Origin of the sequence: Jeotgalibacillus proteolyticus, assembly GCF_050107735.1 — a bacterium.
GTDB classification, from domain to species: Bacteria; Bacillota; Bacilli; order Bacillales; family Jeotgalibacillaceae; genus Jeotgalibacillus; species Jeotgalibacillus proteolyticus_A.
This window is the reverse complement of record NZ_JBNILO010000005.1, coordinates 111,727-168,144: the sequence shown is the minus strand read 5'-3', so window position 1 is coordinate 168,144 and position 56,418 is coordinate 111,727. Positions and strand designations below refer to the sequence as shown.

The window sequence follows — 56,418 nt, the reverse complement described above, 5'->3', positions numbered from 1 at the left end:
CCAATCGGGTTCAGATGACATGAAGTAATGGCTCCTTTCTTTTTGATACACGTTTATAATAATACGAGTATCAAACTGTAAATAGATTGATTTCATTTCGATAACGAAAAAAGAACACTAGTAAAAGAATAAGGTAAATAAGAATATTTTACCATAAAAAACGGATTGTCTATTGTTTTCATTTTGCAAGACAGATTGAATTTCTGTTTGCCAGAATCATAGTTGGGCTTCAGCGTGCATACGATTTTAAAAAACAGTTGGAGTGAGCGGGACGATGACAAGGAAACAGACAATAGGCATTTGGTTTATGATGCTGGCAGTTGGACTAGCGGTTTTTTTCAGCCAGACCCGCGTGGAAGAAGAAACAGCTGAAGCAGTATTTGCTCAGCTCTCTCAAACTGAACAGGCAGTCTCTTTAAAAGAAGTACAAGTGTTCAATGAAGCGCTGCTTGATGAAGGCGCGCTGTATGAACAGGTTAGGGAGGAAATGAAAAATAAAGGCTACGCTCCTTTTCGGATTATAGGGAATGCTTATACAGCCGACCGGATCGCTCTTCAGGTCCAGCTGCAGGAAAAAGCAGCCACGGCTGAAAACAAAGAGGAGATTCAATTGCTTTTCACCGAATTGATTATTAAAAATGGATTGACCCCTTCACGTTTTGATATTGAAATAAGCTCGATGCATTACTGAAAAAGAGGCTGGGACAAAACCCAAAAAAGTTTAAAAAGAGGATATATTTATCAATAGTAATAGGTGAGCGGAGCGGAAGGTGGCAACTCCTGCAGGATATGACGGCAAGCTGAGACTTTGAGGAGCGCAGCCCTGAAAAGGCTCAGCGGCGTCCCTGCGGAAAGCGTCCACCTGAAGAGAAGTGAACCGGTCGTAGAGCTTGAGACACTTTTGTCCCAAGCTCTTTTTGCATGGAGGAGGACAGGGCAAAGGGAAAACAATAATGATTATGCTGTGTTGAATTCTTTTAATTTTAAATTCTCTGTGAATGACATAAGGAACAATGTAAAATGTATTTAAGAAGATGAAAGTTTTATCATTTTAAAGGTCTTAGTTACTAAAGTAGCATTATGAAAATAATGATGTCATGCCGCACTCGGTTCTTCAGAATATCTATAAAGCAGTCATTTTATCTGCAACAGCAGGTGGGTGAAGAGCTCGCAAACCGTTTAAATCAAGAATGCTAAAACCAACTTTTGATAAAATAGGAAGAAAAATAAAGATTGCCACATCCGTTAGTTCCTGTGTGAGTCCCAAACCCGAAGGACCGATGATCCAAGCTGCAGGATAACAAACCCATAAAACAGTAAGATAGGCTGCTGTTCGTTTATAATGCTTCTCAAGCGCTGGACTTTCTTCCTTTGCAATGTTCAGCAAAGGCCCCCAGATTAAGGATAAAATAAACGCAAGAGCCCCAATCCCTATAAAATACCAGACATACGTTAACGAAGAGGGGGAAAAATCCGCAATGAGACCGGTTAAAATCATCACTACATCCGCTGATACCAGCGACCAGATCAGCACCTTATTTTTCTTCGGTGTGTAAAACATTGCAGTCAAAGCGAGTGCGACCAGCAATAATGGTGTAGTGACCACCCAATCAATATATCTGGCAAAATAAACGGTTTTATCAGATGTCTGAAGCAGCCCTTGACCAATGGCAATTGAGAAGTAAGCTAAACCGGACCATATCGGGATAATCGCAGCGATTAAAAATTCATAAGATGGAATTCCTGTCTTTCTTCGGCTCAGCCAAATAAAGTAGCCTGCCCCTGCAAACATAACCGCGGCATACACCCAATGAAGCAGTACAATGGTTTCATTCATCTTCCATACTCCTTTCGCAACTAAACTACCTTCAGTATGGACAGAAGAGCGGGTGATGAAACATTGGTTTTTGGATCCAGTATCTGGTCCGAAAACAGGATTCTCAAAAAATAGCCCTATACCTGATAATAGAAGAATCGATAATTTACACCTGTTCATCTTTTTGCGAATAGAAAAGGAGCTGATTCCAATAGTCGCCTGGTTTAACAAGCGCAATCAAGATCCGGATATTGTTTTAAGGTATGCAAAAAAGAGGAAAGCAGACAAAGACGTTTCCTTGCTTATTCGACGAAACAAACAAGAGCTGATATCTATCAACCCTGAAATCTCTCTGCCCCTGGCCAGTACCGTTAAGATCATCCTTGTGATTGAATTTGCACGGCAGGTCAGTACGGGAAAGATTGATGAAAACGAACGCGTGCCAAAAGAAGAGCTGTTGAAGTTTTATGTAGAGAAAACAGACGGGGGAGCTCATAAAGAATGGATGAAGGAGTTTAATAGAGAAACCTATTCATTAAAGGAAATTGCCATCGGAATGGCTGCCTACAGTTCAAATGCAAATACTGATTTCCTGTTAAAATACCTGGGCATAGAAGAAGTAAATCAAATGGTTGAGTCCTTGGATTTACAGCATCATTCCAGAATTTATCCGCTGGTGTCATCCTTGTACATATGCAATTATGTGAGTTTTAACGAAAAAATTACGAAAAAGAAAGAACAACTGGAACGCATGAAAAATATGACGTCAGAGGAATATATCCGATATTCACTACTCATACATGACCATATGGCAAACGAAGACAAAAAAGAGTATATGGAACAGTTAAATCTCTATTATGATCTTCAGAAGATCTGGTCTGACCGTCTGCCGGCAGGCTCTGCAACGGATTATGCAAGTCTCATGGAAATGATTAATGATGGGAATTATTTTGATGAGAAGATGCAAAGCGGTATAGAAGGAATTCTCGGATACTCGATTTTTAAAAATGAGAAAAACAGAGAATGGATTGAGCGGGGAGGCGTTAAAGGGGGATCCACGTTATTTGTGTATACATACGCTTCCTACACAACCGATAAAGACGGGAATCAAACAGTAATCATTTTTCTCTCAAATAATCTGAACATCCTGACTTTAAAAAAGCTGCAAACAAATTTTAATCTATTTGTGCTCAGGGTTTTAACTAGCGGCGAGTATCGAAAGAAAATAAGAAGCGAGTAAAGTTCCATCCATTACTGCAGCTTTCCCTGACCCTAAATAACCTGTCCGCATGAGCTTCAGCATCCCATCATATGATGGTGAAAACAAGTAAAGGTGCTGAATTAAGATGGACAGAATTAAGGGAAGCTTACTCGTTGGACTCATCGCATTTTTCTGCGTGATCCTGGCGATTAATGCAGAAATGTATGAGACGATACTGAATATGAGCCTGCTGAGCGGACTTTTAGCGGGAACCTTTCTTGGTGTTTATTTTGGTGAGACGACAAGGCGTGGATTACTGGCTTCCTTTTTTATGATTTGCTTAAGCGGCGGATGTCTGGCTTTGATGGTTCCCGAATACACCTACAGTGAAGCTGAAGCGCTCGTGGGAACGACACATCCTGGGGTTCTTACAGGGCACGAACAGAAAAAAGTCCCTGGTGATTCAGAACAATTTTCACTGATCCGTCCTTCCTGGCATTATCATATCAGCATGAAAACGGGGGACAAGCTGGTTTCCTACCGAGTAAATCCAGTGACAGGAGATATTACTCAACTATCAAGTGATCTATAGGAGAATGGTAAATGAAAATTAAAACGAAGAGATTGGACATTAGGGACTTCAAATCTCAGGACTGGCAGGAGGTCTGGCTTTATACTTCAAAAAAAGACGTGATGACGTATATGCCTGAAGGAGTTCTCTCAAAGGAAGCGGCGAAGGAATTGGTGGATCAAAACAGCAGTGATAATGCTGAGAAATTCCCGATTATTTTGAGGGAGAATGACCAGCTGATTGGCCATCTTGTTTTTCATCCGTATTTTGGGGACCATACATATGAAATTGGCTGGGTAATGAATCCCGCCTATCAGAATAAAGGCTACGCCAGTGAAGCAGCAAGAGCAGTGCTTGAATATGGATTTAGCGAACTGAAGCTGCACCGGATCATAGCGACATGCCAGCCAGAAAACGAAGCTTCTTTCAGGGTCATGGAAAAGATCGGGATGAGAAAAGAAGGCTGTTTTAAAAAATGCATCCCTCATGAAAATGGCTGGTGGGACGAGTATTATTATGCCATTTTGGCTGAAGAACTGGAAAATTGAAAAACACGGACGGGGAGCCCGTCCGTGTTTTCGCTACAGCTGAGTGCATTCAACCAGTTGATTACTGACCAAATTCAATTTTCATTGCTTCAGCCATTAATTCAGGCATTTCTGTGTTGTCAAGAAGACCGTGGAACAATCCTGATCCTGGCCCGTAAGCATAAACCGGTACGTCTACACCCGTATGAGCAGAAGTGGACCAGCCTACATAAGCATGTTCACTGACAATCGTATTAATGGTCATGCCGACTTCACCTTCAGGAGCCGTTTGAATTCTGCCTACTTCTTCTGCTGTTAATTTAAGTCCTGTATGTTCCTGAACGACTTTTCGTGCATTGCCGCGTTTTTTATTCAGCTGTGAAGCCATGTATTCACCTGTAGCTTCTACATTGCGAAGGATTTCTACATTGGAATTGTATTCGTCATATCCGCCGACAGACATGCCGCCTGTATCGTGGTCACCGGCAATGACAACAAGTGTTTTCTTATCTTTTTTCGCGAAGGCAAGTGCTTCTTCTACCGCTTCTTCAAAAGCTTCAGAATCCTTCATTGCCCAGGCTGCATCATGTGCATGGCCGGCCCAGTCAATCTGGCTTCCTTCTACCATAAGGAAGAATCCTTTTTTATTTGTAGATAGAGAATCAATAGCTGAAGTAGTCATTTCAGCAAGGCTTGGTTCTTCCGTCATTTCACGGTCAAGCTCAGGTGCCATAGGACCGTCTGCAAACAGACCCAGTACTTTTTTCTCTTTGCCATTCAGGTCCATCAAATCGTCTTTATTTTCTACAATGGCATAGCCATTTTCTTCTGATTCTTCAATCAGATTGCGTTCTTCCTGATTGCCGCCAAGTGATTCAGGAAGGAAATTGGACTTCCCGCCGCCAAATAGGACATCCACTTCATTGACCATCTGCAATGCAATGGCTGCCTCACTGCCTCTAGATGGCACATGAGAAGCAAATACAGCAGGTGTTGCATGTGTAATGGTTGAAGTCGCTACGAGACCGGTTGATTTTCCGGCATCATCCGCTGCTTCTAAGACCGATTCTACTGAGCGGCCATTTGGGGTCACGCCTACCATTCCGTTATTTGTTTTATGTCCAGTTGCCATAGCTGTTCCGGCTGCTGCAGAATCTGTTACCCAGTTATCAGAGGAATTGGTTTGCATCATGCCGACAAGAAGAGGATCAAGCACCGTTTCTTCTCCTTTAAAGATGCGGTAATTTGTTGCATAGGCTGCTGAATACCCATCCGGAATCATGAAGATCACGTTTTCGATCTTTGACTTGCCTTTTGCATTTTTGGAAGGCCCTGCTTCTGCTTCATGAACATACGTAACACCTGAAACGACCATGGCTGTACACAATGCGGCGGCTGCAAATCCTTTGAACTTTTTCAATTCCATTCCTCCTATGAAGATGATTTTCTTACAATTTTTAGTTTAATAGGACATAATTGAGAGAGTATAAAGAAAGATTAAAAGATAAGTGAAGTTTAATACGAAAAGATTTCAAAAAGGTTTTTGATGTTAACTTTAACAATTAAAGGTAAATAAAAATTTATTTCTCATAATAGGTACTTTTAAACTTGTGAAAATGACGAATACAATTTAATAAGGAGGTTCATATGGAGCTTCAGACAGAATTTTTAAATGCAGTCCGCCATTATGCAAAGGAGAAAGGGGAGAACTGGCTTGCTGAGCTGCCGGTTCTTATTCAGCACGCTGAACAAAAATGGGATCTAGACGTAAAAGAACCATATGAGCTGTCAATTAATTATGTCGCACCTGCCGTTAAAAAGGATGGAATAAAAGTGGTTGTTAAGATCTGTCTGCCTGATAATGATGGATTCACAGATGAACTAAACGCTCTGCGTGAATTTAACGGGAAAGGCATGGTTAAGCTGCTAGATTGGGATGAGGAAAAAAAGATTTTTCTGCTTGAAAACATCTCCCCCGGCATTTCACTTGCAAATGTAAAAAAGGATGAAGAAGCCTGCCGAATAGCAGCTCGTGTGATGAGGTCTCTTGCGCTTCCTGCTCCTTCAGAAACTTCAATTCCGACCATTGAAGCAAGAAAGCGATCACTTGAAAAGATCATAGTTGAGCATCCGGAAGGAGTTGGGCCGATCTCATTCCCTGTTTTAAACAAAGCTTTTACTCTTTTCAACTATTTACTACATACAGCAGGGCCATCCTTTGTCCTTCATGGAGATTTTCATCATTTCAACGTACTTCTCTCAGGTGAAGAGGAATGGGTGGCGATTGATCCGAAGGGGCTGATTGGAGAAATAGAGTCCGATTTGATCCAGTTTCTTTTAAATTGTCTCCCTGAAGATAATTTAGAAGTCTTTACACAAAAGAGGGTGAATATTTTTATAGAGGCACTGAACTTACAAGAGGAAAGACTGCTTCAGTGGGGGTTCTGCCACACAGTTCTTGCCACCGCCTGGTCTGTTGATGAGGATGGAGGGTATAGTGAAGGCTTTTACGGGATGATTGAAGTGTTTGAAAGATTAATGAGGGAAGCGGGGGCATCTACAAACAAAGGTTTTCAGGTGTGGAAAAATAAGAATGACTAGCACACGCATTCAAAGGAATTGCATCCTTTGAGTACGGGTGCTTTTTTGAACTCCTGATTTACCATAATGAAGTTTCTTCATACTCGTAGGTAATCTCATCTTCCTTGATTAAATAGTGCATATCTTCTTTTTCCAGGATGGACATAAGGATGAAAGACTTGTTTACGAGATTTTGATTGTAGGTCTGTAAAATAGAGTTCAGCTTTTCGGCATCAAGAGTGGGCGAGCTGACGGCAAGCATTTGGTAGATAAGGTCCAGTTGTTCATTAAGGTAACGCTCAAGCTCTGCTGTTCGTTCATCTCCGCTATCCATTTGCTCAGTGATTAGAGAAAGAGACTGATGAATTAACTGAACGGTTTTTGAATCAAGAGGCCCGTGCTGTGCGGAAGTCGTAAGGTAATTTACTTGGTACCCTAGTTTTGATTCAATTTCTTCTGCCTTTTGAAAATAAGAATGAATCTTTTCATCTGAACCGCTGCCTTTAAAAGCTTCTGCTGAGGGAAAAGGCGAAGTGTCAGGAAAAAACCATGTGTAAGCAGCGTACAGATTCCAGGTTAAAACTAGCCCCCCAACCACCCCTCCAAGTACGAAAAACGGTTTTTTTCCTTTTCCTGCGGAATATGATCGATGTGCAAGAGAACCATCTATGTACTCCTGACTTCTCAGGCGGTTGATTTCTTTCATTTTCTTTCTAAATTCCCGCTGACGTTTGTTTAGCAAAATGCTTCCCCTATTCCTCTTCTTTTTGAGACTATTATACTGAATAAAAGTGGTTAAATAAATAAAATAACCATTTATTTCATTAAATATATGTAAATATATTTAAAGCGGATAATGTATACAAGAACTTCATCACTCGAGCTTGGCCGTCTTTTAAAGTATAATAAGTCAAAAAGAGGGAGGGGTCATGATTGAAAAACGGCATATATCCGGATAATGGGCTGGAGTTTGGTCTGTATACGCTTGGAGACCATTTGCCCAATCCTTTAACAGGAGAAAGAATATCGGCTGAACAGCGGGTTCAGGAAATTATCGAATATGCCACACTAGCCGATGAGGCAGGCATTGATTTTTTCAGTGTAGGCGAAAGTCATCAGGAATATTTTGTGACGCAGGCTCATGCGGTGGTGCTTGCAGCGATTGCCCAGGCAACAAAGAAGATGAAAATCGCCAGTTCGTCTACCATTATCAGCACATCAGATCCGGTTCGGGTATATGAAAACTTTGCGACCATTGATTTGATATCAAAAGGCCGTGCAGAAATCGTTGCAGGGCGAGCATCCCGGATTGGGCTTTTTGAGCTTCTGGGCTATGATGTCCGTGATTATGAAGCGCTGTACGAAGAGAAGTTTGATCTGCTGCGTAAGATTAATGAAGAGGAAGTTGTGAATTGGAGCGGTGAGTTCCGCGCACCTTTAAGAAAAGCCGAAATTCTGCCACGGCCCCAAAAAGGCTCTTTGCCTATTTGGCGTGCAGTCGGAGGATCACCTGGCAGTGCGATTAAAGCAGGCAGGGCAGGTGTGCCGATGTTTCTTGCCCACCTAGGCGGGCCGGTTGAGTCATTTAAGCCGTCAGTGGATGCGTATCGTCAAGCCGCTGTTGAGGGAGGATTTGATCCGGCTGAATTGCCAATTGCGACCGCTGGATTCTTCTATGCAGCCCAAACCTCCCAGCAGGCAGTCAGGGAAATGTATCCTCATATCAATGAGGGGATGAAAAAAACAAATGGCCAGGGCTTTCCTGAACGGCTTTTTGCTCAGGGAGCACATCGTCAAAGCGTCATTAACATTGGCAGTCCACAGGAAATTATCGAGAAAATCCTTTATCAGCATGAAGTGCTTGGGAATCAGCGGTATGTGGCTCAAATTGACTTTGGCGGCGTGCCGTTTGAGCGTCTAATGAAAAATATTGAGCTCATTGGAACAGAGATTTTGCCGGCGGTTAAAAAGTATACGACGAAGAAATAGCAAAAAGCCGCAGTCCGGTTGAGGACTGCGGCTTTTACAACGAGGCGTATTTTTTCAGTACGATCAGCGGCCAAATGTAATTATAGCTGTGATAATATACATAGAAATTTCCCGGAAGTCCTGCGCCAGTCGGATAGCGGTACGTCCAGTTTTTTGTTTTCAGCTGCCGTAATAAAGACTGAATCCCGCGTTCAATGGCGGGGGTTTTTTGCTGATGCACACTGAGCAGAGCGTCGAGTGCCCAGGCAGTTTGAGAGGGCGTGCTTGAATCGAGGGGGACATACTGCATTTCCTGGTCGCTTAAACAGGATTCACCCCAGCCTCCGTCTTTATTTTGAACTTGTTCTATAAAGGAGACTGCTTTTTTTAAGGCTGAATCCTTTTCATTCAGTCCTGCAGCAGAAAGGCCGGTAACCGCCGCCCATGTTCCGTACAGAAACGAAATGCCCCATTTTCCGTACCAGGAGCCATCAGTCTGCTGATTCTTTTTCAGCCAGCGAATGGCCTGCTGAATAGCGGAATGCTGAAAAGGGAGACGAGCTTCACTGCTTAAAAATTCGAGTGTACGCCCTGTTAAATCAGCCGTAGAAGGATCAATGGCAGCATGGGAAGCACCATCCATCGGTACGAAGGTGAGCAGCTGATTTGTTTTTCCCCGTTCAAATGCCGGCCAGCCTCCGTCCTCGTTTTGCATTGCTAGAACCCAATTTAATCCCCGGTTAAACGGCTCTTTAAATAAGTCTGAAGACGTCCCGGGTGAGAGTGCCCGCAAGGCAGCGGTTGTGTCATCGACATCCGGGTGAATGGTGTTGCTGTCTGAGAAACCCCAGCCGCCGGGGGAAGCATCTTTAGCTGTCAGGATCCAATCCCCGTATTTATCGTGCTGAGATTTAAGCAAATAAGCTTCTGCTTTTGTCCGTTTTTGCATCGGAAAAGAAGTATCCTTCAGCGCGTGGGTCAGGAGAGCTGTGTCCCATACAGTTGAAGTGGAGTTTTGAATATGCCAGCCGTTATCTGTCCGGCAGCGGTGTGTTTTTAATCCTGAGACCGCCTTTTGAATCAGCGGGTGCTGCTTTGAATAGCCGGCACTGAGTAAGGCATAGATCATGTAAAAGGTAGAGGAAACATAGCTGTATAATGTTCCGTCTCCTTCAATTCGCTGCAGCATATAAGTGACGAGACGTTGTCTGGCCTGCTGATGAACAAGATGGGGGAGGCCGGCAATCGTTGAAGCTGCTTGATAAATGCCAGAAAGGAGGGAGCGGGACTGCTCGTTTTCCGGTTTAGGCAGATTCCGTACTATAAATCGGCTCATATCGGGGATGTCCTTGTCGCTAAGCTGAAAACGGCTGTCCGTTAAAAGGAGAATTGGCCCCATATGCACACGCGCATAGCTGCTGAAATCATAAAAGGAAATGGGCGAGGAAGCAGGAAACAAAATGAAGTGGACAGGCAGATGCATCAGGTTAGGCCAAGGATATTGCCCGTGAATCGCCAGCATGATCTTCGTCATGGAATGAGCGGATCCCAGCCCTCCCTGTGCCAAAATGAAGTGAGCGGCTTTTTGGGCTGCCTCCTCAGTTTTTGTCCAAAAGCCTGTATATAAAAGCGCAAAATACGCTTCAATGGTAGCAGAAAGACTGCCGTTATCACCGGGGTATAACGACCAATATCCCTCAGGATGCTGAAGGGAAGCAACCCTGCCGCCAAGCTCTTGAATCAGATGGTCATCCCCTGTTAAGGTTTTTAGCAGCAGCATCATATTGGTGTCCGACATCAGACTGTTTTCAAAGCAAAAACGAAAACTCCCATCCGGTGCCTGATGAGTTTCGATTTCTTTGATTAACTGTCCGATCGTCTCATCCACTTGGCTCTGCATGTTAACTCTACCTCCAATCTCATCCTTCTTATTTTTATTCTTCAGAAAAGGTTTTATGAAAATAGAGAAAATCATTTTACTCCTGTCATAATGAGGGAAAAGGTATAATAAGCAGGCAGGAGAAAACACTAACAAATCAGATGACCTAAATGCATTTATACCTAACAAAATAGATTTCTGCAGTAGATAAGGAGGATTCGATGACACAAAGCAACGCAGGTTGGAATTTAGAAAACAGTTATAGCCGTCTGCCGTCTATCTTTTTTGCTTCACTTGATCCTAAACCGGTGCAATCACCCGAAATTGTTCAGTTTAACGATTCATTAGCCGAGTCACTTGGATTAAGCAATGACGCTTTGAACAGTGAAAAAGGGGCAGCCATATTTGCTGGAAACAAGATGTTTGAAGGGTCCATGCCGATTGCGCAGGCTTATGCCGGTCATCAGTTTGGCAATTTGACCATGCTCGGTGATGGACGTGCCCTGTTAATCGGTGAACAGATCACTCCTGAAAATAAACGATTTGATATTCAGCTGAAAGGCTCCGGACGCACGCCATTTTCAAGAGGCGGAGACGGACGCGCAGCACTCGGTCCCATGCTTCGGGAATATGTGATCAGTGAAGCAATGCATGCACTTGGCATCCCGACGACACGCAGTCTGGCTGTGGTAAAAACGGGGGAAGAAATCATACGTGAAACCCTGCTTCCTGGCGCTGTTATGACGCGGGTGGCATCGAGCCATTTACGTTTCGGAACGTTTCAATATGCAGCGGGTGTGGAGGAAGGCAAGGAACTGAAGGCTCTCGCAGACTACGCAATTGAGCGCCATTACCCGGAGCTTGCGCACGAAGAAAACCGCTACCGGGCGTTTCTTAGAAAAGTGATTGAACAGCATGCTGTACTCATCGCCAAATGGCAGCAGGTAGGCTTTATTCACGGTGTGATGAATACAGACAATATGACGATCAGCGGAGAAACGATCGATTATGGACCATGTGCTTTTATGGATGCATATGACCCTGCAACGGTTTTCAGCTCCATTGATGTGCAGGGGCGCTACGCCTATGGCAATCAACCTAAAATCGGTGGATGGAATCTTGCCCGCTTCGCAGAAACACTCTTGCCGCTGCTGCACGAAGAGCAAGAAAAGGCAGTGGAAATTGCGCAGAATGAAATTGAAGCATACGGAAAACTCTATCACGAACAGTGGCTCAGTAATATGAGAGGAAAGCTTGGACTTTTCGGTTCAGAAGAGGGAGACGAAGAGCTGGTTGAAGAACTGCTTGGGCTGATGAAAGATCATAAATCAGATTTTACAAATACATTTCGCATGCTGACAGATGGCACAACAGAGAACGACGGACTTTTTACTTCACCTGAATTTAAAAAGTGGGAAACGAAGTGGAAGGAAAGACGCAGCAGCCAGACTCAGTCGCAGGATGAAACGAAAAAAAGGATGCAGCAGCATAACCCGGTTATCATCGCGCGCAATCACAAAGTGGAAGAAGCACTTGAAGCGGCGGTTCGGTACGATGACTATACTTTACTCACCAATCTGCTCGAAGTGTTATCAAGCCCTTACGACTATTCAAGCAGTACACAAAGTGAATACTGCATCCCGCGGGATCCTTCAAACGGGCGTTATAGAACATTTTGCGGAACTTGATGACAGCATTTATCCATATGAAACGGAGCTTGGGACAAAAGTGTCACAAGCTCTACGACCGGTTCGCTGCGCTTCAGGCGGACGCTTTCCGCAGGGACGGCGCTGAGCCTTTCCAGGACGTTGCCCTGTAAAGTCTCAGCTTGCCGTCATATCCTGCAGGAGTCGCCACCTTCCGCTCCGCTCACCTACTACTAGTAATAAATATATCCTCATTTTTTAAACTTTTATGAGTTATGTCCCAGGCTCGTTTTTTACATACAGCCGCCTCTTGTACATCAGGCTTCAGTTTGAAATAATGGGAGCTTGTCCTAATTGGAAGGAGTGGTTCTCTTGTTTCAACAGCTTCTACAAAAGAACAGCAAACAGGTTTTTGTGATTTCACAGGTTGTCATTGCAGCATTACTGGCACTTTCGGTTTATTTGTTTTTTACGAAAGAAGCACCGATAGCCAAAACACTCGCCGCGCTTTCTTTTGCAGGGAACGGGGTTTTATTTGTTATTTCCTTAATCGGAAGCTATCGAATGAAAAGGGATAATCTGTGATCCTTGCGGATATCTCTCTTCAGTCTTCTCTTTTAAAATAGTATCCTTACAAATAGTCAAGCGGCTCCACAATCTCGCAAACCTCACTTTCCTTAAGAAAATTCGTCACGATGGCTGAATGAGAGGAACCGACAATAAATAGAATTCTGTCTTCTTTCAATTCTGCAAGACGGGCTATATTAGCAAACAGGATTAAATTCCGCTCATACCACCAGCTAAGCCATTTCATGCCGACATAATGGTTTACATCTCCAATTCGTGCCAAATTTACGTACATCCTATGCAAACTTTCAAGCCAGGCGGGGTCGTTTAATTCTCTGTAATACTCTACTACACTTTTGGATTCAGTTAACGCTGGGATGGTGAGTCCATGCATGATTTCCTTGTAACGTTCAGGCTGGTTCTCTTTTGCCCACATCTCCACTTCTCCATAGCCCATTTCAGCCTTTCCCATCCAATCAACTGCATAGATCTGTTCATGATCGTACTGCTGGGCGAGACGGAAGCCAATTTGATCGATCTCATTCATTTCCAAGCTGTGGGTACCGGCTTTATAACGTTTATATTGATCGTTCAGTACCGTATTTTTGTCTGCCGGCATTTCCACTGCGATTTTTGTCGGTGCGAATCGTGCAAGGCTGGCAGTGACTTCCTCAATTTCAGCCTGTCTCTTCTTAGAATGCAGCGTTTCATTTTCAGACATATGGAAACTTCCGAGGATAAGGGTCTTTGCTTTTTCTTCTTTCAACTCAATTCCTCCTTGCAGACGTATTAATAAGGTTTTTTTACACTTATTACCACATTAGAATACCATAACCATCTGACTGATGAAACGGAAACCTTTACTAATGATACTAATAAAAGATAAATATTTATTGATAATCAATAAATATAAAGGTATACTATACTCAAAATCAATAGCGAGGATGGGAACGAATGAAAAAGGGGACAATTCATTTTCTTAAGGCTGTCATTATAATGATCGCTGTTACAATTTTGCTTTTATGTGTTTTTTTGCTTCCACAGCAAGCGGAAAACGCGGCGCATCAAGCTCCTGAATTCGCCAGTTTGCAATATCCTGTTTTATTTGGCCTGTACGCGACCGTTGTGCCGTTTTTTCTTGCGCTGTATCAGGCGTATAAGTTATTGGATCTTATCGCGGACCGCCGTGCATTTTCATCCTCTTCAGCGGCTGCATTGGGATGGATTAAATCAAGTGCGTTTGCGATTATGTTAATCTACATGGCAGGCATGGTTATGTTGGCAATCATGAGTGCGCTGCATCCAGGCATTGCACTGGTCGGTCTGGTGATCTTATTTGCTTGTTTAACCATTGCCACCTTTACGGCCGTTCTTCAAACACTGCTAAAAGATGCGCTGACATTAAAATCTGAACATGATTTAACGATTTGAGGTGATAAGATGGCGATTGTAATTAATCTGGATGTAATGCTCGCAAAAAGAAAGATGAGTGTAACCGAATTATCGGAAAAAGTGGGGATTACTATGGCGAACTTGTCCATTTTAAAAACCGGGAAAGCAAAAGCGGTGCGCTTTTCCACTCTTGAAGCCATCTGCAAAGCGCTGGATTGCCAGCCCGGCGATTTACTGGAATACCAGCCGGACGAAAAACAGGAAGAATCCTGAAACCAATAGAAGCCTCTTACGTAAAGAGTAAAAAGGGGTGGAAAACGTGGAAAATATCGTATACTTCTCAGACCAGTTTTTCTCAACAGGAAGAAAGGATATTTGGAATCGTTCAAAAGAAAAGATTGGGGTGCTTGATTTAAAAAGCGCCTTCACTTCAGATGTCAATGTCGAAAATGCCGATGGGGAGTTAATGGTGCAGGGAGGATTTCCTTTCTTATCAGGCAAGTGGCTCATCAAGCAGGGGGATGGCACAGAGCTTGGCGAGGTAAAAGGGAATATATCCTTTTTTTCGAAAAGCTATCGCTATACATCAAATAGAGGCCGCTTTGAAATAGAGTCGCCTGCATTTTCAAGAGAGTATCGTGTGGTGGATGAAAACGGGAAAGAAGCAGCCACATTTAAAAAGGTCAACGGATTCTTTGAGGCTCCTGCCTATGAACTAATTAACATGTCAACATCCCTTTTAACGGATGAACTGATTGCAGTGGTCATGGGCGTGAATGCAATTGAGAAAAGAAGAAATGCCGCTGCAAGCAGCGGAGGAGCATAATAAAAATCCGGCTCAGATAAAACCTGAGCCGGATTTTTTTATTTCCCCAGAACCGCTAAAAAGGCTTTGAAGATTAGATAAAGAGAAAATACGATGATAGCAACAATCGCGATCCAGGTGAAAACTGGGGTGAGGCTAGATAAAAATGTACCGGCTAAAGGAACTTTCAGTAAAGCGAAACCGGCGGCAATACCAGCGAGCAGCAGAAAAATGAATTTGTCCATTGTCATCTCCTCCTCTTTGTAGAGTGTATGAGTGAGCAGAACTTTTATGTTCAAATTGTGAGAAAAAAGAAATGAATTCGTCATGTATTTTTCTCATTATGGGAAGTAAGACGTATGCTTCTTAAGGGAATTTATTCCTTGAAATGAAAAAGATCTATCTGCACACGCTTACATATGTTTGCAAATTTTTGTATGAGGAAAAGAGTACTGTCGACAAAATAAAGAAAACCGAAATAAAAAAGGAGAGCGATCAACCATGGATATTCAAAAACAGCAGCAAAATGGCCAGCCAAACCAGACGCAGGAAAAGCAGCCAGGGATTGAATCCAAGATGGACCCTCGTCCAATTCAGCCGCTTACCTATAAAGGAAGCAATAAACTCGCAGGCCGTGTAGCACTCATTACAGGAGGCGACAGCGGAATTGGCCGGGCTGTAGCAATCGGCTACGCAAAAGAAGGCGCCAATCTCGCCATTAACTACCTTGAAGAGGAACAAAGCGATGCAGACGAAACGAAAAATCTGATCGAGCAAGAAGGGGTTCAGTGTCTGTTAATTCCTGGTGATGTGTCAGAAGAAGCAGTGTGCAAAAATTTAATTGATCAAACGGTTGAGCACTTTGGCAAGCTTGATATTCTGATTAATAATGCAGCGATCCAATTTCCAACTGAAGACATTCAGGATATTTCATTTGAACAGTGGGATAAAACCTTTAAAACGAATATGTACTCTGTCTTCCACATGACAAAATTTGCGATCCCTCATTTAAAACAGGGAAGCTCCATTATTAATACAACGTCCATTAATCCATATGTAGGAAACCCGATCTTAATCGACTATACCTCTACGAAAGGCGCCATTGTAGGCTTCACACGCAGCATGGCCGCAAATCTTGTGGAAAAAGGCATTCGTGTAAATATGGTTGCACCTGGTCCGATTTGGACGCCATTAATTCCGTCTACGTTTGATGGAGAATCCGTGGCTGAATTTGGTCAGGACAATCCAATGGGACGTCCGGGACAACCGGCTGAACTGATGGGGCCGTATGTACTGCTTGCTTCTGATGAAGGCTCTTATATGACAGGACAATGTATTCATGTCAATGGCGGTCAGTTCACATCATCTTAAGATAAACAGCCGAATATTCTTCTCCAAGCATAGACGAGCACGATTTATTTACCAATTATTGAATTTGATGTCAAATCAGAGAGCCTGGGACAAATGTGTCTCAGGCTCTCTAACCGGTTTACTGCGCTTCAAATGGATGTTTTCAGTCAACTGTCATAGTAATTAGAACTATCTTAGTTTTGCTAATGCCGGGAGGAAATACGTCCTGGTTATCAAGCCAATAAGTCTTAAAGAAAGACTTATTGAAGTTGTGGAGAAAATGTTTATTTACTTTCATTAATAGAAGAGATAGTAGTAGTAAACTCCTCAAAATTTATTTGTCCTAAAGCAAATTTCGTACTTTGAGCAAATATACGTTCATTTTTTGTTAATTCACGCCTTGCTGTCTTTTCAATCCATTCATCCTCTGAGGCTAAAGGATCTAAAATATGCTTTTGTTTTGAAAAAGCTTCATAGTATCTTAATCCAAATCGTCTTTGGGAGACAGCATTAATATGAATGCCATCCGGATTTGCTGTTAAGTCTTTTGAAGTTGCAAAATAGCAATTTTTTTCGGTATGAGCAACCGTAGATAATAGCTGGTTGATTTCTTTATACTCTACAGCGCTTTTACCAAATCCAGCTTCTCCAAGATAATGTCCCAACTCCCCTATAATAATCGGGATATCTGGTGCATTCAGTTCTTCTCTCAAATGTTTAAACAATAATCGGAGCTTTTCTTCATACGTTTTATACCGTTCTCCGAAACTGTCACTTTCTCCTTGATGCCACAAAATGCCGATTAGTTCACTTGATTCCATAGCGAATTTTACTTCAGAAATCGCATGTCTTGTTAATACTCCATCAATTTTCCACTCATCAATAGAACTTCCACCTTCAGCACATGGGATCAAGCCAATCCTCTCACCAGGATGATCCTCTGTCCAAGCCTGAGCAAAAGAGGCTGCTGGTCCGATACCAGATACGTGGCGATCAAAATTAAGCGGCTCCGCCATCATTTGCCATCTGCCGTTTCGCAGCATATGTATCTGCTCATTATAAATCGGTGCTGTTTCCTCCATAAAGCCTCTGCCTGCCATGTTTGATTGTCCAATTAATAAGATCGATTTCATAGACAAACCTTCTTTCTTTGCTCAGACCTAATTAACCTAAGCAGGATTAATAGTATAGTAACCAGAGTTTTTCAGGCACGTCAATCCCGGAATCTAAGTGGTGGTTATGAACAGGCCATTCATTTATCCCGTTAACGAAATCTTCACAAAAAGTAGGTACAATGTTTGATTGAGATGGGGTTTTTTAGTGTATACACTTAAAGAGGAATGAATGTTCATTCCGTTATGTAGAAAGGATTGAATCATGATGCCAACTGCAGTAAATAAACGAGACAGCATTGTATCCAGCGCTTTAACCTTATTTGCTGAGCGGGGATTTGATGCGACGACCATTCCAATGATTGCGACATCAGCAGGCGTTGGAGCAGGTACGATTTATCGTTATTTTGAGAATAAAGAAGAACTTGGAAATACCATTTTTCAGGAGTATGTTAAAACGTTTACTGAAACTCTTGAGGATGAATTTCCATTTGATGAATCGATTCGAAATCAGTTTCACCATATTTTCAAATCCATGGTGCGTTTTACAAGCAAGCACAATCAGGCACTCTATTTTATTCGAACCCATAGCCATGCGCATTTTTTAACGGAAGAAAGTCATGTCAGTTTTCAGGGTCTGCTTAATCTATTAAGAAGCCTTTTTGATTCAGGGAAAGAGAAGAAAAAAATTAAGGCGCTGCCAACTTCAGCTTTGATTGCGATTGTATATGGAGCGTTTTTAGAAGTGCAGCGGCTCGTTCAAATTGGAGAGTTAGAACTTAAAGCAAAACTGCTTGCAGAAATAGAAGAAAGTATGTGGGACGCTGTCCGTCTAAACGCTTGAGGAAAACATTTTTGTTTTTCTCTCACCAAACGGAATGAACGTTCATTCCGTTTCCGAATCTATAGGAAGAGGTGCAAATCAAATGACAAACACAAATCAATTTCCACAACCAAAAACATATGGACCGCTGGGCAGTCTGCCTGTGATCGATAAAGAGAAGCCCCTTCAATCGTTTGGGAAGCTTGCCAGAGAACTGGGGCCTATCTTTCAATTTCAATTTCCTGGCCGCATAAGCACATTTGTATCGAGTGCCGCCTTAGCTAAAGAAATTTGTGATGAAACGAGATTTGATAAAAAAGTCGGTCCAGCTCTGCAAAAAGTAAGAGCATTTGGCGCAGATGGTCTGTTTACCAGTGAAACGAAAGAGAAAAATTGGAAAAAAGCGCATAACATCCTGCTGCCAAGCTTTAGCCAGCAGGCAATGAAGGGATACCATGAGAAAATGGTCGATCTTGCTGCTCAGCTTATACAAAAATGGGCTCGCTTAAATCCAGTTGATGAGATTGATGTGCCTGAAGATATGACACGTTTAACTCTGGACACGATTGGTCTTTGCGGATTTGATTATCGTTTTAACAGCTTTTACCGGGAAAACCCTCATCCGTTTGTGGACAGTATGGTCAGGGCATTGGATGAGGCAATGAATCAAACGCAGCGGCTCGGTATTCAGGATAAGCTGATGATCAAATCAAAAAAGCAATTTAACGCAGACATTGATTATATGTTTTCTTTAGTAGATGAATTAATTGCAGAACGGAAGCAAAATGGCGATCAGGGAGAGGATGATCTTCTTTCTCATATGTTAAAAGGCGTGGATCCTGAGACAGGGGAAGCACTCGATGATGAAAATATCCGTTATCAGATCATTACCTTTTTAATCGCAGGACATGAAACAACGAGCGGTCTTCTGTCATTTGCTGTCTACTATCTTATGAATAACCGGGACAAGCTTAAAAAAGCACAGCAGGAAGTCGATGAAGTGCTGGGCGATGATGTTCCTGACTATAAGCAAGTGAAGAAATTAAAATATGTACGCATGGTGCTGAACGAATCACTTCGTCTATGGCCGACTGCCCCGGCGTTTTCTGTATATGCCAAGGAAGACACAACGTTAATCGGAAAATACAAAGTGGAAAAGGATGATGTGTTCACACTCCTTATCCCAGAGCTGCACCGCGACCCATCCATTTGGGGAGATAATGCGGAAGCATTTATTCCGGAACGTTTTGAGGATGCGGCTGCGATTCCCTATCATGCCTATAAACCATTTGGAAACGGGCAGCGTGCCTGTATCGGCCAGCAGTTTGCACTTCATGAGGCGACGCTTGTGCTTGGCATGGTATTACAGCATTTTGACTTTATTGACCATAAAGGGTATGAGCTTGACGTTAAAGAAACGTTGACGCTTAAACCGGATGGATTAACCATGCGCGTTTCACCACGGAAGGCAGCGATGTCCTTTCCTGCAGCATCTCAAGAACCGGAAAAAGAAGAGGCAGAGACCGCAGCTGCACCAGTCGATTCGCATGGCACACCTCTGCTCGTTCTGTATGGATCAAACATGGGAACGGCAAAAGGAATCGCTCGGGATCTTGCTGAAAACGGACGCAGACAGGGATTTCATCCAGAAGTTGCTTCATTAAATGAGTACGCGAATCAGCTTCCAAAAGAAGGAGCTGTTCTCATCGTATCAGCCTCCTATAATGGAAATGCGCCTGACAATGCAGGAGAGTTTATCTCATGGTTAAAAGAGTGTCAGGAAGGAACCATGGACGGGGTTCACTATGCTGTCTTTGGATGTGGAGACCACAACTGGGCGAATACATATCAACGCATTCCAACGTTGATTGAGGAGCAAATGGAGCAAAAAGGAGCGATTCGTCTATCAGAGACAGGGTACGGAGATGCAAGCGATGATTTCGAAGGAGAATATGAAAAATGGACGAAGGCTCTCTGGCCGAATATTGCCAAAGCATTAGATATTGAGCCGGCACTTAATGATCAAGTAACCAGCTCGATCACCATGAACTTTGTCAGTAATGTGAGTGATACTCCTCTTGCCAGAACGCATCATGCTTTTACAGCAGTTGTGAAAAGAAATGTTGAATTACAACACCATGAAGAAAGCGGCAGAAGCACACGACACATCGAATTCACGCTGCCAGAGGGAGTTCAGTATCAGGAAGGCGATCATATCGGGGTTCTTCCTCAAAACCCGGCGGAGCTTGTCGAGCGAGTGCTCAGTCGATTCGGTTTAGATGGCAATGACTATGTTAATTTGACGGGAGATTCAGGAAAAGCTTCTCACCTCCCAACAGAGCAGCCTGTGAAATTGCATGAATTACTTGCGAATTACGTAGAGCTGCAAGACCCTGCTACGCGTTCTCAAATACGGGCACTGGCGTCTCACACAGTATGCCCTCCACATGTAAAAGAGCTTGAGGAGCTGGTAGAAGATGAAACGTATAAGCAAGACATCCTGAAAAAACGCATTACGATGCTCGACCTGGCAGAAAAGTATCTAGCCTGCGAAATGCCATTTGAACGTTTTCTGGCATTATTGCCTCCATTAAAAGCAAGATACTATTCGATTTCAAGCTCTCCTCTTCACAAAGAAGGAGAAGCGAGCATTACGGTAAGCGTCGTGCGCGGAGATGCCTGGAGCGGCAAACGGGAATACAAAGGAATTGCATCAAACTATCTCGCATCCCGGTCTGAAGGAGATAAGACAGCCTGCTTTATCAGTACGCCGCAATCCAACTTCCAGCTTCCTGAAAACACCGAAGCGCCAGTCATTATGATTGGACCAGGAACAGGAGTGGCACCGTTTAGAGGATTTATTCAGGCCCGCCGCGCTTTAAAAGAAAAAGGGGCGGCACTCGGGACGGCCCATCTGTACTTCGGATGCCGCAACCCGGAACATGATTTCCTCTACCAAGAAGAATTAGAGCAAGCTCAGCAAGAGGGTCTTGTAACCCTGCACACTGCTTTTTCAAGATGTCCAGGTCAGGAAAAAGCGTACGTTCAGCATCGGATCGCAGAAAATGCTACAGATCTTCTGCCATTATTAAAAGAAGACGGGCATCTGTACATCTGCGGAGACGGAGGGCAAATGGCGCCTGCCGTTGAACAGACCTTGATTGAGAGCTATCGCCAACTCTATCAAACTACGAATGATGAAGCGGCTCAATGGCTGCAGTCATTAGAGGAAAATGGACGATTTGCAAAGGATGTCTGGGCAGGGGCGTAAATGGCAAAAGCACTGTAGATAACCACTACACACAAAAACAGATGTCTTAAAAAATCGAAACAGCACCCAAATCCACTGAAGCTTTAACAAAAGCTTCGGGGATTTGCCGGTGCTGTTTTTTCTTTAACAAACAACCGTAAATGTAAGAGAAACATAGTAAAAGAAAAAAGGGATTTTACCAGTTGTTAGGGAATAGAGGAAAAGACAATGATTAATTAGGAGGGTTCTTATGCAGAAGCTGTTTGAATACAACTGGCAGGTGCGTGAAGAGTGGTTCGACTGGTGTGAAACCGTTCCGGAGGAGGAGCTTTTAAAAGAACGAACAGGAGGAATCGGCAGCATTTTGTATACTCTTTTTCATATTGCGGAGACAGAATACAGCTGGCTGCAGGCGCTGGAAGGAAATCCAGGAGTAGAAGAGCCTCCATTTGAAGAATACAGCAGCCTGGAGAAAGTCAGGAGACTATCAAATGAGTTTCACAAGCAAGTTGAGCCTTTTGTCAAAGAGTGGACAGCAGACATGGAAACGCACCGGCTTACTGTGCCTAATGAAGAAGAGGAAGGCTTTACTTATGGAGAAGTGATGCGTCATGTGATTGCGCATGAAATTCATCATATCGGCCAGCTGTCCATCTGGTCACGTGAGCTTGAGCGTAAACCGGTATCGGCTAACCTGATTGGCAGAGGGCTGTACGGGTAATTGGGGTTGAAAAATAACAGAGAGAAGGATCACCAAATGAGCAAATTTTGGTTCTATTTTTGGATTATCGTCATTGCAATAATCGCTATTTTTACAGGGGAAATTGCAACGGTGATGATGCTATTTTTGATTTTATTGTCATTGAATGGCATCCATGCTACGGTTGAGAATTTTTATGAAGATTGGAAGAGCCGGCAGATCAGGTAAAGGGTGTCTAATCATGAAGAAGCACCACCGTTACAAGTTATAAGTGAGCGTTATGATTAAGACCGTTTAATGGAATTACAGATGCCTGAGAGTTAATATACGGTGTGTTCTGAAAAATGGATTAAATATCATCAGTCATCAATGGGAGGGTCTAGTATGAATCACTGGGAACAGCGCTATCAAAGCAAAGAATACATGTACGGTACAGAACCGAATCAGTTTTTATCGGATATTTTACCTGAATTGAATGTAAGAGGAAAAGTCCTTGCAATAGCTGAAGGAGAGGGAAGAAACGCTGTTTTTCTTGCCGAAAAAGGATTACAGGTGCACGCTTGGGATTATGCCCAAGCCGGATTGGATAAAACAAATAAATTAGCACAAAGCAAGGGTGTGACTGTTCAGACTGAATTGAAGGACTTGAGCGATGTGGACTGGGTAGAAAACCAATGGGATGCTGTGGTATGTATTTTTGGTCATTTTCCTAAGGAAACACGGGATAAAACATTGGAGGGTATCTTAAGAGCAGTAAAACCAGGAGGATATTTTATAACAGAAGTCTATGCGGTTGAGCAATTAAACTATGGAAGCGGCGGTCCGAAATCAGAAGAATTTATGTATAAAGAAGAAGATTTTCTTGATGGTTTTAAAAATTGGGATAGCAGGCACTTTTTCAAAGGAGAAGTAGAACGATACGAAGGAAAGCTGCATAATGGGTTGTCACATGTAATTCAATATGCTGGGCAGAAGCCTTATGAATAAGCGTAAACACCATAGGATCAAGAAATAGTAGAAAGCGCACTGATTTGTGTGCTTTTTTTGTGGAAAAAACCATCTACCCGGTAGGTCTGCAAAAAAATAAGGGCATTTTTCCTGATAGCAATAAACTTTCATCAAATTTTCACACAGCGCAGGTAGGATAAAAAAGAAGAGAATGAGAAAAGAGGAAAAGTAATGCCTTCAACTGCTATTATTGCTTCTATTTTAATACTTGTGATCAGTTTTATATTTGGCATCGTCACATTTTATTTTGTAAGTGACATTCAGAAAGATTTAAGAAAAAAACGTTCGGAAGAAGTTAGCTCGCAAATTATTAATGTAATCCTCTTTATTTGGCTGGCAAAAGTGCTGCTGAATCTTCCTGTATTTATTGGTGATCCACTGGCCATTCTAGCTTATCCTGGTGATAAAAATGCCTTTTATTTAGCCGTGTTTTTTTCAGGGGCTTTGATTTTTCACAGGACCAGAGAAGGGAAAATCGATGGCTTGGCTGTTGCTCAAGCTTTGACGTATGTCATTGTGCCTGCTGCATTTATGTATGAATTTTTGCAGTTTACATGGAATGGTGAGGTGAATGCTTTTAGAGGCATCATCTTGTACGCTGTTTTACTCGCTGTATTACTTAGTCTACAAGGAAGGTTTTCTACTTATAGACTCTTAAGCATTGCCATAACGGGGTGGGCTGCAGGGATGCTGCTAATCATGACGTTTCAGCCATATGTCACGATGTTCGGATATTTGATGGAACCCTGGTTTATCCTGCTATTTTTTGTAATTGGACAATTCATCATATTATTTTATAGCAGAAGGAGGAAGGCATAATGGGCATGATTGAGGCGGATACGATGTTACTTGCAGGTATGTTTCTGGCGTTAGGTGCAGGGGCGATCTCCTTTTTATCTCCTTGTGTACTGCCGATTTTTCCAGCATACCTTTCCTATATTACCGGGATTAGTGTGAAAGAATTGCAGGGAAATCAAAATATGAAAATGCGAAAGCAGTTACTGAGCCATTCCGTCATCTTTTTGGCTGGAGTATCCCTTGTATTTTTCAGCCTGGGTGCTGGAGCCACTTTCTTTGGACAATGGATTCAGCAGCTTTTGATCGGTGAATCCGGCTTGTTCATTCAACGCATTGCCGGTGCATTTATTTTAATCATGGGATTGTTTATCGGAGGCTGGATCAACCTTTCAGTGTTAATGAAAGAAAGGCGCTTTCACTACAATAAAAGACCTGCAGGATATGTTGGAACATTTTTTATTGGCCTTGGTTTTGCAGCGGGGTGGACGCCTTGCATTGGACCTATCTTCGGATCGATTCTCCTTTTGGCAGCCTCTAATCCGGGACAGGGGATTTTTTACACATTGATGTATGTCATTGGCTTTGCGCTTCCGTTTCTCATTCTTACGTTCTTCCTGGGGTCAGCAAAATGGATCGTGCGCAGAAGCCAGATCATTATGAAAGCAGGGGGCGCAATTATGGTCCTCATGGGGCTGGTTTTGTTTTTCGGACAGATGCCGGTCATAACGGGATGGCTATTGAATTTAGTCGAAGATACGTGGCTGGGCGATTTAGGATAAAACAGGAGGCGGTATTGAATGAAGAAATGGATTGTAGGAGCAATTATAGCAGCAATGGTTGGCTGGGCGATTTACGATTTTGTTGTGCCCCGTCAGGATTCAGCAGAAGAACAGGCAACGGAATCAGGAATGGATGATGCAGGAGAAGTTGGTCTGGCGGTTGGGGATATCGCCCCTGAAATTGAACTGAAAACCCTTGAAGGGGAAACCGTTCGTTTATCAGATTATAGAGGGCAGCGCGTCTTTGTGAATTTTTGGGCGACCTGGTGTCCACCCTGCAGAGCAGAAATGCCGGATATGCAAAAGCTTTACGAGGAGCAGGAAGTACCGGTTGAAATTCTTGCAGTCAACTTAACGGACTCTGAAAATGATGAAGAAGGAGTATCCCAATTTGTCACCGATTTCGGACTAAGCTTCCCGATTTTAATGGATGTTGAGGCAGAAACAGCGAATACTTATCAGGTGCGCGGTGTTCCGGTTTCTTATATGATTGACCAGGAAGGGCGTATCTCATTTGTTGCGCCCGGGGCTATGAATCATGACATGATGATTCAGGAAGTGGAAAAGATGGAGTAAGAGGCCAAATCCATCAAGCCAGAGGTGAACGAAATGAAATCAACTGTACTAGTTGTAGAAGATGATCGGATGATCCGAAACCTGGTTGTTATTTATTTACAAAAAGCAGGCTACGAAGTCGCTGAAGCGGAAAATGGAGAAGAAGCAAAAAATGTATTCTTGTCTGTTCAGCCCTGTTTAATTATTTTGGATTTAATGCTTCCGGATACAAGCGGTGAAGAATTATGTGACTGGATTAAAAACCAGGAACGCAACGAAGTATCTATTATTATGCTTTCTGCTAAAGCAAAGACCAGTGACAAAATTAATGGACTGAAACGCGGCGCTGATGATTATATGACAAAGCCCTTTGACCCGGACGAACTAGTGGCGCATGTGGAAGCTGTCTTGCGCCGAACCGGACAATTCTGTCAAAAAATTACCTACAATGGTTTATCCATTAAGCCTAGAAAAGGAGAAGTTCAACTGTTTGGCCAAACCCTGTCCTTAACAAAGCATGAATTTAATTTACTCTTTCATTTCATGGATAATCCCAATATCGTGCTGAGCAGAGAGGACTTAATTAACCAGTTGTATCCTTATGCTGACAAAATGGTGATGGACCGCACCATTGATGCTCATATAAAAAAACTAAGAGAAAAAATTGAAGACGAACCTTCTTCGCCCAAACGGATTTTAACCGTTAGAGGAATGGGGTATAAATTTGTCCATGAGTAAACTTGCCAAGTCTTTGTGGCCGAAGCAGATTCTTTGGAGACTGACCTTTTTAAATGTCACGATTGTCATTACCGTTATAGCGCTCAGCAGTTTTGCGATTTACAGCACAGCCTGCATCCTGGTAGAAGGAATAGATGCCAATCCGCAGAGGCAGAATCAATTTAATGGTGCCCTTTTGCACTATCTCTGGATCTACAGCATCTTAATAATAATGGTCGGCAGCCTCATTCATTTTCATTTGACTACCAAATTAATACGGCCGTTGAAAAAGTTAATTGAATCTACGAAAAGTATGAAGGAAGGCCGTTATCCGGAAACGATTGAGGCAAAGGCGGAAGGAGAAATGAGTGAACTGATCACTCAGTTTAATGAACTTGTCCTGCAGCTCAAAAGCAACGAAGATTCGAGGCGGAAAATCGTAACTGACCTGTCCCATGAATTCAGAACACCGTTATCCAATTTAATCGGATATATGAATGCATTGAGTAACGGGGTGATTGAAGGGGATCCAAAGCTCTTTCAATCACTTCACGGAGAATCCAAAAGACTTGAATCCATGGTGGAGCAATTTGAGCAATTAAAAGAATGGGACCATGCAAGCACGCAAAAGTTTTCAGAAAAAAGATCTCAAGAGATTAAGAATCTGATCGAGCAGGTAGCTGAGATGTTTCACTGGCGCCTGAAGGAAAAAACGATTCAATTGAAGATCGATGCAGAACCCGGAAAAGCGCACGTCTACGACACGGGGATTCAGCAAGTGCTAAGCAATATGATCGACAATGCGATCCGCTATTATTCAGGCAAAGAGCCTATTTGTATTCATGGAGAAGTTGTTGGAGAAGAGTACCGTGTCTCCATTATTAGTGAAGGAAACGACATTTGTGAAGAGGACAAGACCAAAATCTTTGAACGATTCTACCGCACGAATGCTACCCGCCGTTCAGATACAGGAGGCAGCGGCCTGGGCCTGGCCATCTCAAAGGAAATCATCGAACAGCATAGAGGAGAAATTGGCGTTTACTCTCATGATGGCTACCACCATTTCTGGTTTACATTGCCTCTTCTTAAGTAATTCAATTTACCTTATAGGAACAGAATAGGCTGACTTCAGGCTATTTTGTTCCTTTTTTTCATAATAAAGAAGAACTAACTCTGCTAGAGCTATTTATGAATTAACAGCTTTGAAAATGGGATTAAACCTTTCAAAGAATGATATTCATGTTGAAATTTTCTTTCTAACTTCCAATATCTTTCTTTAGTAATAAATGTAAAACATGTATGATAAACAGTAAGATACGATCAATGAGGAGGATTGGATGACGAAAAAAATTGTTATGACTGTTGTTACAGGTTTAGTCGTTTTTAGTTTAGGGTTGGCTGCAGGTATTTATTTAGTAGAGGATGAGGTGACGGCGGAGTGGTCGTTTGCCGAAGTGAATGCTGAAACATCAGAAACATCCATTGCCGCAACGTTTACGAATAGAGACCAGTTAAATGAAGTAACCAATCTTACCTCCATTTTTATGCAGGGTGAGCCTGTGGACGCGCAGCCAGAGATTGGTGATGCGCAGCCCGATTATGTTGTCAGCTGGAATGACCCGTCTCGTAAGGTTAGAGTATTTACCTTTTATGTTTGGTTTTCAGAAGAGGGAGGCGTCTATGCCATTCGTCCATATGATGAGACAGACGAGCCGAGGTACAAAGGATTGAATCAAATGGATGCAGACTTCATAAAAAAGATGGCGATTGAAGGCGCTTAAAGAAAAGAACAAAAAGGGGCGGGGAAGTTGAAGGGTAAGATTGTGCTGCTGCTATTTATTTTAAGTATAGGAATCAATCTTTTCATGCTTGGAAGATGGCTGTTAGTTGAACAATGGTTTGAAGCTACAGACGAAGAGACAATTATACTCAGTGAAATGGTTCAAAAAACGGTGGAGAGTGAAGATTATAAGCGTTTGGCAGAGAGTGAGGATGTTATTGCGATCAACACGGATATAAACAAGGCAAAGGGAGGGGTATTTCCCTACTATTTTAATGTGAGCGTACGTACAGACCAACAAACCTACCTATTCAGCTGCAGTGATGAAGAATGCTCCACAATGGAAGAATACGGTACAACATACTCCATCTATAAAGATGAAAGTCCGCGTCTGCCGTTCAGTGAATAGTGATACGTAAATAAACGTGAAAGGCTTGAAGACATGGATGCACGGAAGAAACAACTACAAGCTCATTGTGAAAAGGTCTTGCTTGAAATAAAAAAAATTATTGGAAAGAAGTTGAATCTGGGGGACATTCCGTTCCGTGTGGAAGAGTTATTCAGATGCAGTACATATCCTCAAATCAGACGGTTCAGTAAACGAAATTAAAATTAGTCTTTGGCTCAGAGCGGTAGTTGATGAGTTAAGGGAATACCACAATCCCTTAATTGAAGAAATGGATCAGGCGGAGACGCTTTATGACAGGCTCACTGAATAAGCCGGTTATACGTGCTGAACTGAAATAGATTACTGTCAAAAGTGTGTAGAGAAGTAGAGTTGTTACGTGTTTTTCAAACCAGATCATCATCCGCATGCTAAAAAAAGTGCAGATACGGCCTGTTTTGTAACGTTTGTTTTTTGGGGTACTGTATTGTTGTCCTCTTTAAAAGCGTTCGTAGTTGATAGATCAACACCATCTGTTCGCGTAATCCATTCATCTTCAATTTTGATAGACAGGCTGCATTGAAATACTTCTTTGCCATCTACAATAAGAGGAGTGAATTTGGATTGCCATAAAGCTCCACAAACTTGATCTAATCGCTTCATTACAGTTCGTGCGTTTATATAGGGGACCACTAAGATACGGTCATTCCCGCTCGCACTATTAACTCTCCATTCAATTTCTTCTGGTAGAAATGGTTTTTTTAATAAATTAAGATAACTACTTCTACCCTCCATACAATCTTTGTTTTCGCACATATTATGCACCCTTTCCCAAGTTTTGATTTTCATCCTATTTCAGAAAACGCAAAAAAGCCCCTAGAGAAATTTGTTCGACACAGTAAAAAATACTATGTTGCCACAAACTGCCCAAGAGGCTTAAAATTGTTTATTCGAAACCGCAAACCGTAATTGGCTGCTGAAAAAAGTAAAGGAAGAAAATCTACCCCTATTATAACGGATTGTTGAAGGAAATGATATTAATTTTCTTTTTTTCTACATCACTAAACATTTTAGTTTAGTACTAAATTAATTTAAAGTTGCGACAAACTTTACATTTTTGATACGGAATTCTCTTAGTAAATAAAGGAGGAGATAAAAATGGAAAGTGCATTTATTGAATACCTAGCTACACAAGGAATATTTGCAGTGCTCTTCGGAATTCTTTTTGTTTATGTGTTAAGGACGAACAAGAAACGAGAAGAAGAATATAAAGAAATTATTAGAGTGCAGCAGGAAAATTTACCACAAATAAGAGATGAACTTAGAAGTCTTAATGGAATAAATAGCTAATGAAAAAAATCCGCTAAAAAATAGCGGATTCTTTTTTGTAGCCTTGTTATGAGTTTTTGATTTGCGGTATAATTTAGATGGAAAGCATTATTCTTGTGGTTTGGCCGCCCAGGAATTTATAATGCTTTCTTTTTTTGTGTGTCGTCAACGAAATATAAATTTTTAATTTTTTCTAATGCCTTCTTTTTTGACTGGTTTACGGCTTGTCTTGAGATTCCTAAATACTGCGCTACCTCAGTAACAGATAAATAGCTAGTAAAAATACAATCAATGATAAAGGCTTCCTTTTTTGACAATACTTCCATCATTTCTAATAACTCAATATCAGATCCTAATGGTGTGTGTTCCATAAACTCCTCAAAATCAAGTGTAGCCTCATTTGTATTTTGACTGCGGGCTTTCTTTGAAAGACGAATGTACTCATACTTTAAAGAATTTGCGAAATAGGTAAATATGGTTTTATTGTTCTTTTCACGAAAAGTGTCTAGAGGAATTTTTTTAATTACATTTACCATATGCAAACGTAAATCTTGTTTCGTATCTTCCCCTCCGAGAAGACGCCCATACTTATTAATTATAGGATTAAATACATTGATTACTTCTAATATCACCTCATCCTCGTTCTCTTCTTTGGCTAATAGTACTAAAGAATAGAGATTTTTTTCATTTTCTCACCTCCATATAAATAGTATAACAAACATATGTTCGTATTTTTACTGATAAATTCAAAATAAAAAATCTTTTTTTGCTTTACACATTCAAGTGATTTCTCTCTTAGTATAGTGACTAGTCAAAAATAGCCGGCAAAACTAAAAAGGAGAGATTATTGTGAATGAAGGGAAATATTTAAATTTAATGCCCCATATGACATCTTGGAGAGTATACGCAATCGGTACAACACTTACCGCCGGGAATGAAGTAGGACAGTTGGCACCAGCAACATTCGGTGGACTTTCCTATCGAATCGTCGGTAATCCAAGTGCAGATGTTTACACTATTCGAACGGAGAGTTTTGGTACAGTGAATATCTACGCTCCGCGTGACAACGATAGCAGCATTAATAACGTAGCTCAGTTTGACAATGAATCAAATTCAACAGGTTCAGGGGATTACTTGAATTTACAACCCCATATGAATTCGTGGAGAGTCTATCCTATCGGAGTGAGTCCGGTTGCGGGTAACGAGGTTGGAAGTTTGGCTCCTGCTACTTTTGGAGGTTTGTCTTATCGTATTGTAAATGAACCTTCTGGGGATCTATATACGATCGAAACAGAAAGTTTTGGCCGTGTGAACATTTTTGCACCACGTGACCCGGATAGCACAATTACAAATAGTCCTGAATTTTCAAATGGAGGAGATCGTGGTTCTTCCGGTTCAGGTGGAGGACAATTTCTAAATTTGGCTCCGCATATGACTTCGTGGAGAGTTTATCCACTAGGCGCTAGCCCAGTCAGTGGGAATGAAATTGGAAACTTGGCACCATCACGTTACGGAGGTTTATCCTATGAAATTCTTGGACAACCTTCATCAAATTTATACACCATTTTGACAGAAAGCTTTGGACGTGTGAATATCTACGCACCAGAGGATAATGACAGTACTTTCTCGGACTCTCCACTTTATTTAGATTCTGCTGACGGTTCTGCTGGCGCAACTCACGGTCTTTATTTAAACTTAATGCCGCATATTAGCTCGTGGAGAGTCTATCCTTTAGGCGTGTCTCTTATACGTGGTAATGAGGTTGGAAATTTAGGACCTTCCATGTTTGGAGGATTAACCTATAAAATCTTAGGATCAGTAGGTGCTGACAGCTACACTATTAATACAGAAAGTTTCGGCACTGTTAATATCTATGCACCACGAGATAATGACAGTTCCATTACTTCTACACCATTATTTGGAGTGACGGGAGGAAACACTGCACCAAGTGACGGCGGATACACACCTCCAACTAGCGGAGGCGGTAACGAGCCGATCGTATCAAACCCTAATGGCGTTAAGATTTTTCTCGACGCAGGTCATGGTGGACATGATCCAGGGGCAACAGGGAATGGTCTTGTAGAGAAAAATGTCAACTTAATCATTACCCGTGAATTAGGAAGAATTCTGGCTGAAAACGGTGCCAATGTACAATTTCGCCGATCTTATGATACTTTCAACGAATTAAACGAAATTGTTAATATGGCAAATAACAGTGATGCAGACTTATTCATTTCTATTCACTGCAATGCCAATCCTAATTCAGCTGCTTCTGGGACAGAATGCTATACGTATAATCCTTCTCAGGCAGAATCGGAGTTATCTGCAGCAATCGCCCAATCTATTTCTACAGAGCTGATCCTTAATAACCGTGGAGCAAAACAGGATAATTTCCGCGTTATCACTTACACAACAATGCCTGCTATCCTAGTTGAAACTGGATTCTTGTCAAATAGCTATGACGCTTATATTTTGCGCACTCAACCCGAAAAGTTTGCACAAGCGATAGCTACAGCAATCATTTCAAAATTAGGAATAACTCCCCCTGCTGAAGAAGGTCTTACTGAACAAGAAAGAAAAAAGCAGATAAGAGATGTTCGTGCAGATAAGATTGAAAAAATTAGAGAGGTCTACCCAACTTTCAGAGAGAATGTTGAGGTTTCAAACGTTCTTCCTACATTAGAATTTGGCAGAGACGTAGAAGTTCCTTTTAACTATGGGGTAACGAAAGGGAAATTCATTTTTTCTACTTCCTATAAATTATTAGGCTCCTCTTCAACAAAAATAAGTGTAAAGGACGGGCAACTACAAGGGGAAATTGGTGATCTAGTTAGAGATAAGATCCTTGAAAACCATGCTCACTTTAACGTCGCATTTAATCCAGATCTGCTAGATGGGTTCGCAGTACAAATGCAGACAGGGGATATTCGAATCTCGGTGGGATTTAATAATACTACACCAATTTTTTCTATTGCACTTAATATGCCCGACTTAAAGATTCAAGATGGTACGAATGCAGGCTTCTCTATAGTTATAGAGTTTCATCTTAATACAAACTTGCCAGGAATTCCTGCGTTTGTGGAGGAACCAATTTTTGAACAATATAAAGAATATGTAACAAGCCCTGAATTTACTAGTTTTGCGAAAAAATCCGTTATTTTTGCTGCTACAGCGGCGGCTGTTGTAGTATTAATGATCCTAATCTCTCCTTATATAGGAGCGGCAATAGCTGCAGCGGCGGCGGCCGCGGCAGCTATAACAATGCTATTAGTTGTCATGGAAGAATTAGCTGATAGTATTGCACCTGCATAATAATAAGTTGATATTAATGAAAGGTCTTCACCACATTAACAAATAACCTAACAAAATAAAGCCCCTTTCCTCATAACTAAATAATTCTGAGGAAAGGGGCTCAATTAATGATTACTAAGTTCTAAAAAAATTTGAATCAAATTACATTAACTTTACCTTATTATTATCTAATTTATCTCTGACTAACTTTTTCAGTAGTTCAATTTCTGCATTGGAATTAAAAAATCTTTTTGGAAGTATAATGGCTTTTGCTTTTGAAACATATAAACGAAACATATCCTTATTCTCATGTACATTCTGAATTTGATTCCATTCAAAATAACCTACAGACCTGTCAAACTTTTGTTGAATTTCCTTGGGAGTGAACGTATAAGTAATTTCCTTTTGAATTAATTGGTCACTGTTATATTCTCGTGACGTTCTTATTTTAGAGGTAAACTTTCCAATCAACACAACTAGGAATGAAACAAGTAGAGAAAAAATCGCATAGGGTATGAACAAAAATATATAAAAATCAGCATCTGCCATATTAATTGTAGGAATTGCAAAAATAAAAAATATAAATATAAAAAGAGAGTAGAATATGATTCTGTAGGCTAATTCAAAATGATACTTTCCATATTTGTTGAATTCTTCCTTAGTCACCGTGCCGCTGACTGTTAATTTATTTTCATCTAATAAATCTAAATCTTTTTCCATTTTTGATCATTTCTCCTTACTAGTCATTTCTTTTTTCACAAATGTTAAATTAACTTTAGCTAATCTACCGACAATAGGGTTCTCTAGCTTTAAATCTCTCCATGCCAACTGCATATATAACCAGTTTTTAAACCTTGTGAATAATTTCTAAATTTTCTTAAATAATTGTCCTTTGGTCCGAAAGAAAGATTTAATTTTCAGACGCGTTTGATACATGCTTATTCTATTTCTAATCCATTCCGAAAATTCTTTTTTTATTCCATTTCTATGTTATTATTAATTTTCATAAACCAAGTTCTATATTTGTTAGGATTTATTAGTAGGGAACTTTCTAATAGGTTATCACTGTATACAGATATATTACAATGATATACTTAATTCCATAACAAATTATTGTTCTGTATAAGATCGTTTTCTAAACTAAATATAATTTAAAGCAAATACTGCTCATACAAAGTCAATGCTAAGTGACTTTGTATGGGCTTTTTTTGTCTTACATGAATTGATACTGATAATAAGGGAGATGTATGTCTATTGGTGACTAGGTTAAAGGACGTAAGGATACAGACTAATACAGAGAGATTAGTCATATTGTTGAGGCAACTACACATATCTCAACAAGATTTAGCAAAGCAGTTAGGTTATCATCCAGTGTATGTAGAAAGCATAATAAACGGCCGAAAACCATTTAACCGATCTTTTGAGAAACGGTTAAATGAAAATTTAAAGAATAGGGGGGAGTAGGTTGAAAAAATGCCTCGTATGCTTAGAGGGAAAATCAAAAGTAGAATCTAAGGAATTAATAAAAGTCCTACATAATTATGATTTAGAAATCATTCTTCTAGCGAATTCCAACGAACTAATGGAATTGGCTATGAGCGATGATGTTGAAAATATTTCATTTATAATCTTTGATGGGAATTTGTAACGTTTGTTTTTTGAGGTACTGTATTGCTTCTGAACTATACTGGCGAATCATTCTTTGGCGGCCACTTTGTTTTAAATTCTTTACATATCTTGCTCGCAGGATTAGCTGTATTTTTTGGTGCTGACTACTTATTAATAATCGTCAAAAGAACTTAAACAAGGAATATAAAAATCTATCGAATTAGTGTTTCACAGCTTTTTGAGCAAACGAATTGACTAATTGCTCTTTGTAACTTAATATTTGATACATCAATAATTGATAGATCAATTATTTATTGGAGGTGGATGCGATTGACGGAAGAACGTGCTGGCAAAGAAAGTGTGCTGCTTCGGCTTCATGATATGAGTAAGCGGGTGGCGCCAAAGTTTGAGACCTGTATGGGAATCAGTCAGACGAGGCTTGCGATTTTGCAGCGATTAATGGAAGTGGATGAAATTAGTCAGAAGGATCTGCAGCAGCGTGTAAAGGTTGACCATGCAGCAGTAACGCGTCATGTAAAGCAGATGGAGGAGCAGGGAACCGTTTCCCGTCACAAAAATGCCGCAGACAACCGGGTCACCTTTGTTCGATTAACAGATGAAGGGCGTTCGCGCATTGAGCATTATTGCGCGGAAAAAACGCATTTTATCAATCAATTATTTGAGGGAATTTCAGAGGAAGAATCTCATCAGCTGGACAAACTCCTTGAGAAGCTTCAGCACAACATAGAATTTATACAGAAACGGGAGATGATCTAAATGAATACAACGAAAGTAAACGACTTTAATGAAATTATTACAGGACGCCGTTCGGTCCGCAGCTACGATCCAACGGTGAAAATCAGCAAGGAAGAAATGAAGGAAATCCTTACGGAGGCTTCTTTGGCACCGTCATCAGTGAATCTTCAGCCATGGCGTTTTCTTGTTATTGATTCACCAGAAGGCAAAGAAAAGCTTGCTCCAATCGCAAAATTTAATCAGTCACAGGTTGAAACATCCTCTGCTGTGATCGCGGTTTTTGCAGATATGAAAAGCGATGCGTATCTGGACGAAATCTATTCAAAAGCAGTAGAAAAAGGGGTTATGCCTGAGGATGTAAAAGAGCAGCAAACAACGGCTATCAGCGGCTATTTTAAAACGATGAGCTACGATCAGCTGAAAGAAATGAATTTAATTGACAGCGGACTTGTCTCCATGCAGCTGATGCTGGTTGCACGTGCCCACGGCTATGATACCAACCCAATTGGCGGCTATGAAAAAGACAAAATTGCAGACACGTTTGGTATGGACAAAGAGCGCTACTATCCTGTGATGCTGATTTCGATCGGAAAGGCTGCGAACCCTGGCTACTCATCCGTGCGACTTGATGTAGACCAGATCACAGAGTGGGCGTAAACGATGATTATTACACATGTTCAATTTCAAATCATGCCCGAAAAAGAAAGTGAATTTTTGCAGGAAATCGCGCCCCTTATCGAAGCGTCGCGTAAAGAAGCCGGCAACCTTCAATACGAATTGGTGAAAAGCTTGGAACAGGACTTCACGTACACGATGATCGAAGTATGGGAGAACGAAGAAGCAGTTCAGTCCCATAACGAAAGCGGCCACTTCCAGGCATTCGTGCAAAATGCACCAGCCTATCTTGCGGCACGATTAATGGTAGAAAGCTATTCAGGAAGCTTAATTGAAAAATAAACATAAAAACGATCGGACTTAGCGTCCGGTCGTTTTTTCTGTTGATGATTTTTACCTTGTTATGTATATCTGGCTTACTTACAAATCACATCTTTGCATTCTTCCTCTTAGCGGCAGTGGTTGAGCATAATAAAAGCTTAGAGAAGAATTAACAATTAGTGAAATTCAACTTGCTATGGATAACGGTGAAATAACTTCAAAAGAGCTAGTTTTGTATTACCTTAGCAGAATTGCAAAGTATGACCAACATGGTCTAAACATGAATTCTATTCTTTAAATTAATCCTGACCCAATCTTTATTACAGAGTTATTTGATTATGAAAGAAGAACAGTGGGTCAGAAGATTTTAGCTTTATATAGAATAGAATACGAAGATCAAGATAAGCATTTGAGCTTGTTTTGAACTACTTATCTCATAATGAGTCAAATCTTGATGACCTTGGTGATGGAGAATAAGTTCTTTTGTAAGTAATGATCCGGTAAAGATTGTGAACAGTGCATTTTAAGTCAAAGAGTTTGGTTTTAAGTGGTGGTTATAGAAAGATAATAAAGCCCTTTAAACAAACAAGGGATCACAGGAGCTTTCTTTTTTTAGCAGCATTCCCGTATACTACCTTCGGATGATTCGGCAGAACCATCCTTGTAAACTTGAAATGAATTATGAAGATAGAAAAAATAGAGCATTAGTGTTAATGTGGAAAAATATAGATTTTCACCTCTAAGATTTTTAATGTATAAGAAAAGGGGATGTTTTTCTTGAATAAATTTTCAGAAAAAATATTAGGTTATTGGATAGCAATTCCTAGATGGTTCAGATTATTTATTTTAAGTGCCATAACAATTTACGTTATTTTATTAGCTTTATTTGAAGGGGTACAAATAGTTTTCTTTAATCTAGAATCTATTGAACTATCTACCCTTATTATTGCGTTGATTGGTTCTTTATTAATAGTAATAATATTTAAGGTACTCTCTCACAATAGTAAATAGGATTATTTTACTTTTTTTCAATAAAATGTTATAATAACATTATACTTTTTAAAAGGGAGGTAATTGTTATTAAAAAGAAATTGGTTAGAGGGACTATTATAGTCTTATCTTCGGTTACTTTGTTCTCTGGTATTTTACCAAATACAAGTTCAGCAGTAGTGAGTCCTTCTAATACAGGGATAAGTGCTTCTCCGACTGTTGGGCAGCTTTCCCAGCAAGAAGTACAGCGGTTTTTAAATAATGGAGCTGTCTACACTGATCGATCCGTGTCTCCAGGACAAATCGGAACTCAAAACATAGTCACTAATTTGGCCAAAAAGCTGGCTGTTCAAGGGTTAAGAAAATCTGGAACATATCTAGAAGGACCACTTTCTAAAGTGATTGGAAAGAAATATGCGGCGCAAGCTAAAGACTCTTTTTACAAAATTGCTGATTATATCGAAAGAGTGCAGGATGTCCAAGAGACTGCTATTGCTTCAATCCTAATACAAGGTGGCCTTCCACCGGATGTAGCTTCTGAAACAGCTAAATGGATTGTTTTATTCTTTGGTTTATAAAAATCTTATTTAATAAAAAGGACTAGGTTAAACGAATAAAAAGACATAATAATAGCTCTAACCATTATGAACTGACCCCAAATTGGTAGACACTTTAAAAATTGTCCCCAGTTGGGGGTTTTTTCTATTTTCAGACCCCGGTATACTGAATATATCTAGTTGAACGGAAGAGTTTTATATGAGTACGTTATTTTTAACGAACACTAGCGACGGCTCTTGGAGGCAAACGCAAATACAGTTTCTGTATTTATCCAATACACCCCGTCGTTGAAAAGACAAATTCTACAAAGAATGACGAGGAAAAACAGTACCAGCCGACCATCAGAGAAAGATATTTAGGATAAAAAGAAACTGGAAAAAGCCAAGGCTTGCACCGTTTTACCCCTTTCGTATATGTACCTGAAGGGTGTTTCGTTAAAAAAAGGATTTACTTAATTAAGTTGTGCTGTGTAGGCTAAAGTCGTAGATGGCGGTATGATTGCCGGCTAAGAAAAAAATTCGTTCGCTTTTGCGGACGAATTTTTTATTACCCATCAACCGCCTTTTGTTCGCCTGCTTCCACTTCTTTCAAGTATGATATTGAAAAGAGGTGATGAGATGAAGTTTATGGTAATTTGGTTATTACTCCTTGCATACGCGGTCTTCCTGGCACCGGGCTCTGAGGGTTCAGACCCCGTCATGGAGCAGGTATTTGCAGGGAATTGGAATGAGATCGATCCGCTTGTATTGACTGTTTTTAACTCATTAGGTATTTTCCCTTTGGTTTTCCTCACGATTTTATTACGCAATGACCGTCAAAAATGGCCTGCATGGCCGTTTTCGTTAGCTTCATTTGCGGGAGGCGCGTTTGCGCTGCTTCCATGGTTTGCATTTGGTGACCGTCCTGCAAAGCGCGGTTTAAGAACACCAAAATGGATACTGCGCATACTGAGATCAAACATCTGGCTGATCTTATTACTCATTTTCTTCTTCGGAAATTTGCTTACCCTCTTACAGGGAATTTCTTTATCCGGATATCGTGAAGCATTTATGGAATCAAGCCTGGTCTCTGTTATGACGGTTGACTGGTTTATTTTGTGGGGGCTGTCTGTGAATGCGGTACACAGATTTTATCCTGATGCGAATAGAAAAGGTCTGGCGTGGATTCCGATTGCGTGGCCTGTGCTAGTGTTGTTTTTTGTGAAAGAGGATCATTAATCAAAAAGGCGGGTTACCCCACCTTTTAATTCTGCTTCACCATTGACTGCTTTTCTATTTTTTTCAGATAAGGGAGCGTTAGTTGAAGAGGGTTGTTTTACTTGTCCTGAACAAACGGGACAGATTATTGAAAAATTTCTAAGATGGAATGGAGGGTTCAATTTTGAACAATAGAACAAAAAATATATTTGGATTCTTATCTATATTGACCGTAATAATAAGTGTAATCTTTTTCTTTATAATAAGAGGACCTAATGCGAATTTGACATTGGGCATTAGCGTGTTTACGGTGCTTTCCGTACTTGGAATTGTTTTTGCCATAGTATCTAAAAAACTATGGTTTGTTATAACAGGAATTGTTCTGAATGGTGCAGTGTTGGTTTTCGCATATTTCCTTTTGCTTGCGGTAGGAATTAGTGAACCATAAAAGATTGTTCCTGAATCGGGCGCGATTATTGAATAAGCGTCCCTTTCTTCTTCAACTAAAGGTGAGCGTTTCTTTAACAAGGAACGCTTTTTTTAGTTAAAAGAAAGGAAATAAATGTAAAGTAAAAAGTGGTTTAGTTCAACAAGAAGGGGATTTTGATATGGTATAGAATAAATTACTATATAAATGATTGATTAATAAATTTGGGACTACTTTTAGTTAGGTTGCGGACAGAACTAGAGGATGAGGGAGGTAGTAAATTGGGAAAAGTGATTATTCATGCGACCATAACACTTGATGGCTTTATGGCAGATCCTAATGGAGGCATTGATTGGATGTTCGGCTTTTCGTCTGTGGATGAAGATGGAGCTGTCGTTAGCAAAGTGATGAATGAATTAGGAGCCGTAGTCGGTGGCGCTAACAAGACGCAGACCATCGAGGAAGGGGAGATACCGTACGGCGGTATGCTAAAGATTCCGGTATTTGAAATGACTCATGAGGATCGTGAACCGATTGAAAGGGACGGCATCACCTATACGTTTGTCGTTAATGATATTACGCATGCAGTCGAAGCTGCTAAAGCTGCTGCCGGTGAAAAGAGTGTAGCGATTTTGGGAGGCAGCATATCCCGGCAGTGCCTAATGCTTGGCCTCGTGGATGAAATTCAATTACATGTAGTACCATTGCTGCTGGGTGACGGCATTTCATTATTTGGCGGGCTCGGAAGGCAGATTAAGTTGGAGCGGAAAGAAACAGCTGCCTTTGCGAGCGAAACCCACTTGCGATACCGTGTTGTGAAGTAGGTGAAATGTTATTGGATCTATTATCAAGACATTCAAATAAGTTCCTTGCAAAGGTTGAATACCTGTTTAGTTCAGTTGGTGTTGACCCTCGTAAAAAAAGTGAGTAGTAAAAGGGGATATTGATGAGTTTATTATCAGGAAAAGTTTCTTTGGGTGACTGTGAACTTAAAAATATATTAACTAAGATTAAACATGGAGAAAGTGACTGGCAAGAGGTAGATCGATTATCGATAATCGTGTCTATGCTAGAGCATATCGGCTCTACAGATGCTGAACTCCGAGATCAATTGATATATACTTCGTTTTACAGATTGATCATTGAGAGTAATCATCTAGAATCTGAACTATTAAAAGAACTATTAAATGCTTGCTTGAGTGAACTGATTTTTAAAGGAATCGGTGAAGAAGAAACGGATACAGTCTTCACAAGAGCGTTTAGTACACTTTTAATCGCATTGATTCTGTACAGAGATCATCAAGAAAATTTTTTATCATCAAGCACAGTTGCTACCATTAAAGAGAACTTAATTTCATACATCAACCTGGAGACAGATCTAAGAGGATACATCGCTGGTAAAGGGTGGGCCCATAGTGTTGCACATGTAGCTGACGCTTTTGGTGGATTGGTGAAAAATCCAAAGTTAAACACAGATTGTTATCCGGAAATACTAAGGACACTGTGGAACAAGATTCTAATATCCAAAACTGTCTATGTTCACGATGAAGAAGAAAGGTTACTCATACCTATACTTGAAATGCTGGATAGAGGACTGAACGTTCAAAAAGCAGAAGAATTAATACAGCACTTACCTATAGAATTAAAGAATCAAAAGGAGCAGTTGGAGAGTGAAAAGTATTGGTTCTTAGTGTTTAATGTAAAAACATTTTTAAAAAGTTTTTACATTAAAATAAACAGTGATTCTAAGTTGCGAACACTTCAAAAAAGTATTGAACAGGTCCTATCAAAAATCTCTTGAAAAAACCCCTTACAGAATTATGTAGGGGGTTGTCAAATTACATGAGAAATCCTCCATTGGAAATAAGTTAGTTTTTTCACAATCCAATAACTTTATTATTACACTTTCTCTAAAAGGATGTTTGATCTGAAAGCCGCTTAATTTCTTCTCTAAGCCAATTTTGCCAGAGTTATTGGAGTAGGAAAATAGTAAAAAATAAAAGGAGCCTTGCGAATCAAATTCATTCGTAAGGCTCCTTATATTTCTGATCTGAATTGACTCATTTTTTTAAAGATTTAACTATTTTTAAGAATTTTTTTTATGATTTTAAGAGTCATTACGGTATTGTTTAATGCCATTATCTTTCTTCAAAAATCCGATTATTAGTATTAAAATTGCTGCAATCAACGCAATAATACTTAACACATACAGAGGCTGTGCTTGGGAAGTTAACACATCGTCCCCAACGCTGCTACCTATTAATTTAATAATTGCTGAAGTAATATATGCAGCGGAATAAAGGATAGCTGATGCAATTAAAATTCCTGTTGATAAAATAACATATTTCATGAAATTTCCTCCTTTAGAGTGTGATAATAAGTTAATGAAAAGGCTGCATACTCCTTTTCCGGGTCCCGAAAAGTTGCTTCGTGGTTTGTCTCAGAAGATCTAGTTAATACGTTTATAATTCAAGAATTATTGGAAGCTGGTTATCCATCCTTGCTATAGTTAAACAATTGGTTGCATCTTAAATAAATAACTAATTGATTTTATAACTTTATAGGTATTCAAATCGTTCTTATGCGATTGGTTATTTCTTTGATACAGTGCTTTCCTTCTTTTTCATAGGTTGATGAGGGTGATAAGAGTCTGTAGAATATCTTTATATACCAATATCTTACTGAATAATTAGAGAAGGGGTGGGGCGTATTCGGAAAATGAAAATACTGGATACGATTCAAAAAGACTATAGGAAAAGCAAGGGTTTATTTCTCTTAAAGTTAATGATCAAAATACTCGCAATGTACTTTGCCTTCCGAGTTCTATATGCTGCAGGATCAGCAATCATATTTGAGAATTCTACAAAGGCTAATGTGGATTACTTTGTTTTCAGTATGCTTTTTATCTTAGGGTTATCAAATACGGTTCAGTTAGTTGAAATGTATAGGGATAAGAAAAAGGAACACTTTAAATTATTGCTTGCTTCTACGATTTTACTTATTGCCGTTAGTGCTGCTTTCTTTCTGTCATCAGCAATCGGGGGCGAACTATTTTAGCGATAGAGTGCTGGAAATGCAGTGTTATATTGAAATTTTGGTGGGAACAGCTGGTGTTTTGTTCATACGATGTAATTGATTTCAATTTTAGTTTAATCTGAAAGGTGGTTTACTAACAATGTCACGGAACAAAGAAGAAGACAGTGACAACAAAATAACGATGACCAAAGAAAAGTTTTATCTTGTTTTAGGATCCACCATCTTTCTAAGCATAGTTACATATGGAGTAATAACACAAATGCTAGAGAGATTATTTTAATGTGATGGAGGACTGAGCATAAAATGGTAATGGACAATTGGGTTGGGCGCTTCTTCTTGAACGATTAGTCTGTTCAGCTGGAGATGTCGTAATAGCCGTGGCTATGCTCTGTGGGATTGCTGTAGGAACGTGTATATAGCTCGGAATAGTTTACTGAGTGACAGTTCTTAAGCGGATAAAAGCTTATGAAGTGTTGCTTTTATTATCTAAAAAAGAGGATCCCAGCAGCTTTTCTTTATAAGTTTATAAGTAAAATTAAGATGTTTAATCGCTATTTTTCACTAACTCTAAAGACTCAGTATTATTGTTATGATCCCACCAAACCGTTACATCTATTGACTTTACTTCCGTCGTATCGTTAAACACATCTTCAGCAATACGAATTCTGAGTGGTTCATCTTCTTTATGGGATTCCGCCTCTAACCTTATTTTTCTTTGACCACGGCTAATATCAACCACGATTTCGTTCAAATTTTCTTCAGCAATTTCATTAGGTGTTAAATATAAATTAGTCATATCCGTTTCTTCATCTAAAATAATTTCTCCCTCCCAGTGATCACTGTCACCCCTGAACATCACATCACTGCCGCTAGTAGAATTATCACAACCAGAAATCAATGCGAAGAAAATTAAAAGCAGAAAACAAGATAAAATGTATCTCACAGTTCAACCTCCTAAATGATGAGCTTGTTAAAAATTGTAACATATCGTCATTTATTTATTTGCTTTATCTACCATTTAGTTCAAGATACTATAGAAACAGATATCGTCTTTTATTGAAAACAAACAGCACCGTATGAATGATCACACGGTGCTGATGGTACTGCGATAAGCCATTTATCAGTTCATTGGTGTCGCTGATGTCCTAGTTTAACACCACAGGCTGCCAAAAATAGACGAATAGAACAATCACGAAGATGGCGAGGATATTCATCCAGAAACCGGCTTTCACCATATCATTAATCGTTAAGTAGTCCGAGCTGAAAACCGCGGCATTTGGCGGCGTTGAGATCGGCAGCATAAAGGCGCATGAAGCGGTTAATGCCACGATTGCCATTATGGGATAAGGATCGACACCAATGGCAAGCGCCAGTCCAATGCTTACCGGAAGGAGCATATTCGAAACTGCAGTATTGGACATGATTTCAGTCATAAATAGAACAATAGCAGCAAGAGCAATCAAGATGACGATGAAAGGCAGAACACCAAGCCCTTCTAATAATCCGCCGAACCATTCAGTCAGGTTTGAGGATTCAAAGGCTGCAGCAAGCGATAATCCACCGCCAAATAGCAGCAAAATGCCCCACGGAAGCTCCTTCATATCCTCCCATATCATGAGCCCGCCCTTTTCCTGTCTCGCGGGGAAAAGAAACATGGAGACAGCTCCGATCATGGAAATCGAGGTATCCGACAGCGTATACGCTTCCGGCAAGAAACCGCTGGACATCCAGAGAAACCCAACGACAGAGAAAACCGTTAATACAGCTTTTTCCTCGTAAGACATCGGTCCAAGGTCTTTTAACTGATTCCTCGCAAAGTCGGACGAGATATCCTTTTGGTTTTCTACTTTGAACTGAATTTTGGTCATGTAAAAATACATTCCCGCAAGCAAAATAAGTGTCAGTGGAAAGCCAAATAAAAACCAGTCAAAGAATGTAACAGTCCGGTCTAAGCTGTTTGAGGCAACCGCTACAAAAACAGCATTTGGAACAGATCCTATAATCGTCGCAAGACCGCCGATGGAAGCGGCATAGGCAACAGTAAGAAGGAGACTCTTGGCAAAGCGATTAAGCGAGGCCTCATCAAAAAAGTTCTTCTCTTTAATTTCTTCTATTAAGGCAAGAGCAATCGGGAGCATCATGAGTGCTGTTGCTGCATTGGAGATCCACATCGACAGTCCTGCGGTAGCGATCAGAATCCCCAGTATAATCCGCTGACTTCCGGTGCCGACATACGATAAAATAAACATGGCAATTCTTCTATGTAAATTCCATTTTTGTATCGCGAGTGCAATCGTAAAACCGCCCATGTACATAAAGACAATCGGATCGGCGTAGGCCATCGCTGCGGTATTCTGATCAGCGCCGCCAGTAATCGGAAGCAAAAAAATCGGCATCAACGACGTAGCAGGGATCGGCATCGCTTCTGTAATCCACCAGGCTGCCACCCACAGCGTGACCGCCAGCACAGCCCTCGGCTCATCACCTAACCCCGTGATAGAAGGGATAAAATAAAAAATAGCAAACAGTAAAGGCCCTAAAAACAACCCTATTTTTTGTCTGGTTTCCACATGATACTCCTCCTTTTATTGAAAGCGTTTGCGAAAAGGTAAAGGTACCATGTAGCTGGAAAAAAGTAAATATACCTGAATACGAGAATGATAGAGTTGCGTTTAACAAAGGAGATGGAAGAGGATGCACGATGAAACCACATGGAATATGAAAAGGTTAGAAGAATCCATCCAAAACGTGATTAGCATGCTGGAGAAAGAACAGCTAGAGAGGCCTGGTTCGATGGTGGAGCTCTTAATAAAAAGGTAAAAGAAGGTGCTTAACATGGTTAAAAAATCTCAAGATGTATCAGATATACAGTCATCAGATTTCAATGTCATCGGAGGTTTATCATCATCCGGTACATAAACTTCATACCCATTAACCGTAGAGTAGACCGCACGAGTACAGACTAATCCTAAAACTAGTATTCTATTGATTTTAGAATGTAAACTATGGGTATAATGACTTATTTTTCTAGTTTGACAGTTTCCTGATTGCCTGGCTAAACGTTCCAACTATAAACTGGAAGAAATAGTCCAAGTGGTAAAGGAAGTGAAGCAATGTCTCAAACAGTCCGATATGATGCAGAAGCTCTGCAGACCACGATGGAGGAACGCGTGAGCCAGTATGAGAGCTTCAAGGAAAAGCTGGTGGTACTTAGGGAAAAGATGTTGGTGGTGACGGAGCTTGGGGATGCGTTTGAAGGAGAAGGCGCAACCAATATTAAGGATCTTTACCGCCATCAAAGTGAGATTGTGACATTATGGATTCAATTGGCAGAGCAACAGATTGCGTTTATGGGTGATGTGGGAGCCATGGCAGAGGACCGTACGCTAGGCGGCAATACTTTTATTGATGTTCCTTTTGCAGACAGCGATCTCCAGACTGCTCATATCAGATCCACCCAAATGTTAAGTCTGCAGCATGAGGATTTATCCGCTGTTCTATCGAGCATCAGCGACCTGATTTCGCTTGAGCCCTACTCTCCAACCGAGATGGAAATGTCGCTTGAAGACGCCAAACAATCACGCTTGGATACCGTGGAGACAGTAGAGGAGTACGATCAGTCGCTTGTTAGTGAATATGAGCTGTCAGAAGAAGGACAAATCTATCTTTCCGGTCGCTTTAATGAGCTCGTGAATGCTACGATGCAAGGGGCATCTATTGTTCCCATGTCCTTTAATGCAGCTTCTATTGAAGCAGGCGAGTTGTATCAGGTAAAGGATGAAGTTCAGCAGCGAAGTGTGGACTACATCACCTATAAAGAAGAGCAGCAGCAAGTCCGGGAAGCGCAGGCAAAACAGGCAGAGCTTGACGCGAGGCCCTGGTATGAAAAAGCCTGGGACACGGGAACCGTATTTGTAGGGGAAATCAGCGGGTATTACGACAGCAAACGGGCAGCAACAGGAATTGACCCTGTAACAGGTGAAGAACTGTCAGAAACGCAGCGCGCTACCGCAGCAGCATTAGCCGCAGCAGGATTTATCCCCGTTGTCGGCTGGGGAGGCAGGCTGGTCAAAGGCGGAAAAGCTATATACAATACCTCTAAAGGAGTCAATGCAGCCACTCATTCTCTGGATGCCTATAAATCGACTAAATCATTAAGCGCACTTGAAAAATCAGAGTTTGGGATCTACGGACTCGTCAGTGCGAATGGAATGACAGAATACATAACAGGACGCGACCTGATGGGCAACGAACTGACAGATGAACAGCGGAATGCAAGTTTACTTCAAAGCACGCTGCTACTAGGTGGAACGGCGTTTGCTATGAGAGGGACGACAAACGTCCTCCAGGATATGAAATCTGCTGGCAGCACGATCTCATCCGGCTCTAGGCATGTCACTTCGCAACTGAGTAATGCAACTGCCCATTTATCGACGCTGGCTAACCGGATCACTCCACATAATAGTGAAAAAGCGGAGCAGGTCGTGATGGTGAATGGACAGAGACAACATCTGAATGACGTTGGTGGTAATCCTTCAACATCCAGTCATGCAAATGATGCAGCAGGAGATATCAAGGGAATTAGTGAAGCAGATCAAAAAAAGTTAGAAGGCTGGAAATATGCTCCTAATGAGGAGAAGTATCTAAAATATAAAGAAACGTTTGATAATCCGAAATATTATAACCAGGAAACAGGAGAAATTAACTGGCCTCCGAATGATGGTTTTGAGGGAATTCGTGAAACTGTAAAACTAGATAAAGGTCATATCATAGATCGATACGGAGACGAAGGTGGCAAATTTTTATCTCCACAAGGTGTTCCTTATGAACAAAGGGCTCTTGCTTTACACAGTGATGAAATGCCTTACTATAGATATGAGATAATACGTCCCTTTAATGTGGAAAGCGGAGTCGCTGCTCCATGGTTTGATCGACTTGGAGGTGGGACACAATATTATACGGGTAATTTCGAAATAGCGGATACAGATACAGGTGAAATGTTTGAAGCTTCAGTCCAAAATTTGAAAGACTTGGGTTACATTAGAGAAATTGAATAAAGAGGTGATTGATTTGAATATGAAGCAGGCTGCAGAACTATTAAGTCGTGAAGGTAAATCTATGATTTATAAGAATAATTCTCTCCAAGAAGAGGTTTCACCATATGATAATTACTACCAATTAAAAGAAGATGAACACAAATGGGTATATGGTTTTTGGATGGTTGAAAGACAAAACAATCCATATTTTAAAAAACGAAAAGAATTTGATACAGAGGAAGAAGGAGCTAAGTATTTCTTTTTACAGACGTTATCCACTCACTATTTTTCAAAATATCTTGAAGAATTCATTAAGCAGCATCCTGAAGTTGATATATATGGGGATACGTTTGATGAGCGTGTACTTCGACAAGCGATGTCTTTATTGTCTATTCCATCTACTCTATTAGCAAATGATAAGAATCAAATAACAAATAAAGCAATAGTATTAGAAAAATCGGGTGATAGCCATACTGTCATTTTATTTGTAAATGAGAAAGGAGAAACTGTGAAATCAACCCTTCCCATTGAGAATGAAAGTGTTATGTTCTTTGCTTTCAAAAAAGTCTATAAGTTATACCTATTTGAAAAGAAGGTATCTCCACTTTTAGAATCCTATAATTTGAGAGATCAATTTACAGATGAGGATATTTTTCTATTTATCTAAGAAAACCCCAATCTAACATTCTTAATCGGATAACAGCTTAAAGAATTACATGATTACATAAAAGGCCAGTTCATTCATTGTTGTGTGAACTGGCTTTTTTGGCTATACCTATGGAAATTAAAGTAATCGACGGATTAGCCTTGTGATAGATTGTTAAAGTGAAGGGTTTAAATATGAAATGAGTAATGAGGTGAGTGGCTGTGAATATGAAGCAGGCAGCGGAACTTTTAAGTCAGGAAGGCATTTCAACGATTCTTAAACATAATGTCCTTCAAGAAGAGCCCCGGCCATACGAAAGCTATTATCAATTAAAAAAGAGTGAAGAAAAGTGGCTGTACGGATTATTTATGGTTGAAAGACAAAACAATCCGTATTTAAAAGTAAGAAAAGAGTTTAACGCGGAGGAAGAAGGAGCAAAATATTTCTTTATCGATCGGTTATCCTCTCATTATTTTTTAAAATATATTCAAGAATTTATTTCGCAACATCCTGAAGTTGATATATATAGCGATACGTTTGATGAGGAGGAGCTTCAAAGAGCTATGTCTTTATTAGCCATTCCTCCCTATTATCTGGCGAAAGGGGAAACGAAAGGTAAGAATAAAGCAATCCGATTAGATAAAAAGGATGATAATCACACCGTCATTTCTTTTCTAAATGATGAAGGAGAATGTGTGAAATCGACTCTCCCTATTGAAAATGAAAGTCTTCTGTTTTTTGCCTTCACAACAATTTACAAGTTGTACTTATTCGAGAAAAGGCTGTCACCGCTTTTGGAATTGCATCATTTGAGAGACGAATTCACAGATGATGATATTTATCTGTTTTTTTAAGAATATTTTAAATAGGAGAAAAGACGATGCCTCAATGTGAAAAAAGTTCCGTTCAAAATCAACTGCAACTCGTATTAGATCTGGTTCAGTCAAGGATCGAGCACACACCTCACAGCTATTATCATATGCTTGAAAAAAGAGTCATCACTGCGTCCGATCGATTAAAGAATGAACGGGATGGGGAGAAGACGTCACTAAATTTAAAGGGTGCATTACGGGCCTATTTAGATACGAACTTACCAAATAATTATGATGATCCACTTATCATTAAATTAGATAAATTAGAAATTCTGGTGGATCAGTATGCTAAGGATGGTGGATCATGAAGTTCGTTGATCTTAAAAACACGATGTCCGATAAATACAGTGTAAAGAAAAGAGAAGGAAACGGAGAAACAGTCATTCTACTTTACCCTAATAATCCGGATGGAAGTCCTAATCTTGATGGAGGGTACCATCTGGTAGGAAATCATGCAGAGAAAGAATGGAAGCTCTATGAAACTCAAAGAGATAAGAAGTTTTTAAAAGCAGTTTTTCCTCGTGAGGAACCAGGATTATTAGGGCTTTATTTAGCAGTAAAAAAAGTATATGAACATAAGCAATCTGACTTTGACCGGGAAATGAAAAACAAGTTGAGAAATATAAATCAACCTGGAGAAGGCATTGATTTATTAGAGCAGCAGTTTGATCAAAATCTATTTTCATTTAACAAAGAAACAAAGGGCGCAATTAATATTATTCAAGAAGGTACGGAATTTAGTGTGTGCTATATTTCAACTTTAGGAGAGTCTGTTCCGATTACGAAGAATAGACCCCTTCAGAGTGCATTTTCGGCTGCCTACAATTATTGCCAACTGCTTACCGTGTTTTCCGATCTTTTTGAAGAATGGAAGGAACGTCTGCAATTATCATTGGCAGAAGAGGAGAAATTAAAGAGGATTTTCATGGGGAAATAGCGATCTAATTAGCCCCAAATGGAGGAAGTTTCATGCAGGCGTATAGATTAGTAAGCGATTATCGCGACAATGATCGGCTGAGAGAGAGCTTTAATCGTTTAGCACAGGAAACGTTTCAGCTGGATTTTGATCCATGGTTTGCCCATGGCTACTGGACGGACAAGTACCTTCCTTTTTCTTTTTTAAATGAAGAAGGGGAAGTCATTGCCAATGCATCTATTTACAAAATGACGATTGAAATGAATCAGGTCACGCACCAGGCGATTCAAATCGGGACGGTCATGACGGATAAACGCTACCGGAATCAGGGGCTTGCCAAAAAGTTAATGGATCATATTCTGGAGCTGTATCAAGACCGTGTGGATCTTATTTACCTCTTTGCCAATCAATCGGTTCTCGATTTTTATCCTAAGTTTGGCTTTACCAGAGTGGATGAATGCGAATATAGTTTATTCTTCAAGAACAGTCAGATAAAAGTGAAGGATAAAGAGTTGATCAAACTAAGCGTGGATCACGACCTCAAGCTGCTGGAAAGCTTTGCGAAAAACCGCTGGATCCACAAAAGTACGAGTGCCGTGAAGGATAATCAGGAACTGCTTATGTTCTATTTTCTTATCGCATTTCCTGATTCAATTTACTACATTAAGGACTTGGAAACGATTGTTCTCATGAAACAGGAGGAAGAAGTGCTTCATATTTTCGATGTGATTTCGCTTAACGAGCAGGATGTGCGTGAAGTAGTAAGCCGTGCAGCTATCAAAACGACTGAACGGATTGTATTTCATTTTGAACCTAGGGCTATTGATGGTCTGAGCGTTCAGAAAAAGAATAATGGTGAGGATGCGTTGTTTTATTTAACCCAGAAATCTTTATTTGAGGGGGATGTTAAATTTCCCCTAACCTCGCATTCTTAATAGCGACGTACTGATCTCAAAAATGAGGGTTGACGTTAAAAGCTCTCTGTGGCAAAATAGTTGTAATTTTAAGAAAAAAGGCTGGGAAGAGAAGAGTAGGCAGGGCTGCGTTGACAAAGAGAACTCCGGTTGCTGGGAAGGAGGGAGACGGGCTTGCTGAACAAAGACTTGGAGCTGCGCAGGGAATCTGTTTTTGCAGAGGATGATGCGACGGGATCTCCCGTTACAGAGATAAGGTATACGCTGAAACCTGGCCGTACCTGATGAGGTTGATATAGTGATGTATCAATAAACTGAGGTGGTAACGCGGAAACTTCCGCCCTCAAGATAATTTTATCTTGGGGGGCGGGAGTTTTTTTGTTGTACAAAAAAGGGAGGGATTAAATTGAATCCATTATTTATTGAAATACCGGAGAGAATAGAAACAGAAAGATTAGTGCTGCGGATGCCACGGCCGGGAGACGGAGAAAAAGTGAATGAAGCCATCCGTCATTCCATTCATGAGCTGCGGAACTGGCTCGGGTTTGCTCAAAGCCTGCCAACTGTGGAAGAAACGGAACTCAACACAAGGGAAGCGCATAGTAAATTTTTATCCAGAGAAGCACTCAGGTATCTCGTTTTTGAAAAAGAAACAGGAGAGTTTGTCGGTTCCTCCGGCTTTCACAACATCAGATGGGAGATGCCGAAAGTGGAATTAGGGTACTGGATGGACACGCGGATGAGCGGGAAAGGACTGATGACAGAAGCGGTCGGGGCATTGACGCAATTTGCCCTTTCAGACCTGGGCTGCGTAAGAGTGGAAATTCAATGTGAAAAAGAAAACCTGAAAAGCCGCGGCCTGGCAGAAAGGCTTGGGTTTGATCTGGAAGGGATTCTTAGAAATGAAGACCTTTCTGTGGACGGGAAAAGACTGACAGACACATATATCTATGCGAAGGTGCGTGGTTAAGGAAAGCTTGACAGTGGAGTAGAGTCTGCCGCTGGATTTGTTTCACTGTCTCTATAAGGGAAAAAGTTCTGTTTTTGTCTTAAAATAAGAGGTTCTGTCGAGTCTATTTCGAAATGTTCAAACCCCATTTATAATAGGGTTAACGGGTTTGGGGGAACCAAAAAGCAAAGGGAAATCTTATAGATAGAGAAAAATAGTGCAACCTTCCCTTTTGGTATGAAGTACATCAACAAAACCACTAAATTCAGTAAAGGCGGTGAAGAAACATGGAAATGCGTCCTGTTAAATCTTCTCTAATTACAGCAGTCGGCTACGATCAATTTAATGAGATTCTGCGCATCCAATTTCGCACGGGGACATTCGATTATTATAGAGTGCCCAAATACATTTTTGAACACCTGATGAGTTCATTTTCAAAATCACGCTACTATGCAAGCTATATAAAAGATTCTTATACCTATTTGAAAGTGGTAAAAGAGCGGGAACTTACGTATTAGATAAAGAGAAAAAAGGTTCGGAAATGAGAGAGAGGGGCTCTCGTTTGCGGGCTTTTTTATTGTAGAAATAACAATTTTAATTCCTTCAATAAACTGCCGTTTTTATATATTTACTTAGGTTTACATAGTCGCTTATCCAGTTTCTAGCAGAGGGTGATACAATAGTATAAAATAGGTATTATAAGGTGATTTTTACATGCCAATTTATAATAAATTAGTGAGAGATTATATTCCTAAAATCATTGAGAAATCGGGCAAGAGCTATTCTGTGAAAACACTGGACGACGATCAGTATTTGAACGAAATAAAAAATAAAATGCAGGAAGAGCTGGAAGAGTATATAGAAGCTAAAGAAGATGAAGAGGCATTAAAAGAACTGGCAGATATCTTAGAATTAGTATACGCGGCAGCCGCTGCTTATGGGGCAACAAGCGAGGATATACAAAGAATCCGTGAAGAAAAAATTAAAATGCGCGGAGGGTTTAGTGAGAAAATATATCTCTTAGAAGTAGAGGATTAAGTTTGATTAGACTCTTAAAAGGAGGGGCCATGAGCTACAAATTACAAGTTGGAGAAATGAAAGCTTCCTACGTAACGGACAAGGAAATCTGGAGTCATTTTAATTACATTTTTTCGAGCAAATCTAGAAATTCCACTACATATAAGTTTGTATTAGTAAAAGCTATAATAGAAAATCTCTATAATATAAACGAGAATTTCGAACTGAAATATTTCAACTTATTCGGCAGCTTTACGAGGATATATTGGAATCTTGTGGTCCATCACAAGCTGAATCAGATTAACATGACAGGCAAGCAGGCAGAGGTACATAAGATACTCTTAGAGTTTCAAGCAAAGCATGGCATCGATTCATCGTTTGTCTTTGATAAGCTGTCTAACGAACTTCAGCTTAAAATCATAACGACTGTTACTAGGCGCTGCAAGATCAATGTGATGGGAGCTCTTTATGGCGATACAGCAGGTACCATCTATAATTTTGACAATAAAAAAGATGTGCTTCAGTTAAATGCTTCCTATTATGCTTTCATGCAACGGTTTCAAAAGATCGTCACTTACCTCACAAACTATCAGCTAGCTTTATTTTTAGAGAAATTTAATGATCAGGAAGATACCAGAGGCTTACTGGTTAAGGTGGAGAATGTATCTAAGCGTTCATCCCTAAATCAGTTTTATGAAATTCTGTCATCTTTTTATTCAGGGACTTGTTTTTACTGCGGGAAAACGATCAAAAACAAGAGTGGAGCACATGTGGATCATTTTATTCCCTGGAGCTTTGTGCAGGCAGATCAGCTATGGAATCTGGTGATTTCGTGCAGCAGATGCAATCTTTCTAAAAATGATAAGCTTGCTTCAGATATCTATTTATCCGCACTGATTGATCGTAATCAGGAATTTCTAACGGTGCAGCAAGTGAAAGTTAGGGAGGATATGAAGGTCTATGCTTCTAACAAGTTAGAATCTCTTTACCATTATACTGTTGAGAATGGATATAGTGATTTTTGGATGCCGAAGTGAAATTACATCCTATTTATTAAACCCATTGTGTTAAGATCAATTCTTTAAAACTAGTTTTAATCTCTAAATTTTGTTATGTTATAATTATGATTGATCAATCAATCATAAAAATAAATAACCTAAAGGAGTGACCCAAATTGTCCACATCAAAAGACCAGCAGCAAAGGATGGAGCAAAAGCGGGCAAAGATTTTGGAGCAGGCTGTTCTTCTGTTTTCGGAGCAGGGTTTTAATGATACGACGGTTTCGAAGGTGGCGAAGGCTTCGGGGGTCAGTTTTGGAAGTGTGTTTACCTATTTTTCGACGAAGGAGGAGCTGTTTCATTATGCGGTGATGGAGCCGATGGAGGAGCTGAAGGCAGGAGTGCTGAATTTTGATGAAGGAGCAGAGGATGCGCTGGCTGAAATTGAGTGGCTGGTCGGCACTCAGATTCAGTTGTTTTCAAGACTGAGCACTTATTTGCGTCTAGTCGTGCAGGTAATTGGCCAGGAAATCCGTTTTGCCAAACAGTTTGAGGAATTGAATGCATTTCATGATGAATTTCGCAAAAAGCTTTCTTTATTAATTGTAAAAGGACAAAAGGATGGGCAGCTGGAAAAGGGTGATCCACTCCTTACAGCAGGCTCCTATATCAGCTTTTTGATGGGCATTCGATTAACGGCTGTGGATGAGCCGGATCAAGATCTTTGGGAAGAATTTGCTCCGTTTGCCATCCGGTTATTTGGACCGATACGCTAAGCCGTAATCGGTCTGCTTTTAACCACTAAAATGATTGATCAATCAATCATAATAAAAGAGAGGTGAGCTGCTTGGACTTTTTTACTTTTAACAGAACGATCAAAATCCGGATGATCCTGCAATTTTTAACGGTGCTCGGGACGATGTCTGTCATGCCGTATGTGGTTATCTTCTTTGCAGAGAAATTAGGTTCTTTTGTGACAGGGTTTATGTTTTTGGGGGTGATGCTCGCAAGTGTAGCCGGCGCTCTGGCGGGGGGAATTGCGACAGATCGGAAGGGAAGGAAGAAGGTCATTGTGTTTTCAGAAGCTGTTGTGTTTGCTGGATTTGCCTGCATTGCAGCGGTGAACTCTCCTTGGCTGGATCTTCCGTATGTGACATTTGGTTTATTCGTTCTGGTCAATTTTTGCACAGGCTTGAGCGGTCCTGCGTACCAGGCACTGATTGTAGACGAAACAAATCCGAATAATCGGAAGAAGGTGTACACCTTTGCCTACTGGCTGAATAATGTGGGACTCGCAATTGGCGGAATGATTGGAGCCTTTTTATTTCAGGACTACTCATTTTACCTCTTTCTCGGAGTCTCAGGGATCATTTTGGTTTCACTGGTCATGACCAGCCTGTTTATAAAAGACCGCTATGTGGTTCCGCAAATAGAGTACACATCTGTGGGAAATAAAGAGTCCATTTCGAATGTGTGGCATATTTATATAGAAGTTCTGAAAAATAAAGCGTTTGCTGCGCTGGCCGTGGCCAATCTGCTTTTTATTTCTGTAGATGAGCAGCTGACCAACTTTATTGGCATCCGTTTATCAAATGAGATCGCGGATCCGGTTCCATTGGTTTCATTTCTTGCCGTGGAGGTGGGCGGGGTCAATTTGCTTGGGATTTTAAAAACAGAGAATACATTGATCGTTGTTGCCCTGTCAGGATTCATTGCTTATCTCCTTAAAAAACTTAGGGATCGTTCGGTGCTGCTTTGGGGTACGGTGCTGTATTTTCTTAGTTTTGCCGTGATCAGCTTTCATCACACGCCTATCGTACTAATCATTGCCATGCTGATTGCAACAATTGGAGAGTTGATGCATATACCAGTGAAACAGACCCTTTTAGCCAATATCATTCCGGATCATGCAAGAGGGGTGTATTTATCCCTGTACGGTTTAATGGCAGTCGGCGGTTCAGCTGTTGCGGGACTGTTTATTTTCGGGAGCGGGCTCATTTCGCCATATGTGCTGACTGGATGCATAGTACTGGCAGGGATTGCCGTGGTTGGGATCTATGGACGGCTGATGAAGAAAGAACAAAGGGAAAATGTGGACAGCATTCAGCAAAAAAGAGCATACAAAATCCCGTAAAAGTCAATTTAATTAAAACTTTTACAAATCCTTTATAAATTGATCGAATTGTCTGATATAATAGATTTACTTTTCAGTTAGAGGAGGATGCGATCATGACAAACAGTAAAAACTTCGTAGTTAAAAAGCAGTCCGGTCACCTTAGAGTGAGTAAGTCCTCGTTTGATTTACTGAAGGAACGACATGAAAAAGAAATGAATGATTTATATGAAAGACTCCAGGAATTACTCGAGGAGTTTAAGACGTGCCATTACTTTCACGAGCAGCGGGAAGTGCAATAGATACGAGTATAAAGCCTGGGAAGCACCGGGCTTTTTATTTTGGGCTACGGGAGGGGGTTTTTTACAATGAGGTTGGAACAATATGGGTTTACTATGATACCATTTACGATATAGTTTATGGCTTTGGAGGAGCAAATATGAGAAAAGTATATTTGGCGTTATTATTTGTCCTTGGATTAAACACATCCAGGTACTTGACTTACTTATTAGAAGGGGATGGATCGAACTATTATGGTAGTATGTTCATCCTGAATGCAGTTTCTTTTTTGGGAGTAATCATTTATATCTTCTTTACTAAAAATAAGAAAACGTACCAAAC

The 56,418-nt window shown here is 40.6% G+C and carries 67 protein-coding genes and 1 pseudogene (2 of these 68 cut by a window edge); 54 read left to right on the top strand and 14 right to left on the bottom strand.

The window, feature by feature from the left end; translation table 11 throughout:
* Positions 1-21 carry the beginning of a hypothetical protein gene (locus ACQCT8_RS10025; protein WP_426870677.1) on the bottom strand. The gene continues 237 nt to the left of window position 1, outside the view, so only the first 21 of its 258 coding nucleotides appear in the window; it begins with the start codon at positions 19-21; its stop codon lies off the left edge, out of view.
* Between the two features lie 253 nt (positions 22-274).
* On the opposite strand from ACQCT8_RS10025, the gene ACQCT8_RS10020 reads away from it, so the two are divergent.
* Positions 275-691, top strand: coding sequence for a hypothetical protein (locus tag ACQCT8_RS10020; protein WP_426870675.1), 417 nt, complete (start codon positions 275-277; stop codon positions 689-691).
* A gap of 432 nt (positions 692-1,123) precedes the next feature.
* On the opposite strand, the gene ACQCT8_RS10015 is transcribed toward ACQCT8_RS10020, so the two are convergent.
* Positions 1,124-1,837 (bottom strand): bacteriorhodopsin, encoded by a 714-nt coding sequence (locus ACQCT8_RS10015; protein WP_426870673.1) that lies wholly within the window; start codon positions 1,835-1,837, stop codon positions 1,124-1,126.
* A gap of 55 nt (positions 1,838-1,892) precedes the next feature.
* Between ACQCT8_RS10015 and ACQCT8_RS10010 the strand changes: the two genes are divergently transcribed.
* From ACQCT8_RS10010 to ACQCT8_RS10000, 3 genes are all read left to right on the top strand, one after another.
* Entirely contained in the window at positions 1,893-3,056 is a 1,164-nt protein-coding gene (locus tag ACQCT8_RS10010) for a serine hydrolase (RefSeq protein ID WP_426870671.1), read from the top strand.
* 106 nt (positions 3,057-3,162) lie between these two features.
* Positions 3,163-3,609 (top strand): hypothetical protein, encoded by a 447-nt coding sequence (locus tag ACQCT8_RS10005; protein WP_426870669.1) that lies wholly within the window; start codon positions 3,163-3,165, stop codon positions 3,607-3,609.
* A gap of 11 nt (positions 3,610-3,620) precedes the next feature.
* Positions 3,621-4,136, top strand: coding sequence for a GNAT family N-acetyltransferase (locus ACQCT8_RS10000; RefSeq protein ID WP_426870667.1), 516 nt, complete (start codon positions 3,621-3,623; stop codon positions 4,134-4,136).
* A gap of 61 nt (positions 4,137-4,197) precedes the next feature.
* Here ACQCT8_RS10000 and ACQCT8_RS09995 read toward each other — a convergent pair whose 3' ends face one another.
* A complete protein-coding gene (locus ACQCT8_RS09995; RefSeq protein ID WP_426870665.1) occupies positions 4,198-5,541 on the bottom strand; it encodes an alkaline phosphatase in 1,344 nt (447 codons plus the stop codon).
* Between the two features lie 221 nt (positions 5,542-5,762).
* On the opposite strand from ACQCT8_RS09995, the gene ACQCT8_RS09990 reads away from it, so the two are divergent.
* On the top strand, positions 5,763-6,716 hold the full coding sequence (locus tag ACQCT8_RS09990; protein ID WP_426870663.1) for an aminoglycoside phosphotransferase family protein: 954 nt from the start codon (positions 5,763-5,765) through the stop codon (positions 6,714-6,716).
* A gap of 58 nt (positions 6,717-6,774) precedes the next feature.
* Here ACQCT8_RS09990 and ACQCT8_RS09985 read toward each other — a convergent pair whose 3' ends face one another.
* Positions 6,775-7,437 (bottom strand): hypothetical protein, encoded by a 663-nt coding sequence (locus tag ACQCT8_RS09985; protein WP_426870661.1) that lies wholly within the window; start codon positions 7,435-7,437, stop codon positions 6,775-6,777.
* A 191-nt stretch (positions 7,438-7,628) separates the two neighbouring features.
* Between ACQCT8_RS09985 and ACQCT8_RS09980 the strand changes: the two genes are divergently transcribed.
* The gene (locus ACQCT8_RS09980) at positions 7,629-8,684 is read left to right on the top strand and encodes an LLM class flavin-dependent oxidoreductase (RefSeq protein WP_426870659.1); all 1,056 of its coding nucleotides are present in this window, start codon (positions 7,629-7,631) and stop codon (positions 8,682-8,684) included.
* Between the two features lie 34 nt (positions 8,685-8,718).
* Here the strand turns inward: ACQCT8_RS09980 and ACQCT8_RS09975 are convergent, their stop codons facing one another.
* Positions 8,719-10,563 carry a prenyltransferase/squalene oxidase repeat-containing protein gene (locus tag ACQCT8_RS09975; RefSeq protein ID WP_426870657.1) on the bottom strand — a complete coding sequence of 615 codons (1,845 nt, stop codon included), beginning with the start codon at positions 10,561-10,563 and terminating at the stop codon, positions 8,719-8,721.
* A 200-nt stretch (positions 10,564-10,763) separates the two neighbouring features.
* Here ACQCT8_RS09975 and ACQCT8_RS09970 point away from each other — a divergent pair, with 200 nt between their 5' ends.
* Positions 10,764-12,230, top strand: a complete 1,467-nt coding sequence (locus ACQCT8_RS09970; RefSeq protein WP_426870655.1) for a protein adenylyltransferase SelO — start codon at positions 10,764-10,766, stop codon at positions 12,228-12,230.
* A gap of 330 nt (positions 12,231-12,560) precedes the next feature.
* The gene (locus ACQCT8_RS09965; protein ID WP_426870653.1) at positions 12,561-12,773 is read left to right on the top strand and encodes a hypothetical protein; all 213 of its coding nucleotides are present in this window, start codon (positions 12,561-12,563) and stop codon (positions 12,771-12,773) included.
* Between the two features lie 46 nt (positions 12,774-12,819).
* Here the strand turns inward: ACQCT8_RS09965 and ACQCT8_RS09960 are convergent, their stop codons facing one another.
* Complete coding sequence (locus ACQCT8_RS09960) at positions 12,820-13,521, bottom strand: DUF5694 domain-containing protein (RefSeq protein WP_426870651.1); 702 nt, start codon at positions 13,519-13,521, stop codon at positions 12,820-12,822.
* A gap of 188 nt (positions 13,522-13,709) precedes the next feature.
* On the opposite strand from ACQCT8_RS09960, the gene ACQCT8_RS09955 reads away from it, so the two are divergent.
* From ACQCT8_RS09955 to ACQCT8_RS09945, 3 genes are read left to right on the top strand one after another with little or no spacing between them, the layout of a single operon-like run.
* On the top strand, positions 13,710-14,186 hold the full coding sequence (locus tag ACQCT8_RS09955) for a DUF2975 domain-containing protein (protein WP_426870650.1): 477 nt from the start codon (positions 13,710-13,712) through the stop codon (positions 14,184-14,186).
* Positions 14,187-14,195: 9 nt separating this feature from the next.
* Complete coding sequence (locus ACQCT8_RS09950; protein ID WP_426870648.1) at positions 14,196-14,420, top strand: helix-turn-helix domain-containing protein; 225 nt, start codon at positions 14,196-14,198, stop codon at positions 14,418-14,420.
* A 46-nt stretch (positions 14,421-14,466) separates the two neighbouring features.
* Entirely contained in the window at positions 14,467-14,973 is a 507-nt protein-coding gene (locus ACQCT8_RS09945) for a hypothetical protein (RefSeq protein ID WP_426870646.1), read from the top strand.
* A gap of 38 nt (positions 14,974-15,011) precedes the next feature.
* On the opposite strand, the gene ACQCT8_RS09940 is transcribed toward ACQCT8_RS09945, so the two are convergent.
* Positions 15,012-15,197, bottom strand: a complete 186-nt coding sequence (locus ACQCT8_RS09940) for a hypothetical protein (RefSeq protein WP_426870644.1) — start codon at positions 15,195-15,197, stop codon at positions 15,012-15,014.
* Positions 15,198-15,453: 256 nt separating this feature from the next.
* Between ACQCT8_RS09940 and ACQCT8_RS09935 the strand changes: the two genes are divergently transcribed.
* On the top strand, positions 15,454-16,323 hold the full coding sequence (locus ACQCT8_RS09935; protein WP_426870642.1) for an SDR family oxidoreductase: 870 nt from the start codon (positions 15,454-15,456) through the stop codon (positions 16,321-16,323).
* A 263-nt stretch (positions 16,324-16,586) separates the two neighbouring features.
* On the opposite strand, the gene ACQCT8_RS09930 is transcribed toward ACQCT8_RS09935, so the two are convergent.
* Positions 16,587-17,435: a sialate O-acetylesterase gene (locus ACQCT8_RS09930; RefSeq protein WP_426870640.1), complete on the bottom strand. Its 849-nt coding sequence runs from the start codon at positions 17,433-17,435 to the stop codon at positions 16,587-16,589.
* Positions 17,436-17,682: 247 nt separating this feature from the next.
* On the opposite strand from ACQCT8_RS09930, the gene ACQCT8_RS09925 reads away from it, so the two are divergent.
* The 13 genes from ACQCT8_RS09925 to ACQCT8_RS09865 all read left to right on the top strand — a co-directional run bounded on the left by ACQCT8_RS09925 (position 17,683) and on the right by ACQCT8_RS09865 (position 28,543).
* Entirely contained in the window at positions 17,683-18,258 is a 576-nt protein-coding gene (locus tag ACQCT8_RS09925; protein ID WP_426870638.1) for a TetR/AcrR family transcriptional regulator, read from the top strand.
* 82 nt (positions 18,259-18,340) lie between these two features.
* Complete coding sequence (locus tag ACQCT8_RS09920; RefSeq protein ID WP_426870636.1) at positions 18,341-21,508, top strand: bifunctional cytochrome P450/NADPH--P450 reductase; 3,168 nt, start codon at positions 18,341-18,343, stop codon at positions 21,506-21,508.
* Between the two features lie 229 nt (positions 21,509-21,737).
* On the top strand, positions 21,738-22,208 hold the full coding sequence (locus ACQCT8_RS09915) for a DinB family protein (RefSeq protein WP_426870635.1): 471 nt from the start codon (positions 21,738-21,740) through the stop codon (positions 22,206-22,208).
* A gap of 36 nt (positions 22,209-22,244) precedes the next feature.
* Positions 22,245-22,415 (top strand): hypothetical protein, encoded by a 171-nt coding sequence (locus ACQCT8_RS09910; RefSeq protein WP_426870633.1) that lies wholly within the window; start codon positions 22,245-22,247, stop codon positions 22,413-22,415.
* A gap of 156 nt (positions 22,416-22,571) precedes the next feature.
* Complete coding sequence (locus ACQCT8_RS09905) at positions 22,572-23,174, top strand: SAM-dependent methyltransferase (protein WP_426870631.1); 603 nt, start codon at positions 22,572-22,574, stop codon at positions 23,172-23,174.
* A gap of 192 nt (positions 23,175-23,366) precedes the next feature.
* Positions 23,367-24,014, top strand: a complete 648-nt coding sequence (locus ACQCT8_RS09900; RefSeq protein ID WP_426870629.1) for a hypothetical protein — start codon at positions 23,367-23,369, stop codon at positions 24,012-24,014.
* A complete protein-coding gene (locus tag ACQCT8_RS09895; RefSeq protein WP_426870627.1) occupies positions 24,014-24,772 on the top strand; it encodes a cytochrome c biogenesis CcdA family protein in 759 nt (252 codons plus the stop codon). Before ACQCT8_RS09900 ends, ACQCT8_RS09895 begins: the two co-directional genes overlap by 1 nt.
* A gap of 18 nt (positions 24,773-24,790) precedes the next feature.
* Complete coding sequence (locus ACQCT8_RS09890; protein WP_426870625.1) at positions 24,791-25,348, top strand: peroxiredoxin family protein; 558 nt, start codon at positions 24,791-24,793, stop codon at positions 25,346-25,348.
* Between the two features lie 33 nt (positions 25,349-25,381).
* Positions 25,382-26,065 (top strand): response regulator transcription factor, encoded by a 684-nt coding sequence (locus ACQCT8_RS09885; RefSeq protein WP_426870623.1) that lies wholly within the window; start codon positions 25,382-25,384, stop codon positions 26,063-26,065.
* Complete coding sequence (locus ACQCT8_RS09880; RefSeq protein WP_426870845.1) at positions 26,058-27,137, top strand: sensor histidine kinase; 1,080 nt, start codon at positions 26,058-26,060, stop codon at positions 27,135-27,137. Before ACQCT8_RS09885 ends, ACQCT8_RS09880 begins: the two co-directional genes overlap by 8 nt.
* Before the next feature lie 244 nt (positions 27,138-27,381).
* A complete protein-coding gene (locus tag ACQCT8_RS09875) occupies positions 27,382-27,825 on the top strand; it encodes a hypothetical protein (protein ID WP_426870621.1) in 444 nt (147 codons plus the stop codon).
* 27 nt (positions 27,826-27,852) lie between these two features.
* A complete protein-coding gene (locus tag ACQCT8_RS09870; protein WP_426870619.1) occupies positions 27,853-28,233 on the top strand; it encodes a hypothetical protein in 381 nt (126 codons plus the stop codon).
* Positions 28,234-28,369: 136 nt separating this feature from the next.
* Complete coding sequence (locus ACQCT8_RS09865; RefSeq protein ID WP_426870617.1) at positions 28,370-28,543, top strand: hypothetical protein; 174 nt, start codon at positions 28,370-28,372, stop codon at positions 28,541-28,543.
* Positions 28,544-28,629: 86 nt separating this feature from the next.
* Here the strand turns inward: ACQCT8_RS09865 and ACQCT8_RS09860 are convergent, their stop codons facing one another.
* Positions 28,630-29,025: a Rad52/Rad22 family DNA repair protein gene (locus tag ACQCT8_RS09860; protein WP_426870615.1), complete on the bottom strand. Its 396-nt coding sequence runs from the start codon at positions 29,023-29,025 to the stop codon at positions 28,630-28,632.
* A 342-nt stretch (positions 29,026-29,367) separates the two neighbouring features.
* On the opposite strand from ACQCT8_RS09860, the gene ACQCT8_RS09855 reads away from it, so the two are divergent.
* Complete coding sequence (locus ACQCT8_RS09855) at positions 29,368-29,559, top strand: BhlA/UviB family holin-like peptide (protein WP_426870613.1); 192 nt, start codon at positions 29,368-29,370, stop codon at positions 29,557-29,559.
* Between the two features lie 116 nt (positions 29,560-29,675).
* Here ACQCT8_RS09855 and ACQCT8_RS09850 read toward each other — a convergent pair whose 3' ends face one another.
* Positions 29,676-30,170, bottom strand: a complete 495-nt coding sequence (locus tag ACQCT8_RS09850) for a sigma factor-like helix-turn-helix DNA-binding protein (RefSeq protein ID WP_426870611.1) — start codon at positions 30,168-30,170, stop codon at positions 29,676-29,678.
* Between the two features lie 217 nt (positions 30,171-30,387).
* On the opposite strand from ACQCT8_RS09850, the gene ACQCT8_RS09845 reads away from it, so the two are divergent.
* A complete protein-coding gene (locus ACQCT8_RS09845) occupies positions 30,388-32,850 on the top strand; it encodes an N-acetylmuramoyl-L-alanine amidase (protein WP_426870609.1) in 2,463 nt (820 codons plus the stop codon).
* Between the two features lie 141 nt (positions 32,851-32,991).
* Here the strand turns inward: ACQCT8_RS09845 and ACQCT8_RS09840 are convergent, their stop codons facing one another.
* A complete protein-coding gene (locus tag ACQCT8_RS09840) occupies positions 32,992-33,549 on the bottom strand; it encodes a YcxB family protein (RefSeq protein WP_426870607.1) in 558 nt (185 codons plus the stop codon).
* Between the two features lie 537 nt (positions 33,550-34,086).
* Here ACQCT8_RS09840 and ACQCT8_RS09835 point away from each other — a divergent pair.
* The 11 genes and pseudogenes from ACQCT8_RS09835 to ACQCT8_RS09785 all read left to right on the top strand — a co-directional run bounded on the left by ACQCT8_RS09835 (position 34,087) and on the right by ACQCT8_RS09785 (position 41,101).
* Positions 34,087-34,293, top strand: a complete 207-nt coding sequence (locus tag ACQCT8_RS09835; protein WP_426870843.1) for a helix-turn-helix domain-containing protein — start codon at positions 34,087-34,089, stop codon at positions 34,291-34,293.
* 468 nt (positions 34,294-34,761) lie between these two features.
* Positions 34,762-35,214: a MarR family winged helix-turn-helix transcriptional regulator gene (locus ACQCT8_RS09830; protein ID WP_426870605.1), complete on the top strand. Its 453-nt coding sequence runs from the start codon at positions 34,762-34,764 to the stop codon at positions 35,212-35,214.
* A complete protein-coding gene (locus tag ACQCT8_RS09825) occupies positions 35,215-35,850 on the top strand; it encodes a nitroreductase family protein (protein ID WP_426870603.1) in 636 nt (211 codons plus the stop codon).
* 3 nt (positions 35,851-35,853) lie between these two features.
* On the top strand, positions 35,854-36,150 hold the full coding sequence (locus tag ACQCT8_RS09820) for a putative quinol monooxygenase (RefSeq protein WP_426870601.1): 297 nt from the start codon (positions 35,854-35,856) through the stop codon (positions 36,148-36,150).
* A 154-nt stretch (positions 36,151-36,304) separates the two neighbouring features.
* Positions 36,305-36,493 (top strand): annotated as a pseudogene (locus ACQCT8_RS09815) (amidase); the annotation flags it as partial.
* A 413-nt stretch (positions 36,494-36,906) separates the two neighbouring features.
* On the top strand, positions 36,907-37,140 hold the full coding sequence (locus tag ACQCT8_RS09810) for a hypothetical protein (protein WP_426870599.1): 234 nt from the start codon (positions 36,907-36,909) through the stop codon (positions 37,138-37,140).
* 158 nt (positions 37,141-37,298) lie between these two features.
* The gene (locus ACQCT8_RS09805) at positions 37,299-37,697 is read left to right on the top strand and encodes a hypothetical protein (protein WP_426870597.1); all 399 of its coding nucleotides are present in this window, start codon (positions 37,299-37,301) and stop codon (positions 37,695-37,697) included.
* A gap of 597 nt (positions 37,698-38,294) precedes the next feature.
* Complete coding sequence (locus ACQCT8_RS09800; protein WP_426870595.1) at positions 38,295-38,894, top strand: hypothetical protein; 600 nt, start codon at positions 38,295-38,297, stop codon at positions 38,892-38,894.
* Positions 38,895-39,057: 163 nt separating this feature from the next.
* A complete protein-coding gene (locus tag ACQCT8_RS09795; RefSeq protein WP_426870594.1) occupies positions 39,058-39,321 on the top strand; it encodes a hypothetical protein in 264 nt (87 codons plus the stop codon).
* Positions 39,322-39,590: 269 nt separating this feature from the next.
* Positions 39,591-40,124: a dihydrofolate reductase family protein gene (locus ACQCT8_RS09790; protein ID WP_426870841.1), complete on the top strand. Its 534-nt coding sequence runs from the start codon at positions 39,591-39,593 to the stop codon at positions 40,122-40,124.
* Positions 40,125-40,246: 122 nt separating this feature from the next.
* Positions 40,247-41,101 carry a DUF2785 domain-containing protein gene (locus ACQCT8_RS09785; protein ID WP_426870592.1) on the top strand — a complete coding sequence of 285 codons (855 nt, stop codon included), beginning with the start codon at positions 40,247-40,249 and terminating at the stop codon, positions 41,099-41,101.
* 306 nt (positions 41,102-41,407) lie between these two features.
* Here ACQCT8_RS09785 and ACQCT8_RS09780 read toward each other — a convergent pair whose 3' ends face one another.
* Positions 41,408-41,650 (bottom strand): hypothetical protein, encoded by a 243-nt coding sequence (locus ACQCT8_RS09780; RefSeq protein ID WP_426870590.1) that lies wholly within the window; start codon positions 41,648-41,650, stop codon positions 41,408-41,410.
* A gap of 368 nt (positions 41,651-42,018) precedes the next feature.
* Between ACQCT8_RS09780 and ACQCT8_RS09775 the strand changes: the two genes are divergently transcribed.
* Both ACQCT8_RS09775 and ACQCT8_RS09770 read left to right on the top strand, forming a co-directional pair.
* Positions 42,019-42,357: a hypothetical protein gene (locus ACQCT8_RS09775; protein WP_426870588.1), complete on the top strand. Its 339-nt coding sequence runs from the start codon at positions 42,019-42,021 to the stop codon at positions 42,355-42,357.
* A 118-nt stretch (positions 42,358-42,475) separates the two neighbouring features.
* The gene (locus ACQCT8_RS09770; RefSeq protein WP_426870586.1) at positions 42,476-42,616 is read left to right on the top strand and encodes a hypothetical protein; all 141 of its coding nucleotides are present in this window, start codon (positions 42,476-42,478) and stop codon (positions 42,614-42,616) included.
* Positions 42,617-42,880: 264 nt separating this feature from the next.
* Here the strand turns inward: ACQCT8_RS09770 and ACQCT8_RS09765 are convergent, their stop codons facing one another.
* A complete protein-coding gene (locus ACQCT8_RS09765) occupies positions 42,881-43,279 on the bottom strand; it encodes a hypothetical protein (protein ID WP_426870584.1) in 399 nt (132 codons plus the stop codon).
* 202 nt (positions 43,280-43,481) lie between these two features.
* Complete coding sequence (locus ACQCT8_RS09760; protein ID WP_426870582.1) at positions 43,482-44,906, bottom strand: SLC13 family permease; 1,425 nt, start codon at positions 44,904-44,906, stop codon at positions 43,482-43,484.
* A gap of 543 nt (positions 44,907-45,449) precedes the next feature.
* Between ACQCT8_RS09760 and ACQCT8_RS09755 the strand changes: the two genes are divergently transcribed.
* From ACQCT8_RS09755 to ACQCT8_RS09690, 14 genes are all read left to right on the top strand, one after another.
* The gene (locus ACQCT8_RS09755) at positions 45,450-47,393 is read left to right on the top strand and encodes a T7SS effector LXG polymorphic toxin (protein ID WP_426870580.1); all 1,944 of its coding nucleotides are present in this window, start codon (positions 45,450-45,452) and stop codon (positions 47,391-47,393) included.
* 13 nt (positions 47,394-47,406) lie between these two features.
* Positions 47,407-48,039, top strand: a complete 633-nt coding sequence (locus ACQCT8_RS09750) for a hypothetical protein (protein WP_426870578.1) — start codon at positions 47,407-47,409, stop codon at positions 48,037-48,039.
* A gap of 200 nt (positions 48,040-48,239) precedes the next feature.
* Complete coding sequence (locus tag ACQCT8_RS09745) at positions 48,240-48,872, top strand: hypothetical protein (RefSeq protein WP_426870576.1); 633 nt, start codon at positions 48,240-48,242, stop codon at positions 48,870-48,872.
* A gap of 26 nt (positions 48,873-48,898) precedes the next feature.
* Positions 48,899-49,198, top strand: a complete 300-nt coding sequence (locus tag ACQCT8_RS09740) for a hypothetical protein (protein ID WP_426870574.1) — start codon at positions 48,899-48,901, stop codon at positions 49,196-49,198.
* Complete coding sequence (locus ACQCT8_RS09735) at positions 49,195-49,827, top strand: hypothetical protein (protein ID WP_426870572.1); 633 nt, start codon at positions 49,195-49,197, stop codon at positions 49,825-49,827. Before ACQCT8_RS09740 ends, ACQCT8_RS09735 begins: the two co-directional genes overlap by 4 nt.
* A 32-nt stretch (positions 49,828-49,859) precedes the next feature.
* Complete coding sequence (locus ACQCT8_RS09730) at positions 49,860-50,741, top strand: GNAT family N-acetyltransferase (RefSeq protein WP_426870570.1); 882 nt, start codon at positions 49,860-49,862, stop codon at positions 50,739-50,741.
* Between the two features lie 385 nt (positions 50,742-51,126).
* Positions 51,127-51,690, top strand: coding sequence for a GNAT family N-acetyltransferase (locus ACQCT8_RS09725; protein ID WP_426870568.1), 564 nt, complete (start codon positions 51,127-51,129; stop codon positions 51,688-51,690).
* A 266-nt stretch (positions 51,691-51,956) separates the two neighbouring features.
* Positions 51,957-52,187, top strand: a complete 231-nt coding sequence (locus ACQCT8_RS09720) for a KTSC domain-containing protein (protein WP_278240776.1) — start codon at positions 51,957-51,959, stop codon at positions 52,185-52,187.
* Between the two features lie 196 nt (positions 52,188-52,383).
* Entirely contained in the window at positions 52,384-52,707 is a 324-nt protein-coding gene (locus ACQCT8_RS09715; protein ID WP_426870566.1) for a nucleoside triphosphate pyrophosphohydrolase, read from the top strand.
* Between the two features lie 29 nt (positions 52,708-52,736).
* Positions 52,737-53,723 carry an HNH endonuclease gene (locus ACQCT8_RS09710; protein WP_426870564.1) on the top strand — a complete coding sequence of 329 codons (987 nt, stop codon included), beginning with the start codon at positions 52,737-52,739 and terminating at the stop codon, positions 53,721-53,723.
* Between the two features lie 137 nt (positions 53,724-53,860).
* The gene (locus ACQCT8_RS09705) at positions 53,861-54,460 is read left to right on the top strand and encodes a TetR/AcrR family transcriptional regulator (RefSeq protein WP_426870562.1); all 600 of its coding nucleotides are present in this window, start codon (positions 53,861-53,863) and stop codon (positions 54,458-54,460) included.
* A gap of 71 nt (positions 54,461-54,531) precedes the next feature.
* Positions 54,532-55,818 carry an MFS transporter gene (locus tag ACQCT8_RS09700; RefSeq protein WP_426870560.1) on the top strand — a complete coding sequence of 429 codons (1,287 nt, stop codon included), beginning with the start codon at positions 54,532-54,534 and terminating at the stop codon, positions 55,816-55,818.
* Between the two features lie 95 nt (positions 55,819-55,913).
* Complete coding sequence (locus ACQCT8_RS09695) at positions 55,914-56,099, top strand: hypothetical protein (protein WP_278240768.1); 186 nt, start codon at positions 55,914-55,916, stop codon at positions 56,097-56,099.
* Positions 56,100-56,236: 137 nt separating this feature from the next.
* Positions 56,237-56,418, top strand: the 5' portion of a protein-coding gene (locus ACQCT8_RS09690) for a hypothetical protein (RefSeq protein ID WP_426870558.1). Its footprint extends 13 nt past the window's final position; only the first 182 of its 195 coding nucleotides appear in the window; its start codon is at positions 56,237-56,239; the stop codon falls past the right edge of the window.

Excerpts from the sequence above, each read along its gene's own strand:
- ACQCT8_RS10020 (WP_426870675.1), top strand. The coding sequence starts at position 275 with ATGACAAGGAAACAGACAATAGGCATTTGGTTTATGATGCTGGCAGTT.
- ACQCT8_RS10015 (WP_426870673.1), bottom strand. The coding sequence starts at position 1,837 with ATGAATGAAACCATTGTACTGCTTCATTGGGTGTATGCCGCGGTTATG.
- ACQCT8_RS10010 (WP_426870671.1), top strand. The coding sequence starts at position 1,893 with ATGAAACATTGGTTTTTGGATCCAGTATCTGGTCCGAAAACAGGATTC.
- ACQCT8_RS10005 (WP_426870669.1), top strand. The coding sequence starts at position 3,163 with ATGGACAGAATTAAGGGAAGCTTACTCGTTGGACTCATCGCATTTTTC.
- ACQCT8_RS10000 (WP_426870667.1), top strand. The coding sequence starts at position 3,621 with ATGAAAATTAAAACGAAGAGATTGGACATTAGGGACTTCAAATCTCAG.
- ACQCT8_RS09995 (WP_426870665.1), bottom strand. The coding sequence starts at position 5,541 with ATGGAATTGAAAAAGTTCAAAGGATTTGCAGCCGCCGCATTGTGTACA.
- ACQCT8_RS09990 (WP_426870663.1), top strand. The coding sequence starts at position 5,763 with ATGGAGCTTCAGACAGAATTTTTAAATGCAGTCCGCCATTATGCAAAG.
- ACQCT8_RS09975 (WP_426870657.1), bottom strand. The coding sequence starts at position 10,563 with ATGCAGAGCCAAGTGGATGAGACGATCGGACAGTTAATCAAAGAAATC.
- ACQCT8_RS09970 (WP_426870655.1), top strand. The coding sequence starts at position 10,764 with ATGACACAAAGCAACGCAGGTTGGAATTTAGAAAACAGTTATAGCCGT.
- ACQCT8_RS09955 (WP_426870650.1), top strand. The coding sequence starts at position 13,710 with ATGAAAAAGGGGACAATTCATTTTCTTAAGGCTGTCATTATAATGATC.
- ACQCT8_RS09950 (WP_426870648.1), top strand. The coding sequence starts at position 14,196 with ATGGCGATTGTAATTAATCTGGATGTAATGCTCGCAAAAAGAAAGATG.
- ACQCT8_RS09940 (WP_426870644.1), bottom strand. The coding sequence starts at position 15,197 with ATGGACAAATTCATTTTTCTGCTGCTCGCTGGTATTGCCGCCGGTTTC.
- ACQCT8_RS09935 (WP_426870642.1), top strand. The coding sequence starts at position 15,454 with ATGGATATTCAAAAACAGCAGCAAAATGGCCAGCCAAACCAGACGCAG.
- ACQCT8_RS09930 (WP_426870640.1), bottom strand. The coding sequence starts at position 17,435 with ATGAAATCGATCTTATTAATTGGACAATCAAACATGGCAGGCAGAGGC.
- ACQCT8_RS09925 (WP_426870638.1), top strand. The coding sequence starts at position 17,683 with ATGCCAACTGCAGTAAATAAACGAGACAGCATTGTATCCAGCGCTTTA.
- ACQCT8_RS09920 (WP_426870636.1), top strand. The coding sequence starts at position 18,341 with ATGACAAACACAAATCAATTTCCACAACCAAAAACATATGGACCGCTG.
- ACQCT8_RS09915 (WP_426870635.1), top strand. The coding sequence starts at position 21,738 with ATGCAGAAGCTGTTTGAATACAACTGGCAGGTGCGTGAAGAGTGGTTC.
- ACQCT8_RS09910 (WP_426870633.1), top strand. The coding sequence starts at position 22,245 with ATGAGCAAATTTTGGTTCTATTTTTGGATTATCGTCATTGCAATAATC.
- ACQCT8_RS09905 (WP_426870631.1), top strand. The coding sequence starts at position 22,572 with ATGAATCACTGGGAACAGCGCTATCAAAGCAAAGAATACATGTACGGT.
- ACQCT8_RS09900 (WP_426870629.1), top strand. The coding sequence starts at position 23,367 with ATGCCTTCAACTGCTATTATTGCTTCTATTTTAATACTTGTGATCAGT.
- ACQCT8_RS09895 (WP_426870627.1), top strand. The coding sequence starts at position 24,014 with ATGGGCATGATTGAGGCGGATACGATGTTACTTGCAGGTATGTTTCTG.
- ACQCT8_RS09890 (WP_426870625.1), top strand. The coding sequence starts at position 24,791 with ATGAAGAAATGGATTGTAGGAGCAATTATAGCAGCAATGGTTGGCTGG.
- ACQCT8_RS09885 (WP_426870623.1), top strand. The coding sequence starts at position 25,382 with ATGAAATCAACTGTACTAGTTGTAGAAGATGATCGGATGATCCGAAAC.
- ACQCT8_RS09880 (WP_426870845.1), top strand. The coding sequence starts at position 26,058 with ATGAGTAAACTTGCCAAGTCTTTGTGGCCGAAGCAGATTCTTTGGAGA.
- ACQCT8_RS09875 (WP_426870621.1), top strand. The coding sequence starts at position 27,382 with ATGACGAAAAAAATTGTTATGACTGTTGTTACAGGTTTAGTCGTTTTT.
- ACQCT8_RS09860 (WP_426870615.1), bottom strand. The coding sequence starts at position 29,025 with ATGTGCGAAAACAAAGATTGTATGGAGGGTAGAAGTAGTTATCTTAAT.
- ACQCT8_RS09855 (WP_426870613.1), top strand. The coding sequence starts at position 29,368 with ATGGAAAGTGCATTTATTGAATACCTAGCTACACAAGGAATATTTGCA.
- ACQCT8_RS09840 (WP_426870607.1), bottom strand. The coding sequence starts at position 33,549 with ATGGAAAAAGATTTAGATTTATTAGATGAAAATAAATTAACAGTCAGC.
- ACQCT8_RS09830 (WP_426870605.1), top strand. The coding sequence starts at position 34,762 with ATGCGATTGACGGAAGAACGTGCTGGCAAAGAAAGTGTGCTGCTTCGG.
- ACQCT8_RS09825 (WP_426870603.1), top strand. The coding sequence starts at position 35,215 with ATGAATACAACGAAAGTAAACGACTTTAATGAAATTATTACAGGACGC.
- ACQCT8_RS09820 (WP_426870601.1), top strand. The coding sequence starts at position 35,854 with ATGATTATTACACATGTTCAATTTCAAATCATGCCCGAAAAAGAAAGT.
- ACQCT8_RS09800 (WP_426870595.1), top strand. The coding sequence starts at position 38,295 with ATGAAGTTTATGGTAATTTGGTTATTACTCCTTGCATACGCGGTCTTC.
- ACQCT8_RS09785 (WP_426870592.1), top strand. The coding sequence starts at position 40,247 with ATGAGTTTATTATCAGGAAAAGTTTCTTTGGGTGACTGTGAACTTAAA.
- ACQCT8_RS09780 (WP_426870590.1), bottom strand. The coding sequence starts at position 41,650 with ATGAAATATGTTATTTTATCAACAGGAATTTTAATTGCATCAGCTATC.
- ACQCT8_RS09775 (WP_426870588.1), top strand. The coding sequence starts at position 42,019 with ATGAAAATACTGGATACGATTCAAAAAGACTATAGGAAAAGCAAGGGT.
- ACQCT8_RS09770 (WP_426870586.1), top strand. The coding sequence starts at position 42,476 with ATGTCACGGAACAAAGAAGAAGACAGTGACAACAAAATAACGATGACC.
- ACQCT8_RS09755 (WP_426870580.1), top strand. The coding sequence starts at position 45,450 with ATGTCTCAAACAGTCCGATATGATGCAGAAGCTCTGCAGACCACGATG.
- ACQCT8_RS09740 (WP_426870574.1), top strand. The coding sequence starts at position 48,899 with ATGCCTCAATGTGAAAAAAGTTCCGTTCAAAATCAACTGCAACTCGTA.
- ACQCT8_RS09735 (WP_426870572.1), top strand. The coding sequence starts at position 49,195 with ATGAAGTTCGTTGATCTTAAAAACACGATGTCCGATAAATACAGTGTA.
- ACQCT8_RS09730 (WP_426870570.1), top strand. The coding sequence starts at position 49,860 with ATGCAGGCGTATAGATTAGTAAGCGATTATCGCGACAATGATCGGCTG.
- ACQCT8_RS09720 (WP_278240776.1), top strand. The coding sequence starts at position 51,957 with ATGGAAATGCGTCCTGTTAAATCTTCTCTAATTACAGCAGTCGGCTAC.
- ACQCT8_RS09715 (WP_426870566.1), top strand. The coding sequence starts at position 52,384 with ATGCCAATTTATAATAAATTAGTGAGAGATTATATTCCTAAAATCATT.
- ACQCT8_RS09710 (WP_426870564.1), top strand. The coding sequence starts at position 52,737 with ATGAGCTACAAATTACAAGTTGGAGAAATGAAAGCTTCCTACGTAACG.
- ACQCT8_RS09695 (WP_278240768.1), top strand. The coding sequence starts at position 55,914 with ATGACAAACAGTAAAAACTTCGTAGTTAAAAAGCAGTCCGGTCACCTT.